Here is a 57,671-nt window from a genome sequence, read left to right as displayed (position 1 = left end):
GCCGAAGAAAAAGGCAGTCCTGTAGCATTCATCCTATCAAAGATCATACCAAACAAAGCGCCACCATTCGCATCCTGCGATGGTCGGCGCTTTGTTTGGTATATAAAGCAAAACGGGTAGAGCGGCTCTTACTCTCCGGCTTGTTCCCGCTGAAAATCGGCGATAGCCTGATAATGGCTCTCCAGACTGCGGTAAACGGAAATATAAATCGGCAGCAGCTGTTTATAGACATCAGCGTGCTCCTTGATTGGATGATGCTGATGGGTCGAGCCGATCATTTTAAAAACAATATCAAAGGTGTCTGTGCGTCCGGTAGCGTAAAGGCCAAGCACAACCGCCCCCAGACAAGAACTCTCGAAGCTCTCTGGAATGACAACCTCCTGGTCGAAAATATCAGCCATCATCTGCCGCCACAGTGATGAACGGGCAAAGCCTCCGGTGGCATGAATCTTGGCCGGCTGTCCGATCTGCTCCTCCATGGCCAGCAGCACAGTATACATGTTGAAAATGACACCTTCCAGCACGGCACGGATCATATGCTCTTTATGGTGATTCATCGTTAGGCCAAAAAAGGAACCCCGGGCATCCGGATTCCATAGCGGTGCACGTTCTCCGGTAAGGTAGGGATGGAAGAGGAGGCCGTTACTGCCCGCCGGAACCTGCTCCGCAATGCGTGTCAGCACCTCATAGGGGTCAATACCCAGACGTTTGGCTGTTTCCACCTCGGAGGCAGCGAATTCATCACGCACCCAACGGAAAAGCATTCCCCCGTTGTTCACTGGCCCCCCGATGACCCAGTGCTTCTCTGTCAGGGCATAACAGAATATCCGTCCCTTGGGATCGGTAAGCGGCCGGTCGACAACTGTGCGGATGGCTCCGCTGGTTCCGATTGTGGCAGCAACGACTCCTGGCTTAATAGCGCCCACACCAAGATTGGAGAGGACACCGTCGCTGGCACCAACTATAAACGGGGTGTTTGGCAACAAACCGAGCTTCTCAGGCCAACCAGGCAGCAGGCCCTGCATAATCTGAGTAGTGGGAACAGGCTTGGAGAGATGCTCCGGGGTAATGCCGGCTATACTCAGGGCCTCCGTATCCCAGTCCAGCTGTTCTAAATTGAACATGCCGGTGGAAGAGGCTATAGAATAATCAATAACATATTCACCGAAGAGCTTGGCGAAGATGTATTCCTTAATGGAAATGAATTTGTATGTCTGGCGGAACAGCTCCGGCTGCTCCTCCCCCAGCCACATCAGCTTGGTGATCGGGGACATAGGATGAACAGGTGTTCCTGTACGCAGGTATAGCTCGTGGCCGCCTAATTCGTCTCGCAAGCGTGCTGCACAGGCAGCACTTCGGTTATCTGCCCATGTAATACACGCTGTCAAAGGATTACCCGCATGGTCTACAGCAATTACACTGTGCATGGCGGAGCTGAACGAAAGAAAAAGGACAGAATCGGGCCTGATGGCGCTGTCCTTCATGACGGCTCCGACGGTATAGGCTACAGCAAGCAGGATCTGGTCCGGGTCCTGTTCTGCAACCGAGGATGAAGGGGTGTGCAGCGGATAACCCTGATCCGCTTGTGCGGTGATTTTTCCGTTTTCCTCAAAGAGGACAGCCTTAGTGCTTGTAGTTCCAATATCGACGCCTAGCATATAGGATGTGCCCAATCTGCAAACCTTCTTTCCAATGAAGATGCTACCCGGATATTTTAAATGATTAGGACAGGCTGCGAATCAGCGTTTCAGAAGAATCGGCAAAATACTCCTGAACCACCTTATGGATCGTTTCACGATCTCCTGTACGAAGTGCCTCAATAACCACGCGGTGCTTCTCCGCTATCCAATGCATCCGTTCCTCTCCGAGGGTAAAGCCTTTTTCGGTAGTAATTAGAATGACGGTCATTACAATATAACGGATGCTATTCCATAAATGAAGAATCCTGGTGTGCTTCGCTTCGGTGATAATGGATTCATGAAAAGAGAAGTCCTGGCGGGCAAACTCAACGTAATCATTGTGCTTGACGGCCAGCTTCATTCTGTCGATACTCTGTTCGAGCTGCCGGATTAGCGAATCCTGTATATTCATGGCGAGCCGTTCTTGGGCAAAGCTCTCGATGAGGTACCGGACATCATAGAGCTCCTCAACATCTTTGATGTTCAGTCCTACAACAACGGCTCCCATTCTTTCCAGACGGATTAATCCCTCGCCAGCCAAGGTCTTGAGTGCCTCACGGACCGGAGAACGGCTGATGCCAAAATCGGTTGAAATCCGGTTCTCCGAAAGCACCTCGCCTGGTTTGATGTTTTCATTTATGATTTGCAGCCTGAGTTCACAGGCAATCGATTCTCCAAGGGAAGCTCCTTGCAGCCATGTGGCAGGATAATGCATGTAAAAGGACTCCTCTGTGTGATTAGTTGTTAGCTAAGACCAGGCATTCCATTAATTTTAGCATACAATGTCTTCACCGTTCCATCCGGTTAACCTGTGCCGTTCCTTGCCTGGAGCGCATTCTGTAATTCAAATCAGTCCTTCTCCTGCACAACAGCGTGACCGCCAAATTCATTGCGTAGCGCAGCTACAACCTTGCCGTGGAAAGTATCGTCCTCAAGGGAACGGTAGCGCATCAGCAAAGAGAGGGCAATAACCGGTGTGCTGGCTTCAAGATCAAGCGCAGTTTGAACGGTCCATTTACCTTCTCCGGAGCTCTGCATTACTCCGCGGATTCCGGAAAGCTTCGGATCTTTGGCAAAAGCGTTCTGTGCAAGCTCCATCAGCCAACCGCGGATCACAGATCCATTCGACCACAGTCCGGCAACCTGCTCATAGTTAAAGTCGAACGGGCTTTTCTCCAGCAGCTCAAAACCTTCGGCAATGGACTGCATCATTCCATACTCAATACCATTATGGATCATCTTCAAAAAATGGCCACTGCCACTTTCCCCTGCGTACAGGTAACCCCGCTCGACCGCGAGATCACGGAATAGCGGTTCAATGTCCTTGAATACCTCCGGATCGCCCCCAACCATTAAGCATGCTCCATGCTCAGCCCCCTCCGTTCCGCCGGATGTGCCGGCATCGAATAAATAAATGCTGCGCTCACGCAGCTTCTCTGCCCGTGCAATGGATTCCTTGTAGTGGGAGTTGCCGCCGTCTATGATGATATCCCCCGCATCCAATAGCCGGGATAGACTCTCAATCACTCCTCCTACGATCTCGCCGGCAGGGAGCATGACCCAGACTATTCTGGGATGTTCAAGCTTCGCAACCACTTCCTCCAAGGATGAAGCGGCAAGCGCGCCCCGTTCGGCTAACTGCAGCCCCATTTGCGGGTTGATATCGCTTACCACAAGCTCATGCCCATGGTTCATCAGGTTCAGTGCCAGGTTAAAACCCATTTTGCCCAGTCCGATCATGCCCAATTTCATTGTAGTTCACTCCTTAGCAGATTCTTGTGATAACTTGTGTACTTGTATACAACTTTGTTTGTATCTTACTACTGCACTGAATAGCTTGTAAAGGGTAATCTTGTATGTAATTAATATTCGTGAGAGTAAGGCTCCCGGCTATTAAGAGGTGTGGATGGAGACCATATATAAAAATCTCAACATCACTCTATATGTAAGCAATTATGCTATTCTATATATCAAAGGTTCAATTGACGTATAGGATCGTCCGTGATACGATATTGCCACTGCTTTACTTTGTTACCACTGTACCATAATAAAGCGTTTATTTCCTACTATTGATGATATCTGACGAGGTGACCAATGAAGATGTCCAAACCAAAGGGATTCGAGAAGCCGGCTGGCGTGCGTGACTATCTCCCGCGTGCAGTGGCCAAACTGCGCAAGATCGAGAATGATGTGCTGCACTGCATGAGCCGCTGGGGATACCGGCAGATGATTACGCCCACATTGGAATATTACGATACCGTCGGTGTGGCCAGCTCCACATCCGATCAGAAGCTCTATAAATTGCTTAACAACCGCGGGCAGGCCCTGGTGCTCCGCTCGGAGATGACAGCGCCGGTGGCGCGTGTGGTTTCTTCACTGTTAAAGGATGAGCCGCTGCCTCTCCGCCTGTCCTACCACGCTAATGTGTTCCGGGCCATTGAGGAGGAAGCGGGTCGGGAAGCTGAATTCTTCCAGACCGGGGTAGAGCTTGTCGGCGATGATTCACCGGAGGCTGATGCCGAGGTTGTGGCGCTGGCGATTTCCTCGCTGCAGGCGGCGGGCGTGAAGTCTTTCAAAATCGCCATGGGGCATGTTGGCTTCCTCGACGGGTTGTTCCAGGAGGCGGTAGCCGGTCTTCCGGAAGCGCAGGAAGAACTGAAGAGCCATTTGCTAAACCGTGATTATGTGGCCTTCCGCGAGACGCTCCGCCAGCTTGAACTGACTGAGGCGCAGAAGAATGAGCTGGATGGACTGCTGCGGCTGCGGGGAGGCAAGGAAATCTGCAGTCAAGCTCTGGAGCTCAGCAGCCATCCGCTGGCCCGTACCTCCATTGAGCATTTATGCAAGGTGTGGGAAGTACTGGTATCGTATGGCGTCTCTCAGCATGTTCTGATTGATCTGACGATGATTGGCGACTTCTCCTATTATACAGGGATGACCTTTGAGGGCTATGCCTCGGAGCTTGGATTTCCGGTATGCAGCGGTGGCCGTTATGACAATCTGCTGCAGCAATTCGGGCGCCCCATTCCGTCAACCGGCTTCTCTTTGAAGACGAACCGTATTCTGGACGGTGTATCCGGGGTACCGGAAGAGGAAGAGCTTCCAGTCCTGATCCAGTACGACGCTTCCCGTCGCAAAGAAGGTCTGGAGGAGGCGGCGCGGCTGCGGGCTGAAGGCCATGTAGTGGTGACACGGCTGGCCAGCGAGGCCGGTGATCTGAAGACAGTGAAGCGTTTGGACACAAATGCGGTTGAAGCGGAAGGCGAAACGTACGGGGAGATTTATACATTCGTTTCTTTTGTCAGCGAGCATGGCTAAGTTCTACATATACAGGTATATAGGCAAAGATATGGAAACGGAGGTCGATGATAATGGCGCAGATATTGAAGGTGGCCATGCCAAAAGGTCGGATTTACAATAAAGCAGCCGAGTTGTTCCGTCAAGCGGGGCTGCCGATTCCGGCGGATGGTGAAGAGTCGCGTAAGCTGGTGATTTCACTGCCGGAAGCGGGAATGGAATTTATCCTGGCCAAACCGGTCGATGTTCCCACTTATGTGGAATATGGTGTCGCGGATATCGGAATTGTCGGCAAAGATGTGCTTCTGGAGGAAAACCGTGACGTCTATGAGCTGCTGGACCTGGGAATCGCCCGCTGCCGGATGTCGATTATCGGCTTGCCGAACTGGCAGCCGGGTATTCAACAGCGGGTGGCGACGAAATATCCGAATGTGGCTTCCCGCTATTTCCGCGAGCAGGGGCAGCAGGTAGAGGTTGTGAAGCTGAATGGTTCCATTGAGCTTGCACCGCTAATCGGTCTTGCAGACCGTATTGTTGATATGGTGGAGACCGGCCAGACGTTGAAGGACAATGGGCTGGTGGAGATGAAGAGCATCTTCGAGATTACGAGCCGTCTTGTGGCCAACCGAGTAAGCTACCGGATGAAGAACGAAGAAATTCAGCAACTGTGTGACCGCCTGCAGGCGGTTATCACCCGACCGGGAGCGGCAACGGGCGGAGTAGAGCGCTAAGGATGTAAAAGGGGGAAGCAGCGGTGAAGGTTCAATCGAGCAAGGAATTTAAGCTTCAGCGTGAAGTAGAGTACGGAACGCCTGAGCAGAATAAGGCCGTGAAGGAAATTGTGGCCGATATCAAAAAAGAAGGCGACGCGGCACTGCTCCGCTATACGGAGCGGTTCGACGGCGCTGCGCTTACTGCAGCACAGCTGCGGGTAACGGCAGAGGAGCTCCAGGCTGCATACGGCAGGGTGGAGGAGTCCTTTGTAACGGCGATCCGCGCCGCTGCAGCGAATATCCGGGCGTTTCATGCCCGGCAGAAACGTAATTCCTGGATGGATCTGCAGCCGGACGGCACGATCCTGGGCCAGATCATCCGCCCCCTGAAGCGAGTGGGCGTATACGTGCCCGGCGGCAAGGCGGCATACCCGTCCTCGGTGCTGATGAACGTAATTCCGGCTCAGATTGCCGGAGTGCCGGAGATTGTGATGGTCACTCCGCCGTCGACCGGCGGCACGGAGGGCATCGATCCTTACATTCTCGTTGCCGCCGCAGAAGCTGGCGTGAACGAGATCTACCGCGTGGGCGGCGCGCAGGCGATCGCCGCCCTGGCCTTCGGCACGGAGTCTATCGTGCCGGTCGATAAGATCTGCGGGCCAGGGAACATCTACGTGGCCCTGGCCAAACGCGAGGTCTACGGGGCTGTCGATATCGACAGCATCGCCGGACCGAGCGAGATCATCGTGCTCGCCGACGATACCGCTGAGGCCGCCTACGTCGCGGCCGACCTGCTCTCGCAGGCCGAGCATGACGAGATGGCCTCGGCCATCCTGGTTACGCCATCGCAGCGCTTGGCGGAGGCCGTTGCTGCCGAAGTAGAACGGCAGCTGCGTGAGCTTCCGCGCGAGGCGATCGCGCGCGCATCCGTGGACAACTATGGCGCGATCATCGTCGTGGAGTCGCTGGCGGAAGGGATCTCCGTTGTGAACCGGCTAGCGCCGGAGCATCTGGAGATTGTTACAGAGGACCCGATGGGTCTGCTCGGCAGCATTGAGAATGCCGGAGCTATCTTCCTCGGCCCGTACAGCTCGGAGCCGGTCGGCGATTATTTTGCCGGCCCGAATCATATTATTCCGACCAATGGCACAGCACGGTTCTCGTCGCCGGTGGATGTGGATGATTTCATTAAAAAATCAAGCCTGATCTATTACAGCAAGGAAGCACTGCTGAAGGACGGGGCAACAATTATTGAGCTGGCTCGCCGCGAGGGGCTGGAAGGCCATGCACGTGCAATAGAGGTCAGACTGCATAACGAAGCGAAGGGTGGAGACGGAAATGGAAAATAACAACGAGGCCCAGGCCGTGCGCCAAGCGGGACTTAGCCGTAAAACGAATGAAACGGATATCAAGCTCACTCTGGCCGTGGACGGCAGCGGGGTTTCGGAGCTGGAGACGGATGTCCCGTTTCTGAATCATATGCTGGATTTATTTACAAAGCATGGCCAGTTTGATCTGTCCGTGCAGGCGCGGGGCGACATTGACATTGACGATCACCACACCGTGGAGGACATCGGCATTTGTCTGGGACAGGCGCTTCGTGAGGCACTGGGCGACAAAAAAGGCATCAAGCGCTACGCGAGTGTCTTCATCCCTATGGATGAGGCACTGGCTCAGGTGGTTATCGATATCAGCAACCGTCCGCATTTTGAGTATCGTGCTGCATATCCATCGCAACAGGTTGGAAGCTTTTCCACAGAGCTGGTGCATGAATTTCTGTGGAAATTCGCACTGGAGGCACGGATTACACTGCACGTGATCGTGCATTATGGTTCGAATACCCACCACATGATCGAGGCGATATTCAAAGCGCTGGGCCGGGCGCTGGATGAAGCGACACGGATTGACCCGCGCGTGAAGGGTGTGCCTTCCACGAAGGGAGTGCTGTAGAATGACCGTTGCAATCGTCGATTACGGCATGGGCAATCTGCATAGTGTCAGCAAGGCGGTGGAACGACTCGGGTACAAAAGTCTTGTGACGGGTGAGGCCGGGGAGATTCTGGCTGCCGATAGCGTCATTTTGCCGGGCGTCGGTGCGTTTGGCGATGCGATGGAGCATCTGCGGGAGAGCGGATTGGATACTGTGGTCCGTGAGGCAGCATCTTCAGGACAGCCGCTGCTGGGGATATGCCTCGGAATGCAGCTGCTGTTCACCAGCGGCGAAGAATACGGCACTCATGAAGGGCTTGATCTTCTGCCTGGCTCGGTGGTCCGTTTTGCACCTCGTGAGGGCTACAAAGTCCCGCATATGGGCTGGAACAAGTTGGATTTCCTTCAGCCGCAGAGTCCGTTGTTCGCGGAACTTGAAGCAGGGCATGTATATTTTGTCCACTCCTTCCATGCTGTCATGGAACAGCAGAGCGATTTGCTCGCCATCACAGATTACGGTCATCCGGTTACGGCTATTGTAGGCCGGGAGAATGTATTTGGTATGCAGTTTCATCCGGAGAAGAGCGGAGAGCTGGGAATGAAGCTGCTGGGCAATTTCTTGCAACTGAAGGATACGCGGGTATAAGCCCACTATATATAATGAACTTAAGAAACTCTCTATATGACTATTGACTATATTGTAGCGAAAGTGGGAGCGCCTCATGTCTTCTTTTATCGTATATCCGGCGATTGATATCCGGGATGGAAAATGCGTCAGACTGCAGCAGGGTGATTACAACCAGGAAACCATATATAACGACAGCCCGCTGAAGGTAGCCAAGTCTTGGGAAGAGCAGGGCGGGAAGTTTATTCATCTCGTGGATTTGGACGGAGCCAAAGCCGGACATCCGGTAAATGACGCCATCATCGGGGCTATCGCCAAAAACGCGGGTGTTCCCGTACAGGTAGGCGGAGGCCTCCGCACGATTGCGGATGTGGAAAAACTGCTGGGACTCGGCGTCAGCCGTGTCATTATCGGTACTGCCGCGATCAACGATCATGCCTTCACAGAGTCTGTGCTCGCCAAATATGGCGACAAAGTGGCGATTGGGATTGATGCCCGTGGCGGCTATGTTGCCACTCATGGCTGGCTGAACACCTCTGAGGTTCGTGCAGAGGATCTGGCCAAGGAGCTGGCAGCCAAGGGCGCCGAAACGTTCATCTACACCGACATCTCACGCGACGGGATGATGCAGGGTCCGAACATCGAGGGCATCGTGTCCATGGCTGCTACCAGCGGTAAAACCGTGATCGCCTCTGGCGGCGTCACAAGTCTGGACGACCTGCTGCGCCTTAACGTACATAGCGGCAGCGGCATCGGCGGTGCGATAGTCGGCAAAGCGCTATACACTGGCAATATTGATCTTACCGAGGCTTTGCAGGCTCTGAACGGGAAATAGAATGACCGACAGGTTTTAGCTGCACGAATGCAGTTTGAGCTCGATTCCAAGTTTAGTTCATCTTATGGTTATTCTTTACGCAGGCGGTTCGAAGCCGCCGTCCCGTGAGGGGCCAGAACGTGGAACACGAAAGTTGTTTAAGGTCTAAGGTTTAAAGTTTAAGGTTTAAGTTTAAGGTTTTGCCCTTGCAGGTGCAACGACGTAGAAGCGGCCCCGCAGGGGTAAGCGCTCATTAGCCATAATTGCCCAGGAGCTTAGGCCCCTGCCCACGCCAGCCATCCGGGTGTCCAGAGGGCCGGGGCCCTTGGGGTCCCCCTTGGCTAAGGGGGATTTAGGGGGATCGAAAAGGTTGGATCGTAAAAGGTTGGATCGTAAAAGGTTGGATCGTAAAAGGTTTTCACTCGAAAACTATGGAAAGGGGTTATTTCATGTTAGCCAAACGCATCATTCCCTGTCTGGATGTTAAAGACGGGCGGGTAGTCAAAGGCGTGAACTTTGTGAATCTGCGCGATGCCGGTGATCCGGTGGAGCTGGCGGCATTGTATGACCGGGAAGGCGCCGATGAGCTTGTATTTCTGGATATTTCCGCCTCTGTGGAAGGCCGGGCCACGATGGTTGAAGTCGTGCGGCAGACCGCAGGTGAAATTGCCATCCCCTTTACAGTGGGCGGAGGGATCTCTACTCCGGAGGATATGAAGCGCATCCTGCGCGCGGGTGCGGACAAAATCGGTATCAATACAGCGGCGGTCAATAATCCGCAGCTCATTCTCGAAGGGGCCCGGCGCTTCGGAGCCCAGTGTATTGTAGTGGCGATGGATGCCAAATACAATGAGGCTTGGGGCGAATGGGAAGTATATACGCACGGCGGGCGCAAGCCTACGGGAATCCGTGCGTTGACTTGGGCCAAGGAGGCGGAGAAGCTGGGAGCAGGCGAGATTCTGCTGACCAGCATGGATGCGGACGGCACGAAGGACGGCTTCGATCTGAAGCTGACCGCTGCGGTGAGTGACCTGCTTACCATTCCCGTGATTGCTTCTGGTGGAGCAGGGAAGACGGAGCATTTTTATGATGTATTTACGGAAGGTAAAGCCGACGCTGGACTAGCGGCGACGATTTTTCACTATAAAGAAATCGCCATTCATGATTTGAAGGCAGATCTGAAGCAAAAAGGGGTAGAGATCCGATGAGCGAAGCAGAGCAATTAACAGCCCAGAGCCAACAGGAAGTATTAGAGGGCATACGCTGGAATGAAGCTGGACTGCTCCCTGCCGTAGTGCAGGATGTGAACAGTCTGGAAGTGCTAATGGTTGCCTATATGAATAAAGAATCCCTGCAGCTCTCGCTGGAGAGCGGACAGACCTGGTTCTGGAGCCGGTCACGCAGTGAACTGTGGCATAAAGGGGGGACCTCCGGCAATACCCAGGCTATTACTTCCATCCATTATGACTGCGACAGCGACACGTTGCTATTGAAGGTGGTACCGGAAGGGCCAGCTTGCCATACAGGGGAGACCTCCTGTTTCTTCCGCGAGCTCCCGCTGAGCCATCCGGCAGCAGCAGGCAGCGTTAAGGAACCAACTGCCGCGACTGCCTCGCAGGGGCTGAGCGACAGTGAGCGTTTTGCCGTTCTCGGGGAGCTGGAGCGGGTGATTGCCGAGCGGGAAGCAGAACGGCCGGAAGGCGCGTATACAACCTACCTGTTCGATAAAGGCGTTGATAAAATTCTGAAAAAAGTGGGCGAAGAGGCCTCGGAAACGATCATCGCCGCCAAAAATAAAGACAATGCCGAGCTGCGCCTTGAAGTCAGCGATTTGATCTACCATCTGCTGGTGCTGCTGCAGGAGCGCAAGCTTCCGCTGGATGAGATTATGGAGGAACTGAGCGCCCGCCATGAACGGCCGCGCCGTGATTAGGAAGGAGCCTTCAGCATGCGTATTGATTACCATACCCACCATGAGCGCTGTGGACATGCAGTAGGAACCCTTGAACAGTATGTGCAGCGGGGGGTTGAACTGGGGCTGGAGCAGCTCGGTTTGTCTGATCACCTGCCGCTTCTTCATGTAGACCCGGATACCTACTATCCAGAGATGGCGATGCCGTTATCCGAGCTTCCCCGCTATGTGGACGAATGTCTGAACCTTAAGGAGCGTTATCGCGGAAGGATTGAGCTGCGTGTAGGACTGGAAGCCGATTATATCGAGGGCTACGAGGAGCAGATCCGTGAGCTTTTGGCACCGTATCCTTGGGACTATTTGATCGGTTCGGTACATTTTCTCGGAGAATGGGACATTACGGATTTTCGCCAGACGCAGGGCTGGGAAGGTCAAGATGTGATGGAGGTTTACCGCCGGTATTATGATGCTGTACGGAAGTCGGCGTTATCGGGATTATATGATATTATAGGACATATGGATGTTATCAAACGGTTTGGCTACGGTCCACAGACACCAGAGGGCAAGGCCAAGGTGCGGGCGATGGAGCTGGAGGCGCTCAGTGCGATAGCAGGCAGCGGTATAGCGATGGAGCTTAACGCGTCAGGGCTTACCAAGCCCTGCGCGGAGATGTTTCCCGCTGAGCATGTGCTGCAGCAGGCTTTGAAGCTGGGCATACCGCTCACCCTGGGCTCTGATGCCCATGATCCAATGAAGCTGGGAGACGGCTTGCAGGAAGCCCGCAGCATGCTGTGGCACACCGGTTTCCGCGAATTGGCTGTGTTTGAGGGTCGCGTCCGTACATTGGTTCCGTTTGAACTATAAATTTTGATCCCCAGGAGGGTACTATGCATCATCATCAATTGCGTATTTTTTCCGGTTCGTCGAATCCGAAGCTGGCCGCTGATATTGCGGAGCGTCTGGGCGCACCGCTGGGCCAGATTAAGCTGACCCGCTTCAAGAGCGGCGAGATTTATGTGCATTATGAAGAGAGCATCCGGAACTGTGACGTATTTTTGGTGCAATCCCTCGCTCACCCCATTAATGAGCTGTTCGTAGAGCTGCTGGTCATGATTGATGCGGCTAAGCGGGCTTCGGCAAGAACGGTGAATATTATTGTGCCTTACTACGGCTATGCCAGACAGGAGCGCAAATCCGCGCCGCGCGAGCCGATATCGGCCAAGATGGTAGCTGATGTGCTTACAACCGCCGGAGCTACCCGTGTGATTACGATTGATCTGCATGCGGCGGCTATTCAAGGCTTTTTCAACATCCCGGTCGATCACTTGACAGCACTTGATCTGATCAGCGGATATCTGAAGGTAAAAGGCTTGTCCGACCTGGTTGTGGTATCTCCGGATGCAGGCCGTGCCTCCATGGCAGAGAAGCTGGCCAGCCGTCTGGACTCACCATTTGCTATTATGATCAAGAAGCGCCCGGCTCACAATGAATCGGTGATTACGCATGTGATTGGAGATGTAGAGGGACGGACGCCTATCATTATCGAGGACCTGATCGATACAGGTACAACGATTGTGAATGTGGTGGAAGGCCTGAAGGAGCGCGGGGCGAAGAACAGCATCGTTTGTGCAACTCATGGACTCTTTTCGGGAGATGCACTAAGCCGTATGGTCCACCCCAATATAGATGAAATTGTCGTTACCGATTCCATTGCGCTGCCGGATGATCATTCCAGCCGGTTCACTGTGCTCTCCGTAGCACCTATGCTGGCTGAAGCCACACGCATTATTATTGAAGGCGGTTCTATTGATAAGCTGTTCAGAGACGCGGGGATTTAATTCCTGCGTCTTTTTCATATTAGGACAAGAGACAATCCAGACTGAACAATCAGGGGGCTTGAATAGTTTTTTGAAGCTTTTTCCTCCTGAAGAGTCCCTTCCAATCTTGAGAATCCCCCTGTCACATGTGGTATACTGTGTGAAGACAGTCGGGACCAAAAATGGAAACGACGGCACTTAGGTGGGAGTCCGGGCAGGTGTATGCTGCCGCTCTCCTATTTTTCGTGAGGATAAGGAAGCTTACAAAGGGAGGTGCCTTGCTTCCATGATTGAGAGAACTTCAGAGAATAACGTGGTGAATGGTAACGTGATTCCCGTCACTCTGGATGCCAATTTTTTCTTTGAAAGAGCCGTACGGTCATTGGACCGCTTTCAATATGATAAGGCATTGAAGAATTTTCGCAAAGCTGTTGAATATGAGCCGGAGAACCCGGTGAATCATTGCAATATGGCGGGTATATTATCCGAGATGGGGAAATACGAGGATTCCAACGACATCTTGACTCATGTTCTGGATGAGATTGATCCTACTATGACAGAGTGCCACTTCTATATGGCTAATAACTACGCTAATATGGAAAACTTTGAAGAGGCGGAGCGCAGTCTTGTGACCTATCTGCAAGAGGATGCGAGCGGTGAGTTTCTGGCCGAGTCCGAAGAGCTGATGGAACTGCTGCAGTATGAGCTGAACCGGCCCGCTCCGCTAGTCCGGATCCGCAGCCGGGAAGGTGTGGTGGAGCATGACAGAGCCCGGAGTCTTTTGGAGGAAGGCAAATTCCCGCAAGCGGTCAAGCTGCTTGAAGAGATTGTCCAGAACATTCCTGACTTCCTGGCGGCACATAACAATCTGGCTCTTGCCTATTTCTATATGGGCCGCTTCGCCAAAGCCAAGGAATGTCTTGGCGAAGTGCTGAAGCAGGACCCGGGCAACCTGCATGCGCTCTGCAATATGGCGATTTTCCTGCAATATGCTGGCGATCAGGACCAGCTTGCGGGATTGGTGCGTATGCTTGAGGCGACAGTTCCTTTTCATCAGGAGCATGTATTCAAAATGGCGACAACGATGGGCATATTGGGCAAGCACCAAACTGCATATGGACATTTCCGCCGACTGCTGAAGGATGAAGAGGTCGGCGGTGATGCCGGCTTGTACCATTATTGCGCGGCGGCGGCCAGCAATAGCGGGCTTCATACTGAGGCTATACGCTGCTGGCAGATGGCTTCCAGGCTGGACCCGGAATCAGCAGTGCCGAAATTTTTCCTGTCCCAGATGCAGCTGGCACAGTCAGAGGGCAGGCCGCTGCCTCCGGTAAGCTATAATTATCAGCTGCCTTTTCAGGAGCAGCTGAAGCAGTGGAAGAACAATACGGACAGCTTCACGGAAGAAGTGCAGAATAATCCGCTGCTGCGCGCTTCGTTCTTCTGGGCGCTGCGCTACGGTGATGCTAGTACGAAGCTCCAGGTGACAGAAGCGCTGCGCTGGATTGAGGACGATGAAATATCCGATGTTCTGAAGGGAGTTTCGGAGCAGGAACCGCTGCAGGAGGCTGCGCTTCTCAGTCTGCAGCGGCTGATCGGCGGCAGTCCGGAGGAAAGTGTAGTCCAGAGGGCGGTTCAGGAACCGGTTGTATCAAGCCATAAAGGGCCGCCAGAGTGGAAGGAAGACTGGCAGCGGATTATAGATCATATGGCTGCTGTGATGGACCGGAGATTGGATGCCGCCCAGAAGAGAGATGCCGAGCTCCTCTGGAAGCAGTTCATAGCCCGCCTCTATCCGGATGTACCCTTGTTCCGGCATGCAGAGGGCTGGTGTGCGGCTCTGGAATATCTAACCGCCAAGCTTCATGGTCATCCGGTTACTTACCGCGAGGCTGCACAGCATTACGGCGTTTCCGTCTCCATGGTAAGCCGGTACGCACGGCGTATTCATCAAGCATGCGGGTTAATGCAGGACGGGGCGGCAGCAGACATTTTGCCGCCATTTACGGAAAATATCTGACCCTAAGGAGGACTTGCTAATGTACAAAACAATTGTAATCGGAACAGGTCCGGCAGGATTAACTGCTGCGATTTACCTGGCACGTGCCAACCTCAGCCCCCTTGTTATTGAAGGACTGCAGCCAGGAGGACAATTGACTACGACGACAGAGGTAGAGAACTTTCCTGGTTTTCCTGAAGGTATTCTAGGTCCGGATCTGATGGATAACATGCGCAAGCAGGCAGAACGCTTTGGGGCTCAATTTAAGAATGGCTGGGTGGATTCTGTGGATTTCTCGCAGCGCCCTTTCAAAGTAACCGTGGATGGTCTGGGTGTACTGGAAGCAGAGTCGGTGATTATATCGACCGGTGCTTCGGCGAGGTACCTGGGCATACCGGGAGAGCAGGAGAATGTCGGCCGCGGGGTAAGTACCTGTGCAACCTGCGACGGTTTCTTTTTCCGTGGTAAAAAGATTGTCGTGGTCGGCGGCGGCGACTCCGCGATGGAGGAAGCCAGCTTCCTCACGCGATTCGCTTCCAGTGTAACTCTGGTCCACCGCCGTCCGGAACTTCGCGCTTCGAAGATTATGCAGGACCGGGCGCGGGAGAACAGCAAAGTAGCTTGGGCCCTGAACCGCACACCGCTTAAAGTGACCATCGGGGATACCGGGGTGAAGGGACTTACCGTCCGTAACAATGATACGGGTCTTGAGGAGCTCGTGGAAGCAGATGGCGTATTTGTCGCTATCGGCCACACACCGAATACCGCGTTCCTGGGCGGTCAGATAACTACGGATGCCAACGGCTACATCGTTGTGAATCCGGGGACAACCGAAACCAACATTCCCGGCGTGTTCGCTTGTGGGGATGTTCAGGATACCCGTTACCGGCAGGCGATTTCGGCTGCAGGAACCGGCTGCATGGCTGCTATGGATGCTGAGAAATATCTGGAAGGCGCTATGGTACATGACTGGAGCGAAGCGCTGGATAAGTAACCACAATGCTGGTTAAACAAATTTTTTGATTGACAATAAATACCTGCTAAAGTAGATTGTATTTAATTAGATAAGATACCCACTAGGGGAGCCTGAATAGGCTGAGACGGGGAAATTGAATTCCCGGACCCTTGAACCTGATCTGGATCATACCAGCGTAGGAAAGTGGAGCCGGACCTTTTTTGAGCACAGCCTTATTGGGCTGTTCATGAATAAAGCCGCTCCAGGTGGAGCGGCTTTTTGCTGCGTGCTGATCTTATCTGAATGGCTCACAGAGCGATGAGGAGGAGATAAAAATGTCAGATTCATCAAAAAAGGAACAAATCGATCTGTCGGGATTTCCCGCAAGCCGTAAGGTGTATGTAGAAGGCTCGCGTCCCGATATTCAGGTTCCGATGCGTGAAATCCGTCTTAGCCGGACCGAAGGTGTTGCGGGGGAAGAGGACAATGCACCGCTTCGTGTCTATGATACCAGTGGTATTTACACTGATGCCGCTGAAGATACCAATGTTCGGAAAGGGTTGCCTCCGCACCGCTTAAGCTGGATTGCGGAGCGCGGGGATTCAGTGGAGTACGCCGGGAGAACCGCTCAGCCCGGAGACTCCCGATTAGCTGCAGACCGGACGTCGGCAGAAGGGTTCGCCGGCTTGCGGCGGAATCCTTTAAGAGCACGTGAGAGCTGCAATGTTACCCAACTGCATTATGCGCGGCAGGGGATGATTACGCCGGAAATGGAGTATATCGCGATTCGCGAGAATACCCGGCCTGAATTTGTAAGGGATGAGGTCGCTGCCGGACGGGCCATTATCCCGGCTAATATCAACCATCCTGAGAGTGAGCCGATGATCATCGGCCGTAACTTCCTGGTTAAGATCAACGCGAACATTGGGAATTCCTCCGTGACTTCTTCCATTGAAGAGGAAGTGGAGAAGATGAGATGGGCGACCCGCTGGGGTGCCGATACGATTATGGATCTTTCCACTGGTACAAAAATTCATGCCACCCGCGAATGGATTATCCGCAACTCACCAGTACCGATCGGCACAGTGCCGGTCTATCAGGCGCTGGAGAAGGTAAAAGGAGTAGCCGAGGATCTGACCTGGGAGCTGTATCGCGACACGCTGATTGAACAGGCGGAGCAAGGCGTGGATTACTTTACCATTCATGCCGGGGTGCTGAAGCAGTATATCCCGCTTACTGCCGGAAGAATGACCGGAATTGTGTCCCGAGGCGGCTCCATCATGGCGGCCTGGTGCCTTGCACATCAGCAAGAGAACTTTTTATATACACATTTTGAAGAAATCTGTGAGATTATGAAGACTTATGATGTGGCCTTTTCCTTGGGAGACGGACTGCGCCCGGGCTCCATCGCCGATGCCAATGATGAGGCTCAGTTCGCTGAGCTGGAGACACTTGGGGAGCTGACAGCCATGGCCTGGAAACACGATGTTCAGGTGATGGTCGAAGGTCCGGGGCATGTGCCGATGCACAAGATCAAGGAAAATATGGACAAGCAGCTCGAGCTCTGCCAGGAAGCCCCTTTCTACACCCTGGGTCCGTTAACCACGGATATTGCCCCGGGTTATGACCATATTACTTCGGCGATTGGGGCGGCGATGATCGGCTGGTTCGGGACAGCGATGCTGTGCTATGTTACGCCCAAGGAGCATCTGGGTCTGCCTAATAAGAATGACGTGCGCGAAGGAGTTATCACCTACAAAATCGCTGCTCATGCTGCAGATCTGGCCAAAGGCCACCCGGGTGCCCAGGATCGGGACGATGCATTGTCCAAGGCTCGGTTCGAGTTCCGCTGGCGTGACCAGTTCCATCTGTCGCTTGACCCTGAGCGGGCGCTGGAGTACCATGATGAGACGCTTCCAGCCGAGGGTGCCAAAACAGCGCATTTCTGCTCCATGTGCGGTCCCAAATTCTGCAGCATGCGCATTTCGCACGATATCCGCAATTCGTCCAGACTGAGCCAAATGCTATAACCGGAACGGACTTTATAAAAGGCTGTTTCTTCTGCTGTAACAGGCGGAGGAAACAGCCTTTTTTTATATCCATAAGTTGGCATACAGGCATGACGGTAACAAAAACGGGGCCAATTCATTTCTGCTTTGCAATGAATAGTTGCAGGTATATAAGTTTCTAATTTAGTGACTGCAATCACTCTTTGGCCCCGTACCCTATGCTAAGCTGTTGTTGAGAAAGGTTATCAATTGACATGAAGCTAAGCTGCAGGAGGAGAGTGCAATGAGCAAACACCTTAACATGGATGAATCCATATTCGAGCTGGTCAGTCGTTATCCGGAGGCCATAGACATTATGGTTGAGCTGGGTTTCCGCGATATTACGAAGCCTGGCATGCTGCAGACGGCGGGCCGGTTCATGACCTTGTCTAAAGGAATCACAATGAAGAAAATGGATCGCGAAACCGTCCGGCTGGCCTTTCAGAGCCATGGCTTCGAGATTATTGAATAGATCACTGAGAATAACAAGTGGAATAGAGAAGGAGAGAGAACGATGAGCGAACTGATTAACAACCGTGAAATGGATATTCCTGAGCAGACACGCCGCCAAGCCATGCTTAAGGAGATTATTAAGGAACTGCATGCCGGAAAAAGTGTAGAGGAAGTCAAAGCACGTTTTGCAGAAGCGGTAGGTGATGTTACGGTAGCCGAAATTTCCGCGATGGAGCATTCCCTGATGACGGAGGAGGGGATTCCTGTAACGGAGGTACAGCGCCTATGCTCTGTGCATACGGCCATTTTTAAAGGCTCAATCCAGGAAATTCACCGTTCTAACAAGCCAGAGGAGCAGCCGGGACATCCTGTCCACACCTTCAAGCTGGAGAACCGTGAAATTGAACGGCTTGTGAACTTCCGCTTACAGCTGCATGCCGATAAATTCCAGCGGAACGACAGCGAAGAGATGATTTTCAAGCTGTTGGAGGATCTGAGTCTGCTGCTGGATCTCGACAAGCACTATAGCCGCAAAGAAAATCTGCTGTTCCCTTACCTTGAGAAATACGGTATTTATGGACCAACCAAGGTAATGTGGGGAGTGGATGATGGTATTCGCGGTATGATTAAACAGGCAAAAGCGGCGCTCAGTGCGTACAACGGGGAAGCTGCGGAGCTTGGAGCTGTTCTGACGAACATTATCCAGGAAGTAAATGAAATGATCTTTAAGGAAGAAAATATTCTGCTGCCGATGGCGCTCGATAAGCTGACTGAAGATGAATGGGTCAAAATCGCCCGCGAAAGCGACGAAATTGGCTTCTGTCTGACTGCGCCGGAGCAGGAATGGATTCCTGAGCGTGCCGCAGAACCGGAGGGAGCAGCCGTTCAAGCGGAAGAAGGAGAGGGAGAAGGAGAAAGAGGATTATCGCCGCAAGGCTTTATCCGCTTCGAGACAGGCCTGCTGTCGCTGCATCAGCTGGAAACAGTGCTGAATCATTTGCCTGTCGACCTGACATTTATTGATGAAAATGATGTAGTCCGCTACTTCTCGCATGGCAAAGAGCGAATCTTCGCCCGCACTAAGGCCGTCATTGGACGCACGGTGCAGAACTGCCACCCGCCGCAAAGCGTGCATGTCGTTGAGAAGCTGCTGGAGGATTTCAAGGCGGGCCGCAAAGACGCTGAGGATTTCTGGATTGCCATAAAGGATAAATTTATCTACATCCGTTATTTCGCAGTACGTGACGAAGCAGGCCGCTACATGGGCACCCTCGAATTCACCCAGAACATCGCACCGATCCGCGCACTGGAGGGACAGAAACGGATTTTGTCGGAGTAGCCGTCTAGAGTCAAACGCCTCACCGGCCATCCCCTTAAGTGAAGTTGATCCATCCGCCCCTTGCCGCATAGGTAAGAGGCTTTTTTTATAAAGATAAGAATTTACAGGGTACTCTAAAAACCGTATCTTTAGTCTTAAAAAAATACCAGCCCCTTATGTGGCCGGGTGTGCCGCCTTTCCTTGACCGCAGGGGTACCTTCTATTATAGTGGGTACGTAGGATTAACTATTTTAGCATAGAAAAAGGTGGCTTGTTACATGTCTGAAAGTATCTACGTTGGCGTGGATTTAGGTGGAACCACGATTAAGGTTGGAATCTGCAATGCCGAGGGGAACCTGCTGCACACTTTTGAGGGGCCTACGGGAACTGCGGATGGCGTCGATGCCGTCATCGATAATATCGAAAAGTATGTGCGTCAGATTGTGGAGGACTCCCCGTACTCTTGGGATCAGCTTGCCGGTGTAGGAGCGGGCCTGGCCGGGTTTACGAATATTCGTGAAGGAATTATCATCCTTGCGCCTAACATAGGTTTTAGAGATGTGCCGATCCGCTCCATTCTGGAGGGTCGCTTGAACAAGCCAGTCAAAATAGACAATGATGCTAACGTCGCTGCACTGGGTGAGGCCTGGAGCGGAGCGGGACGTGGTGTGGAGAATTGCGTCTGCTACACGCTGGGCACAGGTGTCGGCGGCGGTATCATTATTAATGGTAAGGTGTATCAGGGTTTTGCCGGACTAGCGGGCGAGCTTGGTCATATTTCTGTAGTGCCTGATCTGGAAGCTATCCAATGCGGCTGCGGCAACATGGGTTGTTTGGAGACCGTTTCCTCTGCTACGGGTATTATTCGCATGGCCAATGATGCTGTTAGCCGCGGCGACCGCACTTCCCTGTCCATGGTGGGGAAAATTGCCGCAAAAGAGGTATTTGATGCAGCCAAGGCCGGAGATGAAGTTGCTCTGCGAATTGTGAACCGTGCTGCGTTCTATCTGGGTAAATCCATGGCTGCTGTCGCAGCGGTGCTTAATCCGGAGGTATTCATCGTTGGCGGCGGTGTCTCCAAAGCCGGAGATATTCTGTTTGAAGAGGTTCGCCGCGTGTTCGCGAAGCTGGCCCCGGCCCCACTACAGACCGGAGTGACCATCGTGCCTGCCGAGCTTGGAAATGATGCGGGTATTATTGGCGCTGCAGGTCTTTTGCTGCGTTCTTAAGCAGATGGAATTATTCATATACTATGTATAGGGAGGGGGCGCTTTGATGACCGAAATGGAACAATCACCGCCCGGTGGTGCCACCCTGATCATTATTACGGGCATGTCAGGTGCAGGCAAGACGATTGCCGTGCAGAGCCTGGAAGATCTCGGATTTTTCTGTGTGGATAATTTGCCGCCGGTGCTGATTCCCAAATTCGCAGAGCTGATTGAGCAATCCAAAGGGAAAATTGCCAAAGTAGCGCTTGTTATCGATTTGCGCGGAAGAGAATTCTTCACAGCTCTGTCGGAGTCACTGTCCTATATCAAAGATGAGTCAACGATCGGTTTTGAAATTCTCTTCCTGGATGCAACAGATTCCGTACTGGTACAGCGCTACAAGGAGAGCCGGCGGCATCATCCGCTGGCGCCCCAAGGCATGCCGCTGGATGGCATCCGCCTGGAACGTCAGATGCTGGAGGAGCTGAAGAATTCAGCAACCTTATGTTTTGACACCAGCAGCATGAAGCCTGTCCAGTTGAAGGAGAAGATTATATCGCGTTTTTCCCATCTGGGCAAAAGTACTCTTTCAGTTAATATTACTTCGTTTGGCTTCAAATACGGAATTCCGATCGACGCAGACCTTGTGTTTGATGTCCGTTTTTTGCCGAATCCTCATTATGTGGATCATTTGCGGCCAAAGACCGGTCAGGATAGCGAGGTTTACGATTATGTAATGAAATGGCCGGAGACACAGACGTTTCTGACCAAACTGTTGGATATGCTTCATTTCCTGATTCCGCAATACCGGAAAGAAGGCAAATCCCAGATTATTATCGGTATTGGCTGTACGGGAGGCAAACACCGCTCTGTGGCAATATCCGAATACCTGGGTAAGATGCTGGGGGTTAGCGAGACGGAGTCGGTAGCCGTCAGTCACCGGGACTCCGAGCGTGACCGGCATTAAGAGAGAAGGGGTCAATAGTGGCTGAAGAACAAGGACAACGTCCACGTATCGTCGTTATGGGTGGAGGTACGGGATTGTCTGTTATGCTTCGCGGTTTGAAGGAAAAGCCGCTTGATATTACAGCGATCGTTACGGTTGCGGATGACGGGGGAAGCTCTGGCATACTGCGCAGCGAACTGCAAATGCCGCCCCCTGGCGATATCCGCAATGTACTGACAGCAATGGCTGATGTAGAACCGCTTATGGCCCAGATCATGAAATACCGCTTCAGCAGCGGAGAAGGCTTGGCCGGGCATAGCCTCGGGAATTTGATTCTGGCGGCGCTTACGGACATTTCCGGTGACTTTGTCACTGCGGTCCGGGAGCTTAGCCGGTTATTCGCCGTGCGCGGACGCGTCTTGCCTGCTGCTGGCGAAGCTGTAGTGCTACACGCTGAGATGGCTGATGGCTCTATGATTACAGGTGAGTCCAAAATCCCTGAAGCCAGAGGAGTCATCAAACGGGTCTCCCTGGAGCCGGCAGATGTAGAACCGCTCCCGGAGGCACTGGAGGCCATCCGCAATGCCGACGCCATCCTGTGCGGTCCTGGCAGTCTGTACACGAGTATTCTTCCTAATTTGCTGGTGCCTAAGCTGGCGGAGGCTGTTGTGGCCTCGGACGCGATCAAAATTTTTGTCTGCAACGTGATGACCCAGCCCGGGGAAACAGACAACTACACGGTTAGTGACCACCTTCAGGCCGTCTATGACCACGTAGGCCTTCATTTGTTCGATTACGTGATCGTGAACGATGGCGAGATTCCTGAGCAGGTCCAGTTAAAGTATGCAGAAAAGGGTGCCCGGCCCGTACAGCTTGACCTTGATGTAGTGGATGGCAACGGCTACAAAGTGATTGCCGACAAGCTGGTATTATTCAAGACCTATCTGAGGCATGATACAGATAAGCTTAGTCATCATATTTACCAGCTTGTGAAAGACTGGATTTCCAGATAAGTCTATTTTGTAGGAACATGAAAGAGGTGAGCCCCTTGTCTTTTGCGGCCCTTACCAAAAAAGAGCTGACGATGGTGGAGAGCCAGCCTTGCTGTGAGAAAGCAGAGATGTCCGCGCTGATCCGGATGAATGGTTCGGTGCAGCTTTCAAGCAAAAAGGTAGTCCTCGACATTTCGACGGAGAACGCCGCGATTGCAAGGCGGGTATATTCTTTGCTTAAGAAATATTACCAGGTCCATATCGAGCTGCTCGTGCGTAAAAAAATGCGTTTGAAGAAGAATAACGTCTATATCGTGCGGATTCCAAACCGCGTTCAGGAAATTCTCAAGGATCTGCGGATCGTCTCCGAAGGCTTCATCTTCACGGATGGGATCGACCACGAAATTGTCGGCAAGAACTGCTGCAAACGCGCATACCTGCGGGGGGCGTTTATGGCGGGAGGATCGGTCAATAATCCGGAGGGATCTTCCTATCATCTGGAGATTGCTTCGATGTACGAGGAGCACTGCAAGGCGCTCGTGGATCTGGCAGGTGAATTTCATCTGAATGCCCGCTGCATTGAGCGCAAAAAAGGCTTCATCCTGTACATCAAGGAAGGCGAGAAAATCATCGAGTTTCTGAGCCTGATCGGTGCACATCAAGCACTGTTCAAGTTCGAGGATGTGCGGATTATGCGTGACATGCGCAATTCCGTGAACCGGATCGTCAACTGCGAAACGGCCAACCTGAACAAAACCATAAGTGCGGCGGTGCGGCAGATCGAGAATATCAAGCTGTTGCAGCGTGAGGTGGGGCTGGAAAGCCTGCCGGATAAGCTGCGCGAAGTAGCCGAGATCAGACTGGCACACCCGGATATCAACCTTAAGGAAGTTGGCGAAATGCTGAAAGGCACAGTCAGTAAATCGGGAGTAAATCACCGTTTGCGCAAAATTGACGAGCTGGCTGATAAGGTCCGGGGTGGCTGATTATTTTTTTTCTAGTGCGGTTGCGGTTATAATGATATAATATTATAAAATTAATGTGAAATTTTGGGCAGATCTCAAATAGGGGGTAAGCGTTTCATGACAAAGCACCCGGTAGTTGTACGGTTGAAGACGGGGCTTCACGCTCGGCCGGCAGCATTGTTCGTGCAGGAAGCTAACAAATTCTCGTCGGAGATTTTCGTGGAAAAAGACGATAAAAAAGTGAACGCTAAAAGCATCATGGGTATTATGAGCCTGGCGATCAGTTCCGGCACGGAGATTTATATCAGCGCGGACGGCGCCGATGCGGACCAAGCTGTAACCGCTTTGACAAGTCTTGTCAGCAAAGAAGAGCTTGAGAACCAGTAATTGTTGCAAGGCCTTACTTTTAAATGGTATGACAAAAAGCCCTCCGGGGCTTTTTTTAATGTCTGTGTATAGAGAGGTATAGGAAAGGATAAGGTTACGGTTATCTGCTCCTGTGGTCTTGTATGACTTTTTTTCTTTTCTATTGAGATGATATGCAACTTTTGCCAAGCCGCGCCGTCTAGAGAGTACCAACAACAATTACAAATAACGAAAGGGGATGGCAAACATGAATGCATGGAGCAAAAAGCTCGGAGCGGTAATGCTGGCAGGGAGTTTGATGATAGGGGGGATGGCTTTGAGCGGAGCATTCCAAGGCCCTGAAAAGGCTTACGCCGCAGAAGAGGCCCAGAGAAACATCGTCAATGTGACTGGCAAAGGAGAGCTTTCCATCAAACCGGACGTTGTCTATCTGTCTATCGGGGTAAGCACTTCGGCAGCAACGGCAGAAGAGGCGCAGAAAACTAATGGAGCCAAAATCACCAAGATCACCACACTGCTGAAGACGACTTGGGGCATTGCAGATAAAGATGTTCAGAGCACCCAATTCAGCGTACAACCGAACTACAGCTATTCTGATAAAGATGGCCAACAGGTTAAAGGCTACATTGCCCAGCATACGTTGAAGGTAACCTATCGTGATCTAACCAAGGTTGGAGCGCTGCTGGATGCCGCTTCTAACGCAGGAGCGAACAACATTGGCAATGCCCAATTCGCCATTGAAGATCCGTCAGCCTTTGAAGCGCAGGTGATTGAAAAAGCCATGACCAATGCAGATGTAAAAGCTGGAGCTATTGCCAAAGCAGCCAAACGCAGCCTGGGCCAGGTCATTACGGTCACACAGAATGATGACGGCAACAACCCAGTGATCTATATGGAAAATGCGGCAATGTCCAAAGCAGCGGCAGATACAGCCGGCGGCACTTCCGTTGAGCCGGGAGAAGTGAAGGTTTCAACACAGCTTACCGTAATGTATGAGCTGAAATAGTCCGTTTTCCTCAAGAGGCGCTTCTTCTGCTGGTTACAGCAGGGAGCAGTGCCTCTTTTTTTGCGGGAAATGGTTGCGAGATCTCTCATTTTGTTTAAAGAAATGTAATAAGCAGCACTGAAATGATCGGCGAAGCTTAAGAAATTGTAAAGGGCTTTGTAACAACCGTTGCTCCTGATGTCTCTATAATGGGAAGAGTGGAAACAAGGGCAGCAAGCAGGCTGCTCTACGGTATTCTGGGATTTTCATCAAATCTATCATCGTATTAGCGGAAGGGGATAACCATATGAAGAACATCAAGAAGAAACAAGCCCTCACATGGGGGGCAGGTATTATGGCGGCAGGGATTCTGCTAAGCGGAGGGATTCTGCCCGCAGGGACCAGTCAGGCTGCTTCGGCTGCGGTTAAGGCAAATGCGGAACATTCGCTAGTGGTGCTGAAGGTAAACGGGAAGATTACACCTCAGACTGGTGTTGTCCATGAAGGGAAAGTATGGGTGCCGGTGACTTTTTTACGCGATTCACTGGGTATGTCCTTGACCTATGATAAGGCAGAAAAGGTCTATACAATCGGTAAAGGAACAACGAAGGTTAATCTGTCTCTCACCGATTACGAAATTTCAATCCGTGTGAATAATTATTATCTAAATGGTTATCAAGCCCAAAATATCAACAATCGGCTGTTCGTTCCGCTTGATCTGCTGAGCGATTATCTGGGGTATAAGGGGGACTATAGTGCGGCTACAGGCGCTTTGAATGTCGTCAGCAAACCGCAAAATGCGATCACCATAAAGACGGAGAGCATCGTTAAGGAAAGTAAGGACACACCGGTCAAACTGGATTATCCGCAGATCAGCGGTCTGGTGAATGCCAAGGCCCAGCAAACGATCAACGATACAATTAAGCAGACACTCAACAAGTTTGCAGCTGAAGCAGAGAAGGAAATTGCGAATAGATCCTCGGACGACCGGCCGTATGAGTTCGACGGCGGCTATGTGATCACGTACAATCAAGACGGCATACTCAGTCTGATCACGACCCAGTACAGCTATACTGGCGGTGCCCACGGCATGACTTACCGCAATGCATTCACGTTCTCTCTGAAGGACGGCAAGCGCCTCCTGATCGGGGATTTACTGAAAGCCAACCCGAACTATAAAAAAGAGCTTAATGCCAAGCTGTCCAAGCTAATCAAAGCAGAGGGCGGTTACCTGGGAGGCTTCACCGGCCTGAATACAGAGAAGAATTTTTATGTGAAAGACGGAAAATTGGCAGTATTCTTCCAAATTTATGAATATACAGCATATGCTTCCGGGTTCCCTGAATATGAGTTCACCTTCAAGGAGCTTCTGCCAGATGGAAGCAGCCCGTTCGCTAGTCTGAAATAAGTGCATTCTTGCATAAAACAGGAGATTAGCCCGCTCCGCTAATGCCGTATATGGACACCTTCCCGTTGCCTGGTACCTCCCCCGTTCATAAGCTAAAGGAGAAACCAGCTTAACAAGCGGGGAGGGAAGGAAATGAGTTATCTCTACACGGCCATTGGTGATTCCTTGACGACCGGATTTGGAGCGTTGCCGGGTAATGGCTTCGTACCCGTTTACCGCAGAATGGCAGAGCGGCGGCTCCGCGCTCCAGTCGGATCGGTCAATCTTGGTATCAATGGTCTAACTACCGCTGCATTGGAACAACGTCTAAGCCGTGACCCCATGTTCCGCCAAGCTGTCCGGGATGCAGATATTGTTACGTTGTCCATTGGCGGAAATGATCTGATCAAAGCAGCCAAAGCCGTGTCATTTCGTCCGGGTCACCTGTCTCCGGCGCTGGAACGGGCGCTTTACGCATGTAAAAGAAACTTCAGCGAGATTATGGGTTCACTCTGGCAGTTAAAGAACGGGAGCCGCCGGCCCTATATCATCCGGATGGTTGGACTCTATAATCCTTATCCCCAGTTATCGGAAGCTACAGACTGGGTACGCCAGTTTAACGGCTATGTTGCGGGTTACAGCAGCAATGTATGCGGGTTTGCCTCCATCTATTATGAGTTCGCCGGCAATGAGCGTGGACTGCTGTCACTGGATCATGTCCATCCTAACGGCAGAGGGTACCGTGTAATCGCCGGGAAGCTCGATGCCTTGGGTTACAGCCGGCTGGGATAACGAATTGCTGCTACACATACAAAAGAGGCTGCTCTAGACCATCATATGATGGTCCAGGCAGCCTCTTTTGCATGTGCTGAGAGTTATACGCCTGCAGGCAGCGTCTTCTCAATAACCTTATCGACAATACCGTATTCAGCTGCTTCAGCAGCGGTCATGAAGTAGTCGCGGTCGGTATCCTTCTCGATGCGCTCCAGCGGTTGGCCAGTGCGTTCAGATAGGATACGGTTCAGCTTGTCGCGGAGCTTAAGGATACGGCGGGCACGGATTTCGATGTCTGTAGCCTGTCCTTGAGCACCACCCAGCGGCTGGTGGATCATGATTTCACTGTTGGGCAACGCGAAGCGTTTGCCCTTGGCACCGGCATTCAGCAGGAAAGCCCCCATGGAAGCGGCCATGCCCACACAAATGGTGGAAACATCCGGTTTAATGTATTGCATTGTATCAAATATAGCCATTCCGGCTGTGATGGAACCACCAGGGCTGTTCACATACAGATGAATATCCTTATCCGGATCCTCGGCAGCCAGGAAGAGCATTTGGGCGATGATGGAATTGGCTACCACGTCATTAACCTCCGTTCCGAGGAAAATGATGCGGTCCTTCAGCAGGCGGGAATAGATGTCATAAGCGCGCTCACCGCGGTTGCTCTGTTCTACTACCATAGGAATATAACTCACGTGGAAAACCTCCTTGAATTGGTTCTTCGAATGTGTTCATTTTTACTGTTACCGTATTAACCACATGATAAACAAATTCAAACAAAAAGTCAAAGAAAGTCAAACTTAGTTTATAAAAAAAGAGCCAACAAGCGGCTCTTTGGTTAAATACTATAGGTGGTACTGCTAAAATATGTACAAAAGTGAAATTAATGGCGCGCCCGCCAAGAATCGAACTTGGATCTCAGGCTTCGGAGGCCTACGTCATATCCATTGGACCACGGGCGCAACAGAAATTATTATAATCTATTTAGGGTTCAAATGCAACGGCTTAATCACTCTGCTGTAAAAATATCTTTGTCTTCTTCTAATATGCGGCCTCCAGCATTCGGGGAAATTCATTTACAGGGCTTTTATCCGGGAGTCACAGGACTTTCAGCACTTTCCATGACACGGCAGATGTATAAGATGAAAAGAGGTTGAGAATTATAGTCTCGGAAGACTTGCACTCCGCGTAATATTTGGGTAGAATATGGGTGGGACTTAAAAAGTTAACCCGGGACGTTTTAAGACCATGGACAAGGGAATAAGAGGAAGACGAAGTTGCAGGAGTGAAAGCATGCGTAATTTATTAGAAATCCAAAAGCAGCTTCTGCCTGATCTCATGGAAACCCTTAAGAGACGTTACACGATTCTACATCAGATCATGCTGTCCGATATTATTGGGCGCAGAACGCTTGCCGCATCGCTGGATATGACAGAGCGGGTGCTGCGTGCCGAGACGGATCTTCTGAAATCGCAAGGGCTCATTGAGATCGAGAGCGTAGGCATGCGCGTAAGCGATGCGGGGCGCAGACTGCTTGACCTGCTGGAGCCAATCGCCAAGAGCCTGTTTGGTCTGGATGATCTGGAAGATAAAATTCGTACAACGTATGGTCTGAACAAAGTTATTGTTGTACCTGGTGATTGCGAGACGTCGCCGTTCACGAAGCGTGAGCTGGGACGCGCCGGCGCCAAGGCATTGCTTGGTGTACTGCGGTCGGATGATACCATTGCCGTTACGGGCGGTTCAACGCTTGCTGAAATGGCTGATCAGCTCACGCCTCCGTTATCCCTTTCCTATAAGAACGCTTGGGTTGTTCCGGCGCGCGGGGGATTGGGTGAGAGCATGGAGATCCAGGCTAACACCATCGCTTCAAAGATGGCCAAACGGATGGGAGCCAATTACCGCCTTCTGCATGTGCCTGATTTACTTAGTGAAGATGCTTACCAGTCACTGGCGCTCGACGCAAATATTGGAGAGATCGTGCAAATTATCCGCAGATCACGAATTATTGTGCATGGTATTGGGGATGCCATTGAAATGACCCGCCGCCGCAAGCTGGATGAGACTACAGTCTCGGAGATTCAGGAAGAAGGAGCGGTTGCCGAATCGTTCGGCTATTATTTCAATGAAGAAGGTCAGGTTGTTCATACCATGCTGACTATGGGGCTCCGCCTTGAGGATATTATCCGCACGGAAGTGGTTGTCGGGATTGCAGGAGGTAAACGCAAGGCGAAAGCCATTCATGCGATGCTGCGGTTCGGGCAGGAGGATATACTCGTTACCGATGAGGCGGCTGCTGTCGAAATTGGCAAAGAAATTGACAATCAGATCCAGGCAGTCCTATAGATTCCAGAATATGGGGAGCAAGCAAAGGACTTATGCATTATACTTAACATTGTTGTCTTGACGAGCCTCACGGCCTGTCTTGAATAAATAAAACGAAATCTAGGAGGAACTATTCAATGAGTGTAAAAGTTGGTATTAACGGTTTTGGACGTATTGGACGCCTTGCATTCCGCCGTATTCAAAATGTAGAAGGTATCGAAGTGGTAGCAATCAATGACTTGACTGACGCTAAGATGCTTGCTCATTTGCTTAAATATGATACAACTCAAGGTAAATTCCAAGGCGATGTTGAAGTGCATGACGGCTTCTTCAAAGTTAATGGTAAAGATGTTAAGGTTCTTGCTAACCGCAACCCTGAAGAACTTCCTTGGGGAGAGCTTGGCGTTGATATCGTTCTGGAATGCACAGGTTTCTTCACCACTAAAGAAGCCGCTGAAAAGCACCTTAAAGGTGGAGCTAAGAAAGTAGTTATCTCCGCTCCAGCTACAGGCGACATGAAAACTGTTGTTTACAACGTTAACGATGACATCCTTGACGGTTCCGAAACAGTAATCTCCGGCGCTTCTTGCACAACGAACTGCCTGGCTCCAATGGCAAAAGTCCTGAACGACAAGTTCGGAATCGTTGAAGGCCTGATGACTACTATCCACGCTTACACAGGTGACCAGAATACTCTTGATGCTCCACACGCAAAAGGCGACTTCAGACGTGCCCGCGCTGCTGCTGAGAACATCATTCCTAACACTACCGGTGCTGCAAAAGCTATCGGTCTGGTAATCCCAGCACTGAAAGGCAAACTTGACGGTGCAGCACAACGTGTGCCTGTAGCTACTGGTTCCCTGACTGAGCTGGTTACTGTTCTGGATAAGAGCGTAACTGTTGAAGAAATCAACGCAGCAATGAAAGCAGCTTCCGATCCAGAAACTTACGGCTACACTGAAGATGAAATCGTATCTTCCGACATCAAGGGTATGACTTTCGGTTCCCTGTTCGATGCTACACAGACTAAGGTCCTGACTGTTGGCGACAAACAACTGGTTAAAACTGTTGCTTGGTATGACAATGAAATGTCCTACACTGCACAACTCGTTCGTACTTTGGAGAAATTCGCTAAACTGGCTCAATAATACCGATTTCAAATAAGCAGCATCTATAGAGCGGAAACAGAAGTTCCTTGTTTCCGCTCTTTCTAAATGAATTCGTGGTTGTACCAATTTTGGGTGTGGAGGAAAATTAATCATGAACAAAAAAAGTGTCCGTGATGTAGAAGTGAAAGGCAAGCGCGTATTCGTACGTGTAGATTTCAACGTGCCAGTGGAAGACGGCAAGATCACAGATGATACCCGTATCCGCGAAACCCTTCCAACAATTAAATACCTGATTGAGAATGGTGCAAAGGTCATTCTGGCCAGCCACATGGGCCGTCCTAAAGGCCAATTCGTTGATTCCATGCGTTTGACATCGGCTGCTGTGCGTCTGTCCGAGCTGCTCGGCAAACCGGTAGCCAAAGCTGATGAAGCTATCGGCGAAGCAGTAAAAGCAAAAATCGCTGAACTGAACGATGGCGATGTGCTTGTGCTTGAGAATGTCCGTTTCTATCCGGGCGAAGAAAAGAACGATCCTGAATTGGCTAAGCAGTTCGCAGAACTGGCTGATCTGTTCGTCAACGACGCATTCGGCGCAGCTCACCGTGCACATGCTTCCACTGAAGGTATCGCTCACTTCCTGCCGGCTGTATCCGGTCTTTTGATGGAGAAGGAACTGTCCGTTCTGGGCAAAGCTCTTTCGAACCCTGAACGTCCTTTCACTGCCATCATCGGCGGCTCCAAAGTTAAAGACAAAATCGACGTTATCGACAACCTGCTGACTCTGGCTGACAACGTATTGATCGGCGGCGGCCTTTCTTACACCTTCACCAAAGCTCAAGGCTTCGAAATCGGCGAATCCCTGGTAGATAACGAGAAGCTCGAAGCTTCGCTCGGATTTATCGAAAAGGCTAAAAAACTTGGCAAGAACTTCCTGCTCCCGGTAGACGTTGTTGTAGCTGACAAGTTCGGCGCAGACGCGAATACCAAGGTAGTAGACATCAATGAAATCCCGGCAGGCTGGATGGGTCTGGACATCGGTCCTAAGACTCGCGAACTCTATGCTGATGTGATCAAGAACTCCAAGCTGGTTGTATGGAACGGACCTATGGGCGTGTTCGAAATCGACATCTTTGCTGAAGGAACCAAGGCTGTAGCTCAGGCTTGCGCAACAACCGAAGGTTATACGATCATCGGCGGCGGTGATTCCGCAGCAGCTGCAGAGAAATTCCACCTGGCTGACCAAATGGACCATATCTCCACTGGCGGCGGCGCATCACTCGAGTTCATGGAAGGCAAGGCACTTCCTGGCGTAGAAGCACTGAACGACAAGTAAGACGTAGAAGGTAGAAGGAGGCATTCCATTACTATGAGCAGAACACCTATTATCGCCGGGAACTGGAAAATGTTCAAAACCGTTTCCGAAGCGGAAGGCTTTTTCGCTGAAGTCAAAGGCCAAGCAGAAGTGAAAGGCGTAGAAACCGTAATCTGCGCACCATTCACGAACCTGCCGGCACTGGTTGCAGCAGCCAAGGGTACCAGCATTAAGATTGGCGCACAGAATCTGCACTTCGAAGATAACGGAGCCTACACAGGCGAAATCAGCGGCGTAATGCTGAAAGACCTTGGTGTAGATTACGTGATCATCGGCCACTCTGAACGCCGTGCATACTTTGGCGAGACAGACGAAATCGTGAACAAGAAGATGCATGCGGCATTCCGCCACGGCATCACTCCAATTGTATGTGTAGGCGAAAAGCTCGAAGAGCGTGAAGCTAACCAGACAAAAGATGTTTGCAAAGTTCAAACCGAAGGCGCATTTGCCGGCCTTAGCGCAGAGCAGGCTGCAAGTGTCGTTATTGCTTATGAGCCAATCTGGGCTATCGGAACAGGTAAATCCTCTACTTCCCAGGATGCCAATGAAGTTATTGCTTACATCCGTACGCTTGTAAAAGACCTGTACGATGAAGCGACTGCTGAAGCAGTGCGTATCCAATACGGCGGCAGTGTGAAGCCTGAGAATGTTACGGAGTACATGAGTCAGAGTGACATCGACGGCGCGCTCGTCGGCGGTGCCAGCCTGCAGCCTGCTTCGTTCGTTTCATTGGTTGAGGGGGCGAAGTAAGGATGTCAGCACCAAAACCCGTTGCTTTGATCATCATGGATGGTTTCGGTCTGCGTAATACGACTGAAGGCAACGCTGTTGCCCAAGCCAACAAGCCGAACTATGACCGTTACCTGAAGCAGTATCCGAACACTACGCTTACCGCTTGCGGCGAAGCTGTGGGCCTGCCGGAAGGACAGATGGGGAACTCCGAAGTGGGTCACCTTAACATCGGTGCCGGCCGGATCGTATACCAGGACCTGACCCGTATCGATAAGTCGATCCGTGATGGGGAATTCTTTGAGAACGAAACACTGGTTGCTGCTGTAAGAAGCGCTAAGTCAACCGGCAAGAAGCTTCACCTGTATGCGCTTGTATCCGACGGAGGGGTGCATAGCCATATCAAACACCTGTTTGCTATGCTCGATCTGGCCAAGAAAGAAGATATGCACGAAGTGTATATTCATGCTTTCATGGATGGCCGCGACGTTCCTCCTGACAGCGGACAGAAGTTCGTTCAGGAGCTGATCGCCAAGATTGAAGAAGTGGGCGTAGGCAAGATTGCTACGGTATCCGGACGGTACTTCGCGATGGACCGTGACAAACGCTGGGAACGTGTAGAGAAGGCTTACCGCGCTATGGTTTATGGCGAAGGCCCGAAATATACTGATGCTCTGCAGGCGATTACTGGATCTTACCAGAACTCTGTATATGATGAATTTGTTGAGCCTAGCGTAATTGTAGACAGCGAAGGCAAACCGACAGCGACTGTTGAGAGCGGCGATTCCGTCGTGTTCCTCAACTTCCGCCCGGACCGTGCTATTCAGCTGTCCCAGGTATTCACGAATTCGGATTTCCGCGGCTTCGACCGGGGTCCATTATTCCCGCAGAACCTGCATTTTGTATGTTTGACTACATTCAGTGAGACTGTTCAAGGCTATGTGGCATATTCGCCTAAGAACTTGGACAATACACTGGGTGAAGTGCTTGTACAGCAGAACAAGAAGCAGCTGCGTATCGCGGAAACCGAGAAGTATCCGCACGTAACCTTCTTCTTCAGCGGTGGACGCGATGAAGAGCTTCCTGGCGAAACCCGTATCCTGATTAACTCACCAAAAGTGGCAACCTATGATCTTCAGCCTGAGATGAGCGCATACGAAGTGGCGGCGGCCTGCGTAGCGGAAATCGAGGCAGACAGACAAGATGCCATTATCCTGAACTTTGCGAACCCTGACATGGTAGGACACTCCGGTATGCTGGAGCCAACCATCAAGGCTGTGGAAGTAACGGATGAATGTGTGGGTAAGGTTGTGGATGCAGTTGTAGCCAAAGGCGGCGTTGCCATCATCATTGCCGACCACGGTAATGCGGATATGGTGTTTGACGAGAATGGTCGTCCGTTCACGGCACATACCACCAACCCGGTTCCTTTCATTGTAACCACCGAAAATGTTGTACTGCGCGAATCCGGTATTCTCGCAGACGTGGCACCAACGATCTTAGATCTGATGGGACTTCCGCAGCCTGCGGAAATGACCGGACAGTCCATGATTGCCAGCCGCAAATAGTCAGTACCCTGCCAGACCTGCAAGACTATAACCTATGTTAAAAGGAGATTAACTTAAATGACTATTATTTCTGATGTATATGCTCGCGAAGTCCTTGACTCCCGCGGTAACCCTACTGTTGAGGTTGATGTTTATCTGGAATCCGGCGCTAAAGGCCGCGCTATCGTTCCTTCCGGCGCTTCCACAGGCGCTCATGAAGCTGTAGAGCTTCGTGACGGCGATAAATCCCGTTACATGGGCAAAGGCGTTCTGAAAGCTGTTGAGAACGTAAATGAAATTATCGCTCCAGAAGTAATCGGTATGGACGCTCTTGACCAAGTGGGCATCGACAAATTGATGATCACTTTGGACGGAACTCCTAACAAAGGTAAGCTGGGCGCTAACGCAATCCTGGCAGTGTCCATGGCCGTAGCCCGCGCTGCAGCAACAGCTTTGGATATTCCTTTGTACGTATATCTGGGCGGATTCAACGCTAAAACTCTTCCAGTACCAATGATGAACATCATCAACGGTGGTGAGCATGCTGACAACAACATCGACGTTCAAGAGTTCATGGTTCTTCCTGTAGGTGCACCAAGCTTCAAAGAAGCTCTTCGTACAGGCGCAGAAATCTTCCACAACCTGAAATCCGTATTGCAATCCAAAGGCCTGAACACAGCTGTAGGCGACGAAGGCGGCTTCGCACCAAACCTTGGTTCGAATGAAGAAGCAATCACTACAATCATCGAAGCTATCGAAAAAGCCGGTTACAAACCAGGCGTTGACGTATTCCTCGGTATGGACGTTGCTTCCACTGAGTTCTACAAAGACGGTAAATACACACTTGCCGGCGAAGGTAAATCTTACACTTCCGCTGAGTATGTTGACCTTCTTGCTTCATGGGTTGAAAAATATCCAATCATCACAATCGAAGACGGTATGTCCGAAGATGACTGGGATGGCTGGAAATTGCTTACTGAAAAATTGGGCGACAAAGTCCAATTGGTTGGTGACGACTTGTTCGTTACTAACACTGAGCGTCTGGCAACAGGTATCGAAAAAGGTATCGGTAACTCCATCCTGGTTAAAGTTAACCAAATTGGTACATTGACTGAAACTTTCGATGCTATCGAAATGGCTAAACGTGCTGGTTACACAGCAGTTATCTCCCACCGTTCCGGTGAATCCGAAGACAGCACAATTGCTGACATCGCTGTTGCAACTAACGCTGGTCAGATCAAAACAGGTGCTCCTTCCCGTACAGACCGTGTTGCTAAATACAACCAGTTGCTTCGCATCGAAGATGAACTGGGTGAATTGGCTCAATACAACGGCCTGAAATCCTTCTACAACCTCAAAAGATAATTCCTTTTGAGCAAAGTATATAGAGCCTGCCGGATTCGGCAGGCTTTTTTTGCCTATCTGTACTCAATTGGTTGTATTCGCATCTTGGCTATGATAAAATTAAAATGCTGTTTATGAAACGTGAATCCCAAATTAGCATAGATAGTGATGCTTGGACGTAGGAGGTGGAAGTGAATGGATATCTTTTTGAAAGTAGTGCTCCTGATTTTTTCCGTCGGTCTGATTGCGGTCGTTCTTCTGCAAAAAGGGAAAAGCGCAGGTCTTTCCGGTGCCATCTCCGGCGGTGCTGAGCATCTCTTCGGTAAAACAAAAGCACGCGGTATGGAGCTCGTACTGCAGCGTGTAACGGTTGGACTGGCAGCAGGATTTTTCATTATGTCGATCCTTGTGGCCGTTCTGGTAGACTAGATTACTAACAGCAAGCCTTCACTCTGTTCTCTATAGAATGGGGCGGAGGCTTTTTTGTTACGTATACGATTAAAGGGGCCCCGCAAAGTACCTGAGTAAGCTTCATGCCCAGGTCTGCTTTGTGGGGTTGTTTTGGAATATACAAGTTTTGCGGTTGAGAAAATTTTGTGCTGTGTTAACCGTCGGTTGATCATAAAAGGGATGCCGGGGATTGATTTCGTGTATACTAGGGTATGAGTATATAAAGGTAAAATTTACTGGAATACACACAGGCAATAGAGGACAAGACATACATATATGCCAGCGGCATAAGAATGCTGCGGAGGGCCGAGGTGACGAAATTGATAACACAGGAACAATTACTGGATTTCATGCGGGAGACCGCTTATAAACCGCTCACATATGACGAACTGGTGAGCCATTTCGCGATAGAGGAGAGCGAGTCGTTCAAAGCATTCGAGGATTTGCTGCTCTTGCTGGAGCAGGATGGAAGAATGATTCTGACCCGCAATGCCCGTTATGGGGTGCCTGAGCGCATGGATATGGTACGCGGACGTGTGCAGGCACACGCGAAGGGGTTTGCTTTTCTCATCCCCGATGACCGCGATCATCCCGATATCTATATCAATGCCAATGACCTGAAAGGTGCGATGAACGGCGATATCGTTCTGGTTCGCATTACATCACGTAGTCCGTCTGGCGGGCGTATGGAAGGCGAAGTCGTGCGGATCGTCAAAAGAGGGGTACTGCAGACCGTCGGTGTGTTCCAGAGCCTGGAGACGTATGGCTTTGTGCTGCCGGATGACAAGCGGATTAACCGGGATATTTTTATTCCGAAGCAGTCCTTCAAAGGTGCGGTTGACGGTGAGAAGGTTGTAGTCCGTATTGTGAATTACCCGGAGGGCCGCGCAGCGGCTGAGGGGGAAATCATTGAGATTCTGGGGCATAAGGATGACCCGGGTGTGGACATTCTGTCGGTGATCCGTAAGCATCAGCTGCCGGAGGCTTTTCCGGGTGAAGTGATGCATGAAGCGGAGCAGGCCCCGGATTCGATTACCGAGGACGAGATCATCCAGCAGGGACGCCGCGATCTGCGCGGTCTGAACATTGTCACCATCGACGGTGCGGACGCCAAGGATTTGGATGATGCGGTGAACGTGTCTCGTCTGGAGAATGGGCACTACAAGCTGGGTGTGCATATCGCGGACGTTGGTTATTACGTACGTGAAGGCTCTGAGCTGGACAAAGAAGCTTATGACCGCGGCTGTAGCGTGTATCTGGTCGACCGGGTGATTCCGATGCTGCCTCATCGCTTGTCGAATGGTATCTGCAGTCTGAATCCCAAGGTGGACCGGCTGACGATGTCCTGTGAGATGGAATTCGACGAGCATATGAAGGTCGTGAAGCATGATGTCTTTACGAGCGTGATCCGCACCAAAGAGAGAATGACGTATTCCGATGTCCGCAAAATCGTCGAAGACGAAGATCCCGAGCTGCTGGAGCGCTACAGTCCGCTGATCGACGACTTCCGTCTGATGAAAGAACTAGCGATGAAGCTGCGGGGTGCCCGGATGCGGCGTGGGGCGGTCGATTTCGACTTTGAAGAGAGCAAGATTATCGTTGATGAGAGCGGCAAGGCTATAGATATCGTGAAACGCGAGCGGTCCGTGGCTGAGCAGATCATCGAGGAATTCATGCTGGCGGCCAATGAGACTGTGGCTGAACATTTCCACTGGCTGAAGGTGCCATTCCTATACCGAATTCACGAAGATCCGGACCCGGAGAAGCTGCAGAACTTCATGGCCTTCGCGGCGAACTTTGGCTATCATGTCAAAGGCCGGGGCAATTCCGTACATCCACGCGCCCTTCAGGATCTGTTAGAACAGATTCAAGGAACGAAGGAGCAGACCGTCATCAGTACCATGATGTTGCGCTCTATGAAGCAGGCGAAGTATGATGCGGAGAGCACAGGCCATTTCGGGCTGGCAGCCGAGTTTTACTCCCATTTCACATCACCGATCCGCCGTTATCCGGATCTTGTCATTCACCGCGTCATGCGTGAGGTCATCGAGAATGGCGGGGCGCTCACAGAGAAGCGTCATGAATATCTCGCCAGCCGGATGCCGGAAATCGCCCAGCAATCTTCGGAACGCGAGCGTGTAGCCGTAGAAGCTGAGCGCGATACGGAACAGTTGAAGAAGGCCGAGTACATGCAGGACAAGGTTGGCGAGGAATTCGATGCCATGGTCAGCAGTGTCACCAGCTTCGGAATGTTCATCGAGCTGGAAAATACCGTCGAAGGCCTGATCCGCCTCAGCGCGCTTAGCGATGATTACTATCACTTCGACGAAGGCCATATGGCGCTCATCGGGGAGCGCACCTCGAAGGTGTTCCGCATTGGCGACGAGGTAAAGATTCGTGTCGCCAAGGTCAACATGGACGACCATACGATCGACTTCGAGCTGGTCGACATGAAGCCGCGCGCCGCGGGCGAGCACCGCAGCTATGGCGGGCGTGGCGGCAAGGGCGGCCGAGCGGGCGGCGGCGGCTTCGCCAAGCCGCTTGGTGGCAAAGCCGGCGGCGGCAAGGGGCGCGCCGCAGGTAAAGGGAAGCCCGGCAGCGCTGGCGGCGCGGGCAAGGGCAAAACCGGCGGCGCAGCGCACGCCGGCAAGGGCAAGCCCGGCGCGGTAGCTCGCGCCGGGGAAGGGCCGCGCGCAGCGGAAGAAGCCAGCGGCGGTGCGCCGGCTGGCGGACGCAGCAAGCGCGGCGGCGGTCCGGCAGAGGCCGCGCGCCGGGCGTTCGCGGCCGTGAACCGCGGCGAGGCTGGCGGGACCAGCGCGCCGCGTGAGCGGGACCGCAGCGGCGGGCGTGGCCGCGGCGGAGAGGCCGGAGGCGGTGCCGGGGGACGCGGCATCAGCTTCGGCTTCGGCTCCGGCAAGGGCGGTTACGGCGCCCCTTCCGGCGGAGCAGAGCAGGGTAGCGAGCTGCGCGGCGTGGACGCCAGCACGCGGTTCCGCAGCCGCGAGGATCTCGGCAGCGGGCCAGCGGCCGAGGGCCGCAGCAGCGGCGGCGAAGGCAAGAGCCGCCGCAAGAAGAAAAAGAAGGGTGGCGTCTTTATTAGCCCTTCCGTGACACCGGGCAACGTGGAGCAGAGCGACAAAAGCGGCAGTCCTGAGGGCAGTGGCCGCCGCAAGAAAAAGAAAAAAACGCAAGAGTAAGCTGAATACGATATAAGGCGCTGCTTCCTGTGTGAGGAGGCAGCGCTTTTTTTAAAGATAAGTATTGATATGCTTCGCACAACTAATGATCCTTAGTACTATTTGTTCCATTAGCGTTCTTGGTACAATCGTCTGATCTGTGTCAGCACAGGAGAGGATCATCCTTCCTTGCGTTCGTGGGATTGCTTTTGATACAATATAGATCTGACATTTGACTCCGTGCAAACGGGAAATTCGATTCAAGGGGTGACTTTCATGGGTAAAAAAGCAGACGGGAAAGTGCTCGCCCAGAACAAAAAAGCTTCCCATGATTATTTTATCGAGGACACTTATGAAGCTGGCTTAGTGCTGACCGGTACGGAAATCAAGTCGCTGCGGAATGGCCGCGCTAACATTGGCGATGCTTTTGCTACCATTCGGAACGGCGAGATTCATGTGCACAACATGCACATCAGCCCTTTTGAACAGGGGAACCGTAATAACCCGACGGACCCGACACGCACACGCAAGCTGCTGATGCATAAGGTGCAGATTAGCAAGCTGCTCGGTCTGTCCAAGCAGGATGGCTACTCGATTGTGCCGCTGAAGGTGTATGTGCGCAATGGCTACGCGAAGCTGCTAATCGGCCTAGGTAAGGGGAAGAAGCAATACGACAAACGCGACACCGCCGCCAAAAAAGACGCTCAACGCGACATCGCGCGTGCGCTGCGTGAGAAACAAAAGATCGCCAGATAGGCCGATGGTGCGGCTCTTCCTGGAGTTCCAGATCTACCCTTCAATTCCTTTAACCCACGTGTTAAAGTGTTGATATGTGTGCTATACTGTGTAAGTAAGATTTTTGCTTCGTGACAGTCCTCTAACCTTAGAGGCTGTGGATTGGATCTCTCTTGCTAGAAGATCCGCTTAATCCGAAGCGCCCTTTTCTAATGAGGGGCCGTTCTTGGATTCGACGGGGGTAGTTCGAGCATGAGCAGCGAGTAGTGGGGACGCGTCCGCTTCATCAACGCTAAAGCCTATTAAACGGCAAACAACAAAACAACTACGCTTTCGCAGCTTAATAACCTGTGTGCGTGCTTCTACCCTGCATCGCCCATGTGACAGGGATAGGGGCTAACAAGTAGTGGGATACGCTGTCTGGTCTCCGCCTGGGGTCAGCAGAAGAAGATAATCAGGCTGACCCAACGTATAGCCGGTTACGGGGCGATACTCGGGTGACATCAAAACTGTAACTACACTCGTAGAAACTTATGTGCCGTTATCTTCGGACAGGGGTTCGACTCCCCTCGGCTCCATATGGAGTAAAGTAGAAGACACCTTAATGGGTGTCTTTTTTCATGTTTTTGGGAGTTATTCAAGGGTATGTGGTGGTTACAGAGCCTCGGCAACACGGGGTGCTGACTCATCAAGAGATATACCCCGATGAATATCGCTCGACCGGCAAAGTGCATTGACAGTGATTTCATGGTGTGGGAATATTGGCTATATATCATTCCAATATCTTGAAGGAGTTGTTAAGGTTGTCAGCTGATCTTGAGCAGTTCTCTATAAAACAAACTTTTATGGATAGCTTGATGAATGAATCTCTATCGAATTTACAAGCCATTCCGAAAAGCGATTTGCATAACCACGCGGGACGTGGAGGGACGATTCAATATATTGGCGAATGGGCTAACGTTAGAATTCAACCGCCCTCAGAACCCTTTCAATCATTGCTTGGAATGCAAAGCTGGTTTGTTGAACATGTGAAATGCCATTGTCCCGGTATCCAAGGCTATTTGAAACGAATTGAAGCTTCCTTTGTTCAGGCGGCTGAAGATCACATAGAGAGATTGGTATTAAGCTTCGGAATAGACGAGATTGATACTTTGGGAGGAATGGAGCTATTTTCACAAATAATTGACGATCTTCATCGCGTTTTTGCTCCCAAAACACAGTTTCTACCGGAACTAGCCTTGGATCGGGCCTGCAATATCGATGAAATTTATGGACGGATCGAAGAAATATTGGCTTTCGGGTGGTTCCGGTCTATAGATATCTGCGGTGATGAATTTGCTCAGCCTATTACATACTTCAAGTCCATCTACAGAGCCGCAAAATCTGCGGGTCTAGTTTTAAAAGCTCATGTGGGGGAATTCGGAACTGCTGATGATGTAAGGGAGGCCGTTGAAGAGTTAGGGCTCCAAGAGGTTCATCATGGGATCGCGGCAGCCCGCTCACCTCAGATTATGAGGTGGTTGTCCGATCAACATATTCAATTGAATGTCTGTCCAACAAGCAATATTATGCTTAGTGTGGTGGAGAATTACGGTAGCCATCCAATTCGCAAGCTTTATAATTTTGGAATCCCGGTGACGATTAATACGGATGATTTGCTGATTTTTAATCAAAGCGTATCTCAAGAGTATATGAATTTGTACAAATCCGGATTATTAACCGCGGAGGAGCTAAATGAAATCCGTCTGACAGGTCTTAAAGAGTAACAACTGGTTAAGAGATTTTAACTACACTCGTAGAAGCGTTATCTTCGGACAGGGGTTCGACTCCCCTCAGTTGCTAGAACCCTTGTACATATAAAACCACAATATTTAAGTGGCATGGACAGGGGGTCAGTAAGGGCGCAAATCAAAGTACTGTCAGTAACGTTTGAAATGGCGCGATTGATGGTAATTTTATTTTTGGAAGTTCTATCACCGTGATGAGAGTGTCTTTCATTTCGTGTTTCCCAAGTATATTAATCTTCTATTTTGCTAATTATAGTAGAGAGGATCAATAGATTTGGGGGGATGAATGTGTTATTGACGACTCTTGAGAAGGAAAGCAATGCTCAACTGACCGACTTCAAGAAATTAATTAGTGAAAAGGTTCAGCAAGGGAAACTACTTTCAGTTCTCCAATTACTAATGAAGATAACTCGTGGTTTAACGGAAGAAGATGCCGAAGATTTTCGAAATGAATTTATCGGAGATCTCATGGAACTGTTGAAAGATGCTTGTGATAGTGTTTTGAAATGCAGAAATTGTTGCACTGTTTTTCGCTTTAGACACTGTAAAAATCCTCGGGATCATCAAAATGATGAGATTCATGCAATTGAATTAACTTGTGAAGGATGCGGCGATTACTTTACTTTTGCCGAGGATCGAGAGCGTGTTTCTTATTTTAACTTCAATGTTTTGAAAAAAGTCGATAATTTAAGAAGAAGAGGCCGAGGATTAGCCATTAAGGTAACACTTGGAGGTCTGGTTGAACCAGCCTTGTTAAAGGTTAATAACGGTGAATGGCCTGTTGTATGGATAGATGCTTACCAAATTTTCAAAGCGGAAGATGTTCAAGTGTATTGGGAACGAGCTAAAGCAATTATAAAACGAATAAAACTAAATACATCAAATGGTGATAAATGTTTCAGGGTTGATGATGGTGTTGTTTATTCGTTAACAACTCAGACAGTAATCGTTCCTCAAGAGGCTGGTTGAATCTTAGGCCACCTCCCCATACAACCTCAACATCACGCGGCGGCGAATTGTGGATTTATCAAGCCACGCTTCAGTTTCAAGAATCCCTTTCCCAGCAAGGAATTAAGGCCCTCTTGGGGAAAGGGGTTCAACACGCCTATTCTTTTCTTAAGCACTTTCCTACAACTCCGCTCCCTTATATCCCATCTTCCGATAACCCTTTACTCTTTTCTTGAACATCGCCATCAACATAGGGACCTGCAGATCAATATAATCATATATTTTCACTTCTTCTTTATTGATGTGACTTCGGTGCAGGCGGCCTGCATATTGCTGCAAGGTACCTGACCAAGAGATCGGATGGACGAGGAACAAGGTATCCAGTCTGGCGTCATCGAAGCCCTCTCCGATCAGCTTGCCGGTAGCAATAACTACTCGCTCCTGATCTTCTGGAATAGAAGCAATTTGGGCGCGTAAAGCTTCTCGTTGCTTCTTCCCCATTCCGCCTCTAAGCACAATTACGTTTTTGGCAAAGGCATGTAATCTCTTTGCAAAATATTCAGCATGAGCGGTCCGTTCAACCAGTAGCAGCGGAGAGCGGCCTTCATCCAGGCAGGTTAGCAAATCGTCAAAAATAAGTGTATTACGCTCCTCGTTGTCTACAAGCTGCTGATAGATGTCCTGAATTCCGGAAGTTTGTTCTCCAGGCTTGATCTGAAAGTGAGTATAACGGGGGACCACCCTTAATGAAAATCCTCTGGAGTTGCTTAAGCTTTTGGCATCCACCTTCAATAACACAGGTCCAAGCTGGAACCGTACAATGGCTTCCTGTCCGTCTTGCCGTTTAGGTGTGGCCGTTAAGCCAAATACATACTTTGCTTTGACTTCCCGCAGAACCTGTTCGAAGCTGTAGGCGGATACATGGTGGCATTCGTCTACAATGACTTGGCCGTATTCACTTACAAAGGGCTTAACATTCCCTTTATAGTTGAGGCTCTGAATGACGGCAATGTCGATAATGCCGGTTCGTTTGTTTTTGCCGCCGCCGATCAATCCGATTGCCTGCTGTGAGACTTCGAGAAAAGTTTGCAAACGCTCCTGCCATTGTTCCATTAGCTCCCGGCGATGCACCAGAATAAGAGTGTTTGTCTTTCTTGAAGCGATGATGCTGGCTGCTACAACAGTTTTACCAAATGCGGTTGCCGCTGAGAGAACGCCTATGTCCCGGCTTAGAACCGCTCGGGCTGCTGTATCCTGAAGAGTGGTAAGCGTACCGGTGAACTCAAAGTATATTGTGGACAATCAATTGGAAGACAAGTTTGTAGATCGATGCAACGAATTAATGCAGAGCAGTCAGGATATTGGCTGGGGTTTTGGAGATGGGATGATGGAGTTGTATAGCGATTATTTAGGACACGTGGATGAAGAGGAAGACCTTGAGTAGCGTATACGGACGAATTATTTAACCATAAGGATTGTGTTATAATATTATAAAATAAATTCGAAATTCGAGCGAGGTGCTATCCTAATGCTGCCCCAAAGAGAAGAATTGCAACGGTTATTGAAAAAGGCCAATCAGCATGCAGTCGCAGAGGCCAAAAAGGCTGGAGCCTCCATTTATTATATAAAAGACGGCAAACGGATACGTGAAGATGCCACTGGGCAAAAATTCGAGATTACTTACGATGTAGCCGGAAATCGCACTGAGCTTGTTAGTCATGACTGATTGGGAGTCTGTAATGACGGTTTTTGCTGGTACTAATGGGGCCGGGAAAAGCACAATCAGCTTTCAAATGAGGGATTATGTTGGAACCATTGTTGATCCTGACCAGATTGCCAAAAGGATGAACCCGGAAGATCCCAGAAGTGCAGACCTGTCTGCCGGACGGGAAGCTGTAAAGCAAATAAGGGAATTAATCGGGCGAAAAGAAAATTTTGCTATAGAAACTACTCTGTCGGGAAGTTTTGTTTTACGTCATATGAAGACAGCTAAGGAACAAGGTTATAAAGTCGTCATGTATTATATTGGTTTGCAGGATGTGCAAATGCATATTGACCGGGTAGCTTCAAGAGTGGAGCAGGGAGGGCACTGGATTGCGGAAGAAGATATCCGGTGGAGATATGGACAATCTTTAAGTAACCTCAAGCCTGCTTTGGAGATTTCAGATGAAGTCACTATGATCGACAACACCAGTGAACCTGAGGTTGTGGCAGAAATCAAACGTTCACAAATCAGCTTTTGTAGACAAGAGATTCCTACGTGGGCTAGGGGAGCTTTGGCATTGTACTTGTATTAAGTTGGTCCAAATTAGGGCCAGTTATGCGAGAGCAAGGGATTTGTAACGTCTTTGCTAACCGGCAACTGCGTACAATTCCAACAGCACCCCCCGCCGAAATGTGGCTCTGCACGTCCACCCCTCGACTCCATATGGAGTATCAGTGAAGACACCTTAACCGGTGTCTTTTTTCATTTTAGCGGCTGTTTTGGACTAGTCGTGGCGGTTGATTAAGCTTACTATGATGTGGTTTTTGAGGCTTACGGTTAATAGATACAGCGGGTTTCACTGAGCCTATACGGAGACGGGAGGCTTTGGCCGTCACGTAAACAGTGATAATTACCTTCGGCGATGAGAATTGTGCCGATCTCAATCCCCTTCTCGGTAGCCATTTCTTGTTCAATTATGGCTACTTTATTTATTAGTTCACTGACTGGGTTAAAGTTAAGTTGGGGGAGAGGCCACTTGTGTACATGTCATGAGCATCTACTCATGTAAAATATGAATTATTTCAATTTGCTTTACTGTATAATGACATTTATCTAAAACAAGAAGAATACAAGGTTTAGCAGAATCGAGAAGGATGCAATCATAATTTTATACGACTATTGTGGAGGTATGGTTATCATGAGTAGAAGTTTTCTTCTTTTGTATGGAGTCGGCGGCAGTGGACCCGATCATTGGCAAAGATGGTTACAGCAAGAGCTGGTGAAGCAAGGTGAACAAGTCTATTTTCCTGATTTTCCAGACAAGGATCAGCCAGATAAGGATGTTTGGCTTGACTATTTATCTTCTGTTCTTGAAGAAATTCCGCAGGAGGAAGAAGTAATCGTTGTAGCTCACAGTTTAGCGTGCATTATGTGGTTTCACTATGCGACTTCACATCCGAAACGAAAAATTCAGCGAGCGATTCTGGTGGCACCGCCTTCGCCATTTTTGAAATATGAGCCTGTGATGACGTTTTTCCCTGTACCGGAGAACTTGGCTGAGATTGCAACGGTGGCGGAAAAGGCACTGTTTGTTTTATCCTCAACAGACCCTTATTGTTCGGTAGAAGATGTTTCTCAATATTTAGATTTAGGGGTCCCTTGCGTTATGTTGCCTAAAATGGGTCACATCAACGTAGAAGCGGGCTACGGTCCATGGCCGTGGATTCTCAATGTGTGCTTAAACCAGCAAGTTACACTATGAAAGAGTGGACGAACAAGGTCCTTAATGATCAGTGATTCTGATCAAGAGGTTATAGCTCAACATTGCAAAAACTATGTAAAAAACGAAATATAAAGTCAGTGACCAAACTGATCCAATAATACAAACAGCGGCAACCCTGGACGCGAGAACAAAGTCCTGGACTGCCGCTGTTTTTTTAACTATAAGGGCACTTGTTTATCCTTATTAAAAGGTCTTACCCCATGATAACCCGTACGGTGTTTTCTGCCTGCATTTTGGTGAGAGGAATTAGGTTACCTTGAATTTGCTCACCGTTAATGACGATATGGGTAACTCCTTTTTGTACGCTGTTCTTGTTCTCCACCTGAATGTTCAGCTTCAATCCCCGGAATTCCCGCACCATGGAGAAGTCTGTCCAGTCGGAGGGCACGCACGGATTGATCCGAAGGCCATCGATCTGCGGTTGTACTCCCATGATGCCCTCCACTAGAGAGACCATCACGGTCGAGGCAGTTCCGGTGAGCCAGTGGACATGTGCCCGGCCTTGATAGGGGCTATCTTTAGACTCAACGAACTGACCATGTACGTAAGGCTCAAGTTTGCGGATTTCGGCTTTATCGTTCATGCTAGCCGGGCTGCAGTTCAAGAAATACTCGAACGCACGTTCACCGTTGCCGATCATCGTTTCCGCCAGAATGAGCCATCCCTGCGGCTGGCTAAAGATGCCGGCATTTTCTTTGGTTGACGGGTTGAAAAGGGCCATCAGTGCTACGGGCAAACCATATTTCCGGAATGGCGGATAGAATAGCATGGTGCCATAATCGGTACGCAGATTCTCGTACACTTTGTCCATGGAGAGCTTCGCCTGATCCGGGCGGGCGGCACCGCTTAGTACGGACCAGCTTTGCGGATTCAGCCAGATTTTTGCCTCATCGTTCTCCCAGGAGCCGATCGTATAGTTATCCTCTGTAAAGCCGCGGACAAATTGATCATTCTCCCAAGCATGCTTCTGAATGTTTTCATCGAGCTCATCGAGCAGGCACTGTGCCCACACTACGTCGTCAGGCTTGCTTTTATTTTGTGCGATTTCAATGAAAACTTTGAAGGCCATGTACAGTTGGAAGGCGACGAATAGTGACTCTCCCTTAGCTCCAAGACGCAGACAATCGTTCCAGTCCGCATGAAGACCGACCGGCATACCGTGGGCACCCATTCGATCCAGGCTGAATTGAAGGGCTTGGCGCAGATGCTCGTAAACCGTGGCTTCGCCTTGGTTTGAATAGGGAATCACTTCATCCGTGAAGTCCCAGTTACCGCTTTCATTCAAATACTTGATGGTGGTCGGGAATAGCCATAAGGCATCGTCGGCACGATAATGAGGATGACCGGTCTCACGCACGTATTCCGGATCGTCGGGCGTGCCCTCATGTCCGGGGTTATGGTTAAATTTTACGAGCGGCAGACCGCCGCCGTTGGAGACCTGAGCCGAGATCATCAGCCGCAGACGCTCAAGAGCCATCTCATGGTCCAGATGAATGATGCCTTGAATATCCTGCACGGTATCCCGATAGCCGAGTCCGTTACGCAGACCGGAGTATTGGAAGGAGGCCGCACGTGACCAGATGAAAGTGATGAAGCATTGATATGCATTCCAAGTGTTGATCATGTTGTTGAGATTTTCGCTTGGCGTCTGGACCTGAAAACGGTTAAGCTTGCTGTGCCAGAATGTCTTCAGCTCTTCGAGCTCCTTGTCAACAACGGACAAATCTTTATAATGGCTAAGAATTTCGGACGCGCCTTTCTCGTCATACTGTCCGAGGAGATATACAATTTCCTTCTCTTCTCCTGGCTGCAAATCCACGTTGATCTGCAGGGCACCGCAGGCATTGGTGTTATAGTTCAGCGAATTGGCACATTGGCCCTTTTCCACGGAGGACGGATTGCCGTAACTGCGGTAATCGCCGAGAAATGTATCCCGGTCGCCATCGTAGGCGGTTACCTCCGCACCTGCAGCGCCGAAAAATCTCCAGCTTTGCTCCTCGGGTGTGTTTTCGTTGATCACTTGCAGAATCTTATTGTTGTTGTAATAGGTCCGTGAAATGAACAAAGTGTATTGAAGGTTCACGGTATCCTGTTCGTAATTGTTATCGTTGGTGAATTCGACAAATCCGAAGAGTGCCAGCTTCCGGGCCTTGGAGCCATCATTGCGGACCTTCATGCGCCATACTTCGTAGGATCTGTTCAGCGGCACGTAATATAATGATTCTGTATGAATGTTGTCATAATCCGAGACGATGTTCGTGTATCCGGTTCCATGATGGCACACAGATTTGTACTGTTCCAGATCCTTGCCCACCGGCTGCCAGGAGCCGGACCAATAATCCCCGTTCTCCAGATCTCTCACGTAAATGTAGCGTCCCGGTTCGTCCTTGGAGTTGAAGTGGTACCTTATATGCCGCCCGTTTGCTCCAGATTTTACAAAGCTATAGCCTCCTGCGTTGCCAGAAATGATGGCGCCGTATTCCGGCGATCCTAGGTAGTTCGCCCAAGGTGCAGGGGTATTCGGTTTTGTAATGAGATATTCTTTATTCTTTTCATCAAAATAACCATATTGCATAACCATTCCTCCTATTAAAGTGGTTAACTGGCCCTTTGTAAACGCGCGTTCACAAATGGGTATAATATCCAATCCCAATTTTATTATAAGATAGTTTCAGTTAGTCTATAACCCCATATTTAAGAAAAAAACAACAAAATATTGAGTCTTTTTCTAGCTTAATACACCCTTCCACTTCAGATGAATATTGCTATCTCTCTTGCCTATGGTGCTATGGTGATCTACCAAACATTTTATTTTTTGATATACGTATTTTATAAGGATTTTATTGGGATTATCTGATAAAATCACTTTATGTCGAATTATGGAGAATCTTATGTGGGAGAGCAGGATGCCTCATAAAGAAGACCATTATCATTGAAAACTAGAAGGGTGAGTGAAAGAGGTATATGATTAAAAGAAGTATGGTTTTGTTATTGGCATTATTTATTCTTGCAGGAACGATTCCTGTGTATGCAGGCGCCAGCAGCACTAACTTAGCATTAAATAAAACAGCAACAGCCAGTAGTGTATGGGGTGGCTATGCTTATGCAAGCTATGCAGTTGACGGCAATTCAGGATCGGAATGGGGACCGGCAAATACAAGTACACCTCCTTGGCTTAAGGTTGACTTAGGTTCAGTAACACAATTTAATAAGTACGCTGTAGAAACATTGACTAGTCGGTACAATAGCGCGATCAAGCTTGAAATAAGCAATGATGATTTAACGTGGGCAGAAGTAGATACAGTGTCCGGAAATACGAATGTTAAGCTCTCTAGAACATTACCTCAACCTGTCAGTGCACGATATGTGAAGGTAACGATTACAGCGTGGTCACTTTTCCCGGATATTACTGAGTTTGCATTGTACTCCGATATTCCGTCAGCGCCAACTGGATTAACGGCTACAGCAGGAGACAGCCAAGTGACGTTGAACTGGAGCGGCGTATCGAATGCAACGAGCTATGACGTCTATCAAGGATCTGCACCAGGTGTATATGACGTCACTCCGGTAGCCAATCTCACTGGAACAACTGCAACAATTGCAGGACTGACGAACGGGGAAACCTATTATTTTGCGGTTAAATCTAGTAAAAATAACGTCAATAGTGCTTACTCAAATGAAGTCAGTGCTATTCCGCAGATGCCAGCCCCGGCAGCACCGACAGGACTCACGGTGACAGCAGGTGATGGACAAGCGACATTAAGCTGGAATGGTGCTCAAGGAGCAGCCGATTACGCTCTGTACTCGCGAACTGCTGGGGATTCCTATGATCATACCCCAGTAGCAACAGTGAGTGGTGCAACCTACACCTACACGGTAACAGGCCTGACCAACGGAACAACGTACAATTTCGTTGTCAAGGCAACCAATGCCGGAGGCTCAAGCGGTAGCTCAAATGAAGTCAGTGCTATTCCGCAGATGCCAGCCCCGGCAGCACCAACAGGACTTGCGGCGGCAGCCGGTGATGGACAAGCGACACTAAGCTGGAATGGTGCTCAAGGAGCAGCCGGCTACGCTCTGTACTCGCGAACTGCTGGGGATTCCTACGATCCTACCCCTGTAGCAACAGTGAGTGGTGCAACCTACACCTACACGGTAACAGGCCTGACCAACGGAACAACGTATAAATTCGTTGTCAAGGCAAGCAACCCTGGAGGTTCAAGCGGTAGCTCAAATGAAGTCAGCGCAACGCCGCAAGTTCCAGTGCCAGGAGCACCTGTACTACTGCCTGTTACGGCGAGTAATTCGAAAGTAAGCCTTACTTGGAATTCAATTGACGGCTCCACAGGTTATAAAATTTACAAAAGTACGACTTCCGGGGCTTATGGAGCGGAAGAAGCTACGGTAAGCAGTTCAACATACAGCTATGATGTAACAGGGTTGGAAAATGGTACCCCTTACTATTTTGTTGTTAAGGCAACGAATCCGGGGGGAGACAGTGCTGCTTCCAATGAAGTGAGTGCAATACCTGTCACCGTTCCAGCATCTCCAACAAATGTGTCGGCAACAGCTGGCAATGGGCAAGCTACGATTAGCTTCGATATACCGTCAGTTAATGGAGGCAGTCCGATAACGAATTATGAAGTTATATCCTCGCCGGGAAATATCTCGGCAGTGGGCACAGCAAGTCCGATTACGGTAGAGGGACTGACCAACGGAGTCACATATACCTTTACGGTGAAGGCGGTAAATGCTCTGGGTAGTGGTACAGCCTCTGCAGCTTCCAATGCTGTGGCGCTAGTCGTGCCACCCAGTGAACCAACACCAAAACCAACAGTAATACCGACACCGACACCGACACCGACACCGACAGTAACACCAACACCAGCTGATAATGCATTCAACAGCAGTATTATTGATGAAGTGGGCTTAGTTTCAGCTATCGGGTCTAAGGTAGCAGAGGCTATCAAAGCGGGTGTTAAGAATGATTTGGCTGATAGTAAAGGACACTGGGCCGAAAAGACAATAGATACTTTCGTAAATCTTAATTTTATCCGCGGCTATGAGAACGGACAGTTTAAGCCTAATGGCAATATCACACGTGCGGAGTTCGCAATGCTTATCTCCCGGGTATTTGATATGAGCGCTACTACTGGCCATTCAGTTGCTGTGAGTGATATTAGCAGTCATTGGGCAAAAGAAGCGATTGAAGAGCTGGTTGGTGCAGGGGTTCTTAGTGGTTATGGAGACGGAACATTCCGGCCGAACCAAGCGATCAGCCGTGAAGAAATAGCTGTTCTTGTATCACGTATTGTAAACTTGAGTGATGTGAACAAAGATGATTCCAGGGGCAATTTTACGGATTTATCCAATGCAAGCTCCTATGCTGCCCAAGCCATTAAGGATATAGCTAAAGCGGGTATTGTCAATGGGATGAACGATGGTACCTTTAATCCTCATGGTAAGGCTACACGTGCGGAAGCAATAACGATTATTCTGAATACATTATCCCTTAATCCACAGATTAAGGATCTCTTAGATTCATTGAACTAACACTTATCGAAGGGCCGTGAATTGTGAGTTTTCTTATTCACGGTTCGGCTCCTATGATGTATGAGAAAAAGCGACCTTCATTGGTCGCTTTTTTGTATGGGTACGCCCAGCATGGGCAAAAGCCGTTATCCTCATTCAGTAGTAGGATTTAGTTCAAGCGAGGAATTCATTCAACAAAACGGTGAAGTGAGATTTTAGAGTTACGCCCATAGTGAAATCGTTCTGCTAAAATAGGATCATATAAATCAAGTGAGGTTGATCGAAATGGAAAAGGTACGAAACGTCCGCTACGGTTCTCGAAATCAGATAACGGCCAAGTGGAGAGACACTGTTCCGCTCACTATGTATAGTTGCTAAATCTCGAGCAGCCCAATTAAAAGTCAAGGAGGCTTCATTATATGAGAACAGAAGCAGAGCAGCAGTTGAACGATGGCCCTAAAATCCGCAAAGAAAAAGTTATTGTTTCAAAAATGATCCGTATATATTGTAAGAAAAAACATCATAAAAAAGAGCTCTGTGGCGAATGTCAGAACTTAAATGAGTATGCTATGAAAAGACTATCCCACTGCAAATTCGGTGAAGAGAAAACGGCTTGTGCGAAGTGTTCTATTCATTGTTATACACCGGTTTACCGTCAAAAAATCAAGGAGGTTATGCGTTTTTCAGGTCCATGGATGCTGCTGTATCATCCGTTAGAGTCGATAAGGCATATCCCAATACCGGATAAGTTAAGAAAATCAATTTCACGATAGCTATCTTAGCAAGTTGCGTGGTTTTCAAACCCTCCAGTAAGACACCACCCCATAGACCATTTGTTATACTGACGTCCTAAGACTTATTTAGGAGGTTAGAACATGGTATTACAGGTTAGAAATTTAACCGTTACTTACGGTCAGAAAAAGGCTGTCGATCTCATTAGCTTTGAAGTAAAGCCGGGGCAAGCCTTTGGATTACTAGGTGCGAACGGGGCAGGGAAATCTTCAACCATTGCTGCAGTGCTTGGTATTGAAAAGAGCACTTTTGATGAGCTTGTTATCATTGGTAAGTCACCAATACGCAATCGAAAGGAGATATTTGAACAAGTAGGGGTGCAGTTTCAAGAAACCAATTTCCAAGATAAGCTAACCGTTTCCGACGCATGTGAACAATGGCGATCACTCTATAAAACAACGGCTGACTTACCTGCTTTACTACAAACCTTTGGGCTGGCAGATAAGGAACAGCAACTGGTTAAATTACTTTCTGGTGGGGAGCGACAGCGGCTGGCCGTACTCCTTGCCCTAATTCCAGAACCGAAACTAGTGTTTTTGGATGAACTGACAACAGGGCTTGATACAAAGGCACGTCGTATGCTGTGGAAGCAGCTCGCAACAATGAAGGAAAATGGTTTGGCGATTGTATTAACATCTCATTACATGGATGAGGTTGAAGCATTATGTGATGAGATATTAATTTTGCGGGAGGGTCAAACCGTTTTTCATGGAACTATTCAGGAAGCGTTAGTCGTTAGCGGGAAAACAACGCTCGAAGACGCATATTTATTTTTGGCCGGCGAGGAGGAATACTGGGGATGAGCACAATGTTTACGCTCTTGAAAATAGAAGGTAAGCTGGTATGGAAAGGCATTGATATTTTAATTTTCGGTATATGCTTTCCGGTCATTTTGGCGGCTTTGTTTGGTTACGTGCTTAGTAAAGATGCATCGGCAGGTTCATCTAATTTTGAATTATCTTACGCAGCCGTTATCACTATTGGTGTGCTTGCAACGGGCGTAATGGGGCTACCATTAACCATTGCTGATTACCGGCATCGGGGGATTCTGAAACGGTTCCAAGTGACACCGGTATCACCTTTACAGATTTTATTCGCCCAAGGTATCATTCAGCTTTCCTCTGCCCTTGTTTCATTTACGGGTGTTACTCTCGTATATTATTTATTTTTTGATTATCAAATAGTAGGCTCCTGGCTTATATTTTTGAGCGTGTATGCCTTTGTTATTTTAGCCATGTACAGTATTGGCACTTTAATTGGCAGTGTCGTACCTGATCAAAAAGCAGCTAATATGTGGAGTTCTATTGCGTACTTTACGATGTTATTGTTCTCAGGTGCGACCATTCCATATGAAGTGATGCCACGCTTCGTTCAATGGATAATGGATATATTACCCCTGTCACATGGGATTCATTTATTAAAGCTGGTAAGTACAGGAAAAGAAACCGAGGGGATGACAGTGCCATTTTTGATTCTAGGCATTGTTACTGTGATCAGCTTGATTGGGTCATTCAAATTTTTTAAGTGGAAGTAGGGTTGTGGGATGTACCAAACCAAAGAAATTGCAGCAATTGTCGGGGTACATCCCAATACTGTACGGATTTATGAAGAATGGGGATATATCTCTGCTGTTCCGAGAGGTGTGAATGGCTACCGTATTTATTCCGACTTGCATTTATTTCAACTAAAAATAGCTAGAATCGCTTTTCGTTGTGAAATTGTTCAAGGGCTCATTCGGGCAAAGGCTAGAGCCATAGTTGAAGCTAGCGGTAAAGCAGATTTTACTCAAGCACTAGAACATGCACAAGCCTATTTGTCCCATCTAGAAAAGGAATATAACCGGGCGCTAGAAGCTATTGAACTTTCGGAGCAGTGGATATGTGGAATAAAGTCTACACCTACTCACACGTATACACGCAAAGAGACTGCTCGGGTTCTGGATCTCTCCACTGAAGTGATTCGAAATTGGGAACGCAATGGATTAATAACAGTCCATAGACTTTCCAATGGCTCCCGGGCATATACAGAAAATGAAATAAAACGATTGAAAATTATTCGGACCTTAAGGACGGCACATTATTCGATAAGTTCAATCCTTCGGTTGATGAATCAAGCAGAGAACATGAGGTGGACTAATCTTAATATTAAGAAAGTGCTCGACACACCAGAAGATCATGAAGACATTATTTCAGTGACAGATCGATTAGTCTATTCATTGGAACAAGCCATTGAGTCTGCAAAGGAGCTTATAAAGATACTAAGGGCGAAACTGAACGTAGAGATATGACATTGTAATCATGAATCTCACGAGATGCACGCCCCCAAGACAATCGAGGAGAACGGCAAGCCAAACGTAAACAATCCCTCATCCTGGTAACAACAAGTTAAGGGATTGTCCTTTTATTTCAGATTACTTGATATGTGAAGGGGTCGTTTTTTGAATATGAACCAAAATGTCGAATTGCTCCTGAAGGGAAACATCATCATCATATTGCGGTACGTTAGGAATGATCTGTGCACCGCCATCAAAGAATGGCTGCTTTTTGTTTACCCATTGCTGCGCCGCTCCATTCAATTTGCGAAGATCTAACAGGAACTGATCGTAATGAACTTGTCCAAGCATATGATTAGAGCTGTTCTCGTTCTTCTGAATGGTATCCGCCGCAATCTTATTTTCACTGAGTGATATAAATGCCGTAAATTTGCCTTCCGTGGTGGTGGAGCCAATGGCTACATATTGATTACCTACACGTTCTTTCAGAAACTCCCCGGCAACTTTAGGATACATCTTCTCAGTGATAACACCTTTAGCGATGTGAATATTGTGCCCCCAAATCATCGTTTTGCCGCCCAATTTTTCTTGAGCCCAAACAGCGTGCTCGGCTAGAAACTGATCATGGAGCGTCACCATGCTCGGATAGTCAGCCGGAATCACCATCTTCGTAAAATTCTCTATCACCTTAGCCGTCTCTTTCACCCAAGCTAGCTCATGTGAATCCGTCTCATTATTCGACTTCGTTTTGTCTTCAAGTAGTTTGACTACTTTTTGCGCATTCGCCATATGCTTTTCTTTCACTTCAGTAGTCAGCTTCATATATTCCTGTAGATTACCTGCCACCGATGACAACTCTTTGTAGCTTTGCTCGACTTCGGGCAGCAAATCAGGATGATGCTCCTTTACATAGTTGATCACTTGATCGAAGACACTTTGATCCAGCATTTTTAAGTCGAGTCCGATGAATTGAATTTTCTTTTTATTTGCAGGATCAGTGTTGTATTCCCGCATCCATTCTACCATAGCGACAATCTCATCCGTTGGGTACAACAGCTTCAAAAACTCCCTAGGGTTGCCTTTACCCGTTTGGATATACTCGTTCAACTTCAAACCGTTGCCCCAATCCTCTTCAATCCCAAAATTCGTAAAGCCTAGCTCAGTGACCAAATACTTCACGAGGCGATGCTTCATCATAAAAATCTCCGAACTTCCGTGAGTAGCCTCCCCTAAACCAACATAATTTGCCTTCCCTATCATGTCTTTTAGGGGTTTTAAGTCATCCAATGGTTGTTTTGGATCTGATGTCTCCAGTTGCTTCGCCTGTAATTGAAGTGATTTTGCAATACTGTTTTGAGATATTTGAGCGGTCTCAACGGTTTGGGCTGTTCCTATTTGATCCGACTTTTCAGCTGGTCCATTACTGCAGCCTGCAGTTAGAGTCGCTGCACTTAGCATTACAGCAACTCCACCGTAAATCATTTTCCTTCTATTGTTCATGGTATTCACCTCTTGGACTTTTTTGAAGTACGACTCTTTCTGCATACCAGCATACGGGGTCGTCTTCAGTAGTCCAATTGTCATTCACTCACAATCATTTAAGCTAGTTACAAATCTTCACTATTTCATGTGACATGCAATGCTCGCTCGTATTATCAGTGACAACATATCACAAAGAAAATGATGACATGTTGTCACTGGCGGAGATGACAGCTGTGCGGTTAGTATCGGGCAGTAAGCAACCGCACCAGCCTATTTATTAAAGAGGAGCTGATTCACCTATAGAAAACCGTTGTTGACGGAAGAAGCCAAACCATACAATACCGCAATTTCACGGAGAGGAGTGATGAACCTTATGAAATCAGGTTTCATCCAAAATGGTTGTTTTTTATTATTAACTTTCGTTACAGGCTTGTTTTACTTTTGCTTTTATATGGTAGCACTGTCGTTCAGTTTAGGTCTTTCACTTATAGGAATCGGTATTCCACTATTTACACGAGTATTGCGAACTACGACAACCTTCATCCAATTCGAACGCACGCAGACGAAAATTTATACAGATATTACGACAGCACCTTACGACAAAAAAATAACAACGGATGCATCGATTTGGGTTCATGCCAAATTAGAACTAACGGATCGTCGCAATTGGCTCGCCGTCTTTTGGTTAATGCAGAAGTTGGTGATCGGACTTGTCAGTCTCGTCAGCGTAGCCGTTCTCTATTTAACACCTGTTGCATTCCTGCTGGCACCAATTTTGTATCGATACATCGATATGAATGTCATTTTCATGCAAGTAGATACTTTTGCGAAATCACTCCTTATCATGGTTCTGGGAGCGGTGCTTGCCGCAATAAGCGTCAAGTTGAGTGAACGGTTGGCGAAAACATTCGGAGGCTATACGCGCACCATGATTCAACAGCTTGACCGATAACTATTTTTGGCCGACCTTTATGCAGGTGACGGAGCGTAAACAGCCAATTACACACTGTTCAAAGGTTTGGGTTATAATACTATAGGAAAAAAACAGATAGCTGCTTAGGGGTTGAAGGAATTGCTGGAAATGATCAAAAAATGGTTTTGGTATGATTGGATTATGCTTGGGCTCCGCCTTATTACTAGCGTTTCGCTCATTCTTACGACGATCAGATTTCAGGAAGGTCTAGTACTGCCTTTAGGGATCGTTATTTTTTGGGAGATTGCCGCTTTCTTCATTCCCTGGGTTTGCTTGCAGCTTAACTACAAATATTATTTATTCACAGAGATACTGCTCTTTGGCGGGCTATGCGTACATTTAACCTCGTTGTTTCCAGAAGCGTTCCCTTCATTTCTTGTATCCGTCTTTCTGATCGCAGCGAATAGCGCTCGTCTGTCCTATCA

53 protein-coding genes, 1 tRNA gene, 1 other RNA gene and 1 riboswitch (2 of these 56 cut by a window edge) are annotated in these 57,671 nt (G+C 49.5%); of the genes, 47 read left to right on the top strand and 8 right to left on the bottom strand.

What is annotated here, in order from left to right; genetic code table 11:
• On the top strand, window positions 1-25 hold the 3' portion of the coding sequence (locus A3844_RS11725; protein WP_074107497.1) for an acyltransferase. Its footprint begins 1,127 nt before the window's first position; the window shows 25 of its 1,152 coding nt (coding positions 1,128-1,152); its start codon lies off the left edge, out of view; the stop codon is at window positions 23-25.
• Window positions 26-128: 103 nt separating this feature from the next.
• Here the strand turns inward: A3844_RS11725 and gntK are convergent, their stop codons facing one another.
• From gntK to gnd, 3 genes are all read right to left on the bottom strand, one after another.
• Window positions 129-1,658, bottom strand: a complete 1,530-nt coding sequence (gene gntK / locus A3844_RS11720; protein WP_074107504.1) for a gluconokinase — start codon at window positions 1,656-1,658, stop codon at window positions 129-131.
• 64 nt (window positions 1,659-1,722) lie between these two features.
• The gene (locus A3844_RS11715; protein WP_074107496.1) at window positions 1,723-2,394 is read right to left on the bottom strand and encodes a GntR family transcriptional regulator; all 672 of its coding nucleotides are present in this window, start codon (window positions 2,392-2,394) and stop codon (window positions 1,723-1,725) included.
• A gap of 134 nt (window positions 2,395-2,528) precedes the next feature.
• On the bottom strand, window positions 2,529-3,431 hold the full coding sequence (gnd, locus tag A3844_RS11710) for a phosphogluconate dehydrogenase (NAD(+)-dependent, decarboxylating) (protein ID WP_074107495.1): 903 nt from the start codon (window positions 3,429-3,431) through the stop codon (window positions 2,529-2,531).
• A 348-nt stretch (window positions 3,432-3,779) separates the two neighbouring features.
• Between gnd and A3844_RS11705 the strand changes: the two genes are divergently transcribed.
• The 23 genes from A3844_RS11705 (at window position 3,780) to A3844_RS11595 (ending at window position 27,200) form a co-directional block, all read left to right on the top strand.
• Complete coding sequence (locus A3844_RS11705) at window positions 3,780-4,997, top strand: ATP phosphoribosyltransferase regulatory subunit (protein WP_074088708.1); 1,218 nt, start codon at window positions 3,780-3,782, stop codon at window positions 4,995-4,997.
• A gap of 53 nt (window positions 4,998-5,050) precedes the next feature.
• The gene (hisG, locus tag A3844_RS11700; protein WP_074088709.1) at window positions 5,051-5,707 is read left to right on the top strand and encodes an ATP phosphoribosyltransferase; all 657 of its coding nucleotides are present in this window, start codon (window positions 5,051-5,053) and stop codon (window positions 5,705-5,707) included.
• Window positions 5,708-5,730: 23 nt separating this feature from the next.
• Window positions 5,731-7,038, top strand: coding sequence for a histidinol dehydrogenase (gene hisD / locus A3844_RS11695; protein WP_074107494.1), 1,308 nt, complete (start codon window positions 5,731-5,733; stop codon window positions 7,036-7,038).
• Window positions 7,028-7,639 carry an imidazoleglycerol-phosphate dehydratase HisB gene (gene hisB / locus A3844_RS11690; protein ID WP_074103635.1) on the top strand — a complete coding sequence of 204 codons (612 nt, stop codon included), beginning with the start codon at window positions 7,028-7,030 and terminating at the stop codon, window positions 7,637-7,639. Before hisD ends, hisB begins: the two co-directional genes overlap by 11 nt.
• 1 nt (window position 7,640) lies before the next feature.
• Window positions 7,641-8,264, top strand: coding sequence for an imidazole glycerol phosphate synthase subunit HisH (hisH, locus tag A3844_RS11685; RefSeq protein WP_074103636.1), 624 nt, complete (start codon window positions 7,641-7,643; stop codon window positions 8,262-8,264).
• 76 nt (window positions 8,265-8,340) lie between these two features.
• Complete coding sequence (gene hisA / locus A3844_RS11680) at window positions 8,341-9,078, top strand: 1-(5-phosphoribosyl)-5-[(5-phosphoribosylamino)methylideneamino]imidazole-4-carboxamide isomerase (protein WP_074107493.1); 738 nt, start codon at window positions 8,341-8,343, stop codon at window positions 9,076-9,078.
• Between the two features lie 428 nt (window positions 9,079-9,506).
• Complete coding sequence (gene hisF, locus A3844_RS11675; RefSeq protein ID WP_074088714.1) at window positions 9,507-10,265, top strand: imidazole glycerol phosphate synthase subunit HisF; 759 nt, start codon at window positions 9,507-9,509, stop codon at window positions 10,263-10,265.
• Complete coding sequence (hisIE, locus tag A3844_RS11670) at window positions 10,262-10,990, top strand: bifunctional phosphoribosyl-AMP cyclohydrolase/phosphoribosyl-ATP diphosphatase HisIE (protein WP_074107492.1); 729 nt, start codon at window positions 10,262-10,264, stop codon at window positions 10,988-10,990. The genes hisF and hisIE overlap by 4 nt, the downstream gene beginning before the upstream one ends.
• 15 nt (window positions 10,991-11,005) lie before the next feature.
• The gene (gene hisJ / locus A3844_RS11665) at window positions 11,006-11,833 is read left to right on the top strand and encodes a histidinol-phosphatase HisJ (RefSeq protein ID WP_074107491.1); all 828 of its coding nucleotides are present in this window, start codon (window positions 11,006-11,008) and stop codon (window positions 11,831-11,833) included.
• 23 nt (window positions 11,834-11,856) lie between these two features.
• Entirely contained in the window at window positions 11,857-12,807 is a 951-nt protein-coding gene (locus tag A3844_RS11660) for a ribose-phosphate diphosphokinase (RefSeq protein ID WP_062523658.1), read from the top strand.
• A gap of 265 nt (window positions 12,808-13,072) precedes the next feature.
• Complete coding sequence (locus A3844_RS11655; RefSeq protein WP_074107490.1) at window positions 13,073-14,806, top strand: tetratricopeptide repeat protein; 1,734 nt, start codon at window positions 13,073-13,075, stop codon at window positions 14,804-14,806.
• Between the two features lie 19 nt (window positions 14,807-14,825).
• Entirely contained in the window at window positions 14,826-15,779 is a 954-nt protein-coding gene (gene trxB / locus A3844_RS11650) for a thioredoxin-disulfide reductase (RefSeq protein WP_074107489.1), read from the top strand.
• Between the two features lie 74 nt (window positions 15,780-15,853).
• Window positions 15,854-15,960: riboswitch (TPP riboswitch) on the top strand.
• A gap of 115 nt (window positions 15,961-16,075) precedes the next feature.
• On the top strand, window positions 16,076-17,770 hold the full coding sequence (gene thiC / locus A3844_RS11645) for a phosphomethylpyrimidine synthase ThiC (protein ID WP_074107488.1): 1,695 nt from the start codon (window positions 16,076-16,078) through the stop codon (window positions 17,768-17,770).
• Between the two features lie 262 nt (window positions 17,771-18,032).
• A complete protein-coding gene (locus tag A3844_RS11640; protein WP_074107487.1) occupies window positions 18,033-18,260 on the top strand; it encodes a DUF1858 domain-containing protein in 228 nt (75 codons plus the stop codon).
• 42 nt (window positions 18,261-18,302) lie between these two features.
• Complete coding sequence (locus A3844_RS11635; RefSeq protein ID WP_074107486.1) at window positions 18,303-19,580, top strand: DUF438 domain-containing protein; 1,278 nt, start codon at window positions 18,303-18,305, stop codon at window positions 19,578-19,580.
• 257 nt (window positions 19,581-19,837) lie between these two features.
• Entirely contained in the window at window positions 19,838-20,788 is a 951-nt protein-coding gene (locus tag A3844_RS11630) for an ROK family glucokinase (RefSeq protein WP_074107485.1), read from the top strand.
• A 46-nt stretch (window positions 20,789-20,834) separates the two neighbouring features.
• Entirely contained in the window at window positions 20,835-21,734 is a 900-nt protein-coding gene (rapZ, locus tag A3844_RS11625; protein ID WP_074088723.1) for an RNase adapter RapZ, read from the top strand.
• 56 nt (window positions 21,735-21,790) lie between these two features.
• Complete coding sequence (locus tag A3844_RS11620; protein ID WP_167374670.1) at window positions 21,791-22,726, top strand: gluconeogenesis factor YvcK family protein; 936 nt, start codon at window positions 21,791-21,793, stop codon at window positions 22,724-22,726.
• A gap of 35 nt (window positions 22,727-22,761) precedes the next feature.
• Window positions 22,762-23,691 (top strand): DNA-binding protein WhiA, encoded by a 930-nt coding sequence (gene whiA / locus A3844_RS11615; protein ID WP_074088725.1) that lies wholly within the window; start codon window positions 22,762-22,764, stop codon window positions 23,689-23,691.
• A gap of 96 nt (window positions 23,692-23,787) precedes the next feature.
• Window positions 23,788-24,057 carry an HPr family phosphocarrier protein gene (locus A3844_RS11610; protein WP_019914358.1) on the top strand — a complete coding sequence of 90 codons (270 nt, stop codon included), beginning with the start codon at window positions 23,788-23,790 and terminating at the stop codon, window positions 24,055-24,057.
• A gap of 226 nt (window positions 24,058-24,283) precedes the next feature.
• Complete coding sequence (locus A3844_RS11605; protein WP_074088726.1) at window positions 24,284-25,042, top strand: SIMPL domain-containing protein; 759 nt, start codon at window positions 24,284-24,286, stop codon at window positions 25,040-25,042.
• A 286-nt stretch (window positions 25,043-25,328) separates the two neighbouring features.
• Complete coding sequence (locus A3844_RS11600) at window positions 25,329-26,429, top strand: PdaC/SigV domain-containing protein (RefSeq protein ID WP_074088727.1); 1,101 nt, start codon at window positions 25,329-25,331, stop codon at window positions 26,427-26,429.
• Between the two features lie 132 nt (window positions 26,430-26,561).
• On the top strand, window positions 26,562-27,200 hold the full coding sequence (locus A3844_RS11595) for a GDSL-type esterase/lipase family protein (RefSeq protein WP_074103416.1): 639 nt from the start codon (window positions 26,562-26,564) through the stop codon (window positions 27,198-27,200).
• Window positions 27,201-27,283: 83 nt separating this feature from the next.
• Here the strand turns inward: A3844_RS11595 and clpP are convergent, their stop codons facing one another.
• On the bottom strand, window positions 27,284-27,880 hold the full coding sequence (clpP, locus tag A3844_RS11590; protein ID WP_074088729.1) for an ATP-dependent Clp endopeptidase proteolytic subunit ClpP: 597 nt from the start codon (window positions 27,878-27,880) through the stop codon (window positions 27,284-27,286).
• A 192-nt stretch (window positions 27,881-28,072) separates the two neighbouring features.
• Window positions 28,073-28,147 (bottom strand) — tRNA-Arg (locus A3844_RS11585).
• Window positions 28,148-28,478: 331 nt separating this feature from the next.
• Here A3844_RS11585 and A3844_RS11580 point away from each other — a divergent pair.
• The 12 genes from A3844_RS11580 (at window position 28,479) to A3844_RS11525 (ending at window position 42,728) form a co-directional block, all read left to right on the top strand.
• Window positions 28,479-29,531, top strand: coding sequence for a sugar-binding transcriptional regulator (locus tag A3844_RS11580; RefSeq protein WP_074088730.1), 1,053 nt, complete (start codon window positions 28,479-28,481; stop codon window positions 29,529-29,531).
• 116 nt (window positions 29,532-29,647) lie between these two features.
• Complete coding sequence (gene gap, locus A3844_RS11575; RefSeq protein WP_074088731.1) at window positions 29,648-30,658, top strand: type I glyceraldehyde-3-phosphate dehydrogenase; 1,011 nt, start codon at window positions 29,648-29,650, stop codon at window positions 30,656-30,658.
• A 112-nt stretch (window positions 30,659-30,770) separates the two neighbouring features.
• Entirely contained in the window at window positions 30,771-31,952 is a 1,182-nt protein-coding gene (locus tag A3844_RS11570; RefSeq protein ID WP_074088732.1) for a phosphoglycerate kinase, read from the top strand.
• A gap of 33 nt (window positions 31,953-31,985) precedes the next feature.
• Window positions 31,986-32,741, top strand: a complete 756-nt coding sequence (tpiA, locus tag A3844_RS11565) for a triose-phosphate isomerase (RefSeq protein ID WP_074103415.1) — start codon at window positions 31,986-31,988, stop codon at window positions 32,739-32,741.
• A gap of 2 nt (window positions 32,742-32,743) precedes the next feature.
• On the top strand, window positions 32,744-34,288 hold the full coding sequence (gpmI, locus tag A3844_RS11560) for a 2,3-bisphosphoglycerate-independent phosphoglycerate mutase (RefSeq protein WP_074103414.1): 1,545 nt from the start codon (window positions 32,744-32,746) through the stop codon (window positions 34,286-34,288).
• Window positions 34,289-34,345: 57 nt separating this feature from the next.
• A complete protein-coding gene (gene eno, locus A3844_RS11555; RefSeq protein WP_036726271.1) occupies window positions 34,346-35,632 on the top strand; it encodes a phosphopyruvate hydratase in 1,287 nt (428 codons plus the stop codon).
• Between the two features lie 174 nt (window positions 35,633-35,806).
• Window positions 35,807-36,040, top strand: a complete 234-nt coding sequence (gene secG / locus A3844_RS11550) for a preprotein translocase subunit SecG (protein ID WP_074088735.1) — start codon at window positions 35,807-35,809, stop codon at window positions 36,038-36,040.
• A gap of 341 nt (window positions 36,041-36,381) precedes the next feature.
• Complete coding sequence (gene rnr, locus A3844_RS11545; protein WP_074107503.1) at window positions 36,382-39,258, top strand: ribonuclease R; 2,877 nt, start codon at window positions 36,382-36,384, stop codon at window positions 39,256-39,258.
• Between the two features lie 255 nt (window positions 39,259-39,513).
• Window positions 39,514-39,993, top strand: a complete 480-nt coding sequence (gene smpB / locus A3844_RS11540) for an SsrA-binding protein SmpB (RefSeq protein WP_074088737.1) — start codon at window positions 39,514-39,516, stop codon at window positions 39,991-39,993.
• Window positions 39,994-40,188: 195 nt separating this feature from the next.
• Window positions 40,189-40,553: a transfer-messenger RNA gene (gene ssrA, locus A3844_RS11535) on the top strand.
• Window positions 40,554-40,775: 222 nt separating this feature from the next.
• Window positions 40,776-41,738, top strand: a complete 963-nt coding sequence (locus A3844_RS11530) for an amidohydrolase family protein (protein WP_208619418.1) — start codon at window positions 40,776-40,778, stop codon at window positions 41,736-41,738.
• Window positions 41,739-42,047: 309 nt separating this feature from the next.
• A complete protein-coding gene (locus A3844_RS11525) occupies window positions 42,048-42,728 on the top strand; it encodes a hypothetical protein (RefSeq protein ID WP_074107484.1) in 681 nt (226 codons plus the stop codon).
• A gap of 159 nt (window positions 42,729-42,887) precedes the next feature.
• Here A3844_RS11525 and A3844_RS11520 read toward each other — a convergent pair whose 3' ends face one another.
• A complete protein-coding gene (locus tag A3844_RS11520) occupies window positions 42,888-44,009 on the bottom strand; it encodes a DEAD/DEAH box helicase (RefSeq protein ID WP_244169753.1) in 1,122 nt (373 codons plus the stop codon).
• Here A3844_RS11520 and A3844_RS32765 point away from each other — a divergent pair.
• The 4 genes from A3844_RS32765 to A3844_RS11505 all read left to right on the top strand — a co-directional run bounded on the left by A3844_RS32765 (window position 43,984) and on the right by A3844_RS11505 (window position 46,174).
• Window positions 43,984-44,151, top strand: a complete 168-nt coding sequence (locus A3844_RS32765; RefSeq protein WP_167374669.1) for a hypothetical protein — start codon at window positions 43,984-43,986, stop codon at window positions 44,149-44,151. The genes A3844_RS11520 and A3844_RS32765 overlap by 26 nt on opposite strands.
• 84 nt (window positions 44,152-44,235) lie before the next feature.
• Window positions 44,236-44,433 (top strand): hypothetical protein, encoded by a 198-nt coding sequence (locus A3844_RS11515; RefSeq protein ID WP_038693014.1) that lies wholly within the window; start codon window positions 44,236-44,238, stop codon window positions 44,431-44,433.
• Window positions 44,434-44,446: 13 nt separating this feature from the next.
• Window positions 44,447-45,004, top strand: coding sequence for an ATPase (locus A3844_RS11510; protein ID WP_244169752.1), 558 nt, complete (start codon window positions 44,447-44,449; stop codon window positions 45,002-45,004).
• A gap of 606 nt (window positions 45,005-45,610) precedes the next feature.
• Window positions 45,611-46,174: an RBBP9/YdeN family alpha/beta hydrolase gene (locus A3844_RS11505; RefSeq protein ID WP_074107483.1), complete on the top strand. Its 564-nt coding sequence runs from the start codon at window positions 45,611-45,613 to the stop codon at window positions 46,172-46,174.
• Window positions 46,175-46,388: 214 nt separating this feature from the next.
• On the opposite strand, the gene A3844_RS11500 is transcribed toward A3844_RS11505, so the two are convergent.
• The gene (locus A3844_RS11500) at window positions 46,389-48,770 is read right to left on the bottom strand and encodes a glycoside hydrolase family 94 protein (protein ID WP_074107482.1); all 2,382 of its coding nucleotides are present in this window, start codon (window positions 48,768-48,770) and stop codon (window positions 46,389-46,391) included.
• Window positions 48,771-49,159: 389 nt separating this feature from the next.
• Here A3844_RS11500 and A3844_RS11490 point away from each other — a divergent pair, with 389 nt between their 5' ends.
• The 5 genes from A3844_RS11490 to A3844_RS11470 all read left to right on the top strand — a co-directional run bounded on the left by A3844_RS11490 (window position 49,160) and on the right by A3844_RS11470 (window position 54,806).
• Complete coding sequence (locus A3844_RS11490; RefSeq protein WP_083606812.1) at window positions 49,160-51,748, top strand: fibronectin type III domain-containing protein; 2,589 nt, start codon at window positions 49,160-49,162, stop codon at window positions 51,746-51,748.
• A gap of 398 nt (window positions 51,749-52,146) precedes the next feature.
• The gene (locus tag A3844_RS11485; RefSeq protein ID WP_074107481.1) at window positions 52,147-52,500 is read left to right on the top strand and encodes a nitrous oxide-stimulated promoter family protein; all 354 of its coding nucleotides are present in this window, start codon (window positions 52,147-52,149) and stop codon (window positions 52,498-52,500) included.
• Window positions 52,501-52,602: 102 nt separating this feature from the next.
• Window positions 52,603-53,322 carry an ABC transporter ATP-binding protein gene (locus A3844_RS11480; protein ID WP_074107480.1) on the top strand — a complete coding sequence of 240 codons (720 nt, stop codon included), beginning with the start codon at window positions 52,603-52,605 and terminating at the stop codon, window positions 53,320-53,322.
• The gene (locus A3844_RS11475; protein ID WP_074107479.1) at window positions 53,319-54,053 is read left to right on the top strand and encodes an ABC transporter permease; all 735 of its coding nucleotides are present in this window, start codon (window positions 53,319-53,321) and stop codon (window positions 54,051-54,053) included. Before A3844_RS11480 ends, A3844_RS11475 begins: the two co-directional genes overlap by 4 nt.
• 9 nt (window positions 54,054-54,062) lie before the next feature.
• Window positions 54,063-54,806, top strand: coding sequence for a MerR family transcriptional regulator (locus A3844_RS11470; protein ID WP_074107478.1), 744 nt, complete (start codon window positions 54,063-54,065; stop codon window positions 54,804-54,806).
• Between the two features lie 123 nt (window positions 54,807-54,929).
• On the opposite strand, the gene A3844_RS11465 is transcribed toward A3844_RS11470, so the two are convergent.
• Entirely contained in the window at window positions 54,930-56,291 is a 1,362-nt protein-coding gene (locus tag A3844_RS11465) for an erythromycin esterase family protein (RefSeq protein WP_074107477.1), read from the bottom strand.
• Window positions 56,292-56,646: 355 nt separating this feature from the next.
• Here A3844_RS11465 and A3844_RS11460 point away from each other — a divergent pair, with 355 nt between their 5' ends.
• Entirely contained in the window at window positions 56,647-57,225 is a 579-nt protein-coding gene (locus A3844_RS11460; RefSeq protein WP_074103331.1) for a sensor domain-containing protein, read from the top strand.
• Window positions 57,226-57,345: 120 nt separating this feature from the next.
• Window positions 57,346-57,671: the 5' end (the start) of a helix-turn-helix transcriptional regulator gene (locus A3844_RS11455; protein ID WP_074107476.1), read on the top strand. Its footprint extends 1,474 nt past the window's final position; the window shows 326 of its 1,800 coding nt (coding positions 1-326); its start codon is at window positions 57,346-57,348; the stop codon falls past the right edge of the window.

The organism is Paenibacillus helianthi, assembly GCF_001909055.1.
In the GTDB taxonomy this organism is placed as follows: domain Bacteria; phylum Bacillota; class Bacilli; order Paenibacillales; family Paenibacillaceae; genus Paenibacillus_AQ; species Paenibacillus_AQ helianthi.
Note: the sequence above shows the minus strand (reverse complement) of the source record. Positions and strands in the feature narration are given on the sequence as shown.

Excerpts from the sequence above, each read along its gene's own strand:
- gntK (WP_074107504.1), bottom strand. The coding sequence starts at position 1,658 with ATGCTAGGCGTCGATATTGGAACTACAAGCACTAAGGCTGTCCTCTTT.
- A3844_RS11715 (WP_074107496.1), bottom strand. The coding sequence starts at position 2,394 with ATGCATTATCCTGCCACATGGCTGCAAGGAGCTTCCCTTGGAGAATCG.
- gnd (WP_074107495.1), bottom strand. The coding sequence starts at position 3,431 with ATGAAATTGGGCATGATCGGACTGGGCAAAATGGGTTTTAACCTGGCA.
- A3844_RS11705 (WP_074088708.1), top strand. The coding sequence starts at position 3,780 with ATGTCCAAACCAAAGGGATTCGAGAAGCCGGCTGGCGTGCGTGACTAT.
- hisG (WP_074088709.1), top strand. The coding sequence starts at position 5,051 with ATGGCGCAGATATTGAAGGTGGCCATGCCAAAAGGTCGGATTTACAAT.
- hisB (WP_074103635.1), top strand. The coding sequence starts at position 7,028 with ATGGAAAATAACAACGAGGCCCAGGCCGTGCGCCAAGCGGGACTTAGC.
- hisH (WP_074103636.1), top strand. The coding sequence starts at position 7,641 with ATGACCGTTGCAATCGTCGATTACGGCATGGGCAATCTGCATAGTGTC.
- hisA (WP_074107493.1), top strand. The coding sequence starts at position 8,341 with ATGTCTTCTTTTATCGTATATCCGGCGATTGATATCCGGGATGGAAAA.
- hisF (WP_074088714.1), top strand. The coding sequence starts at position 9,507 with ATGTTAGCCAAACGCATCATTCCCTGTCTGGATGTTAAAGACGGGCGG.
- hisIE (WP_074107492.1), top strand. The coding sequence starts at position 10,262 with ATGAGCGAAGCAGAGCAATTAACAGCCCAGAGCCAACAGGAAGTATTA.
- hisJ (WP_074107491.1), top strand. The coding sequence starts at position 11,006 with ATGCGTATTGATTACCATACCCACCATGAGCGCTGTGGACATGCAGTA.
- A3844_RS11660 (WP_062523658.1), top strand. The coding sequence starts at position 11,857 with ATGCATCATCATCAATTGCGTATTTTTTCCGGTTCGTCGAATCCGAAG.
- A3844_RS11655 (WP_074107490.1), top strand. The coding sequence starts at position 13,073 with ATGATTGAGAGAACTTCAGAGAATAACGTGGTGAATGGTAACGTGATT.
- trxB (WP_074107489.1), top strand. The coding sequence starts at position 14,826 with ATGTACAAAACAATTGTAATCGGAACAGGTCCGGCAGGATTAACTGCT.
- thiC (WP_074107488.1), top strand. The coding sequence starts at position 16,076 with ATGTCAGATTCATCAAAAAAGGAACAAATCGATCTGTCGGGATTTCCC.
- A3844_RS11640 (WP_074107487.1), top strand. The coding sequence starts at position 18,033 with ATGAGCAAACACCTTAACATGGATGAATCCATATTCGAGCTGGTCAGT.
- A3844_RS11635 (WP_074107486.1), top strand. The coding sequence starts at position 18,303 with ATGAGCGAACTGATTAACAACCGTGAAATGGATATTCCTGAGCAGACA.
- A3844_RS11630 (WP_074107485.1), top strand. The coding sequence starts at position 19,838 with ATGTCTGAAAGTATCTACGTTGGCGTGGATTTAGGTGGAACCACGATT.
- rapZ (WP_074088723.1), top strand. The coding sequence starts at position 20,835 with ATGACCGAAATGGAACAATCACCGCCCGGTGGTGCCACCCTGATCATT.
- A3844_RS11620 (WP_167374670.1), top strand. The coding sequence starts at position 21,791 with ATGGGTGGAGGTACGGGATTGTCTGTTATGCTTCGCGGTTTGAAGGAA.
- A3844_RS11610 (WP_019914358.1), top strand. The coding sequence starts at position 23,788 with ATGACAAAGCACCCGGTAGTTGTACGGTTGAAGACGGGGCTTCACGCT.
- A3844_RS11605 (WP_074088726.1), top strand. The coding sequence starts at position 24,284 with ATGAATGCATGGAGCAAAAAGCTCGGAGCGGTAATGCTGGCAGGGAGT.
- A3844_RS11600 (WP_074088727.1), top strand. The coding sequence starts at position 25,329 with ATGAAGAACATCAAGAAGAAACAAGCCCTCACATGGGGGGCAGGTATT.
- A3844_RS11595 (WP_074103416.1), top strand. The coding sequence starts at position 26,562 with ATGAGTTATCTCTACACGGCCATTGGTGATTCCTTGACGACCGGATTT.
- A3844_RS11580 (WP_074088730.1), top strand. The coding sequence starts at position 28,479 with ATGCGTAATTTATTAGAAATCCAAAAGCAGCTTCTGCCTGATCTCATG.
- gap (WP_074088731.1), top strand. The coding sequence starts at position 29,648 with ATGAGTGTAAAAGTTGGTATTAACGGTTTTGGACGTATTGGACGCCTT.
- A3844_RS11570 (WP_074088732.1), top strand. The coding sequence starts at position 30,771 with ATGAACAAAAAAAGTGTCCGTGATGTAGAAGTGAAAGGCAAGCGCGTA.
- tpiA (WP_074103415.1), top strand. The coding sequence starts at position 31,986 with ATGAGCAGAACACCTATTATCGCCGGGAACTGGAAAATGTTCAAAACC.
- gpmI (WP_074103414.1), top strand. The coding sequence starts at position 32,744 with ATGTCAGCACCAAAACCCGTTGCTTTGATCATCATGGATGGTTTCGGT.
- eno (WP_036726271.1), top strand. The coding sequence starts at position 34,346 with ATGACTATTATTTCTGATGTATATGCTCGCGAAGTCCTTGACTCCCGC.
- secG (WP_074088735.1), top strand. The coding sequence starts at position 35,807 with ATGGATATCTTTTTGAAAGTAGTGCTCCTGATTTTTTCCGTCGGTCTG.
- smpB (WP_074088737.1), top strand. The coding sequence starts at position 39,514 with ATGGGTAAAAAAGCAGACGGGAAAGTGCTCGCCCAGAACAAAAAAGCT.
- A3844_RS11515 (WP_038693014.1), top strand. The coding sequence starts at position 44,236 with ATGCTGCCCCAAAGAGAAGAATTGCAACGGTTATTGAAAAAGGCCAAT.
- A3844_RS11510 (WP_244169752.1), top strand. The coding sequence starts at position 44,447 with ATGACGGTTTTTGCTGGTACTAATGGGGCCGGGAAAAGCACAATCAGC.
- A3844_RS11505 (WP_074107483.1), top strand. The coding sequence starts at position 45,611 with ATGAGTAGAAGTTTTCTTCTTTTGTATGGAGTCGGCGGCAGTGGACCC.
- A3844_RS11500 (WP_074107482.1), bottom strand. The coding sequence starts at position 48,770 with ATGCAATATGGTTATTTTGATGAAAAGAATAAAGAATATCTCATTACA.
- A3844_RS11490 (WP_083606812.1), top strand. The coding sequence starts at position 49,160 with ATGATTAAAAGAAGTATGGTTTTGTTATTGGCATTATTTATTCTTGCA.
- A3844_RS11485 (WP_074107481.1), top strand. The coding sequence starts at position 52,147 with ATGAGAACAGAAGCAGAGCAGCAGTTGAACGATGGCCCTAAAATCCGC.
- A3844_RS11480 (WP_074107480.1), top strand. The coding sequence starts at position 52,603 with ATGGTATTACAGGTTAGAAATTTAACCGTTACTTACGGTCAGAAAAAG.
- A3844_RS11475 (WP_074107479.1), top strand. The coding sequence starts at position 53,319 with ATGAGCACAATGTTTACGCTCTTGAAAATAGAAGGTAAGCTGGTATGG.
- A3844_RS11470 (WP_074107478.1), top strand. The coding sequence starts at position 54,063 with ATGTACCAAACCAAAGAAATTGCAGCAATTGTCGGGGTACATCCCAAT.
- A3844_RS11465 (WP_074107477.1), bottom strand. The coding sequence starts at position 56,291 with ATGAACAATAGAAGGAAAATGATTTACGGTGGAGTTGCTGTAATGCTA.
- A3844_RS11460 (WP_074103331.1), top strand. The coding sequence starts at position 56,647 with ATGAAATCAGGTTTCATCCAAAATGGTTGTTTTTTATTATTAACTTTC.